62 protein-coding genes (2 of these 62 cut by a window edge) are annotated in these 54931 nt (G+C 70.1%); 45 read left to right on the forward strand and 17 right to left on the reverse strand.

Annotated features, from left to right (window positions below):
- A protein-coding gene (locus tag RI211_RS07800; protein ID WP_315636940.1) for a D-alanine--D-alanine ligase family protein crosses the window boundary here: on the forward strand, positions 1–235 show its end. 848 nt of this gene lie to the left of the window's left edge; only the last 235 of its 1083 coding nucleotides appear in the window; its start codon lies off the left edge, out of view; its stop codon occupies positions 233–235.
- 22 nt (positions 236–257) lie between these two features.
- On the opposite strand, the gene RI211_RS07805 is transcribed toward RI211_RS07800, so the two are convergent.
- Entirely contained in the window at positions 258–740 is a 483-nt protein-coding gene (locus RI211_RS07805; protein ID WP_187663961.1) for a DUF3515 family protein, read from the reverse strand.
- A 23-nt stretch (positions 741–763) separates the two neighbouring features.
- Here RI211_RS07805 and thiL point away from each other — a divergent pair, with 23 nt between their 5' ends.
- Positions 764–1759, forward strand: coding sequence for a thiamine-phosphate kinase (gene thiL, locus RI211_RS07810; protein ID WP_315636939.1), 996 nt, complete (start codon positions 764–766; stop codon positions 1757–1759).
- On the opposite strand, the gene rsmD is transcribed toward thiL, so the two are convergent.
- Positions 1729–2343, reverse strand: coding sequence for a 16S rRNA (guanine(966)-N(2))-methyltransferase RsmD (rsmD, locus tag RI211_RS07815; RefSeq protein WP_268776386.1), 615 nt, complete (start codon positions 2341–2343; stop codon positions 1729–1731). The two genes, thiL and rsmD, sit on opposite strands and share 31 nt — an antisense overlap.
- Positions 2344–2403: 60 nt before the next feature.
- Here rsmD and RI211_RS07820 point away from each other — a divergent pair, with 60 nt between their 5' ends.
- The 8 genes from RI211_RS07820 to RI211_RS07855 all read left to right on the forward strand — a co-directional run bounded on the left by RI211_RS07820 (position 2404) and on the right by RI211_RS07855 (position 8254).
- Positions 2404–4578, forward strand: a complete 2175-nt coding sequence (locus tag RI211_RS07820) for an ATP-dependent DNA helicase RecG (protein ID WP_187663964.1) — start codon at positions 2404–2406, stop codon at positions 4576–4578.
- A gap of 31 nt (positions 4579–4609) precedes the next feature.
- Complete coding sequence (gene coaD, locus RI211_RS07825; RefSeq protein ID WP_187663965.1) at positions 4610–5107, forward strand: pantetheine-phosphate adenylyltransferase; 498 nt, start codon at positions 4610–4612, stop codon at positions 5105–5107.
- A 129-nt stretch (positions 5108–5236) separates the two neighbouring features.
- Positions 5237–5731, forward strand: coding sequence for a YceD family protein (locus RI211_RS07830; protein ID WP_315636938.1), 495 nt, complete (start codon positions 5237–5239; stop codon positions 5729–5731).
- Between the two features lie 2 nt (positions 5732–5733).
- Positions 5734–5943: a 50S ribosomal protein L32 gene (gene rpmF / locus RI211_RS07835; RefSeq protein WP_013586329.1), complete on the forward strand. Its 210-nt coding sequence runs from the start codon at positions 5734–5736 to the stop codon at positions 5941–5943.
- A 10-nt stretch (positions 5944–5953) separates the two neighbouring features.
- Positions 5954–6646: a ribonuclease III gene (rnc, locus tag RI211_RS07840; RefSeq protein WP_060923098.1), complete on the forward strand. Its 693-nt coding sequence runs from the start codon at positions 5954–5956 to the stop codon at positions 6644–6646.
- Positions 6639–7502, forward strand: coding sequence for a bifunctional DNA-formamidopyrimidine glycosylase/DNA-(apurinic or apyrimidinic site) lyase (mutM, locus tag RI211_RS07845; protein WP_315636937.1), 864 nt, complete (start codon positions 6639–6641; stop codon positions 7500–7502). Before rnc ends, mutM begins: the two co-directional genes overlap by 8 nt.
- A gap of 63 nt (positions 7503–7565) precedes the next feature.
- Positions 7566–7943 carry a type II toxin-antitoxin system RelE/ParE family toxin gene (locus tag RI211_RS07850; RefSeq protein ID WP_315636936.1) on the forward strand — a complete coding sequence of 126 codons (378 nt, stop codon included), beginning with the start codon at positions 7566–7568 and terminating at the stop codon, positions 7941–7943.
- A gap of 2 nt (positions 7944–7945) precedes the next feature.
- Complete coding sequence (locus RI211_RS07855) at positions 7946–8254, forward strand: type II toxin-antitoxin system RelB family anti-toxin (protein ID WP_315636935.1); 309 nt, start codon at positions 7946–7948, stop codon at positions 8252–8254.
- 125 nt (positions 8255–8379) lie between these two features.
- Here the strand turns inward: RI211_RS07855 and RI211_RS07860 are convergent, their stop codons facing one another.
- The 4 genes from RI211_RS07860 to RI211_RS07875 all read right to left on the reverse strand — a co-directional run bounded on the left by RI211_RS07860 (position 8380) and on the right by RI211_RS07875 (position 11963).
- Entirely contained in the window at positions 8380–9699 is a 1320-nt protein-coding gene (locus RI211_RS07860) for an FtsX-like permease family protein (protein ID WP_187663967.1), read from the reverse strand.
- Entirely contained in the window at positions 9696–10391 is a 696-nt protein-coding gene (locus RI211_RS07865; RefSeq protein ID WP_315636934.1) for an ABC transporter ATP-binding protein, read from the reverse strand. Before RI211_RS07865 ends, RI211_RS07860 begins: the two co-directional genes overlap by 4 nt.
- 99 nt (positions 10392–10490) lie before the next feature.
- Positions 10491–11570 (reverse strand): GNAT family N-acetyltransferase, encoded by a 1080-nt coding sequence (locus RI211_RS07870; protein WP_187663969.1) that lies wholly within the window; start codon positions 11568–11570, stop codon positions 10491–10493.
- 108 nt (positions 11571–11678) lie between these two features.
- Complete coding sequence (locus tag RI211_RS07875) at positions 11679–11963, reverse strand: hypothetical protein (protein WP_187663970.1); 285 nt, start codon at positions 11961–11963, stop codon at positions 11679–11681.
- Positions 11964–12482: 519 nt separating this feature from the next.
- Here RI211_RS07875 and smc point away from each other — a divergent pair.
- The gene (gene smc / locus RI211_RS07880; RefSeq protein ID WP_315636933.1) at positions 12483–16028 is read left to right on the forward strand and encodes a chromosome segregation protein SMC; all 3546 of its coding nucleotides are present in this window, start codon (positions 12483–12485) and stop codon (positions 16026–16028) included.
- 124 nt (positions 16029–16152) lie between these two features.
- Here the strand turns inward: smc and RI211_RS07885 are convergent, their stop codons facing one another.
- A complete protein-coding gene (locus RI211_RS07885; RefSeq protein WP_315636932.1) occupies positions 16153–16830 on the reverse strand; it encodes an alpha/beta hydrolase in 678 nt (225 codons plus the stop codon).
- Between the two features lie 28 nt (positions 16831–16858).
- Between RI211_RS07885 and ftsY the strand changes: the two genes are divergently transcribed.
- Together ftsY and RI211_RS07895 are read left to right on the forward strand one after the other, a co-directional pair.
- Entirely contained in the window at positions 16859–17731 is an 873-nt protein-coding gene (gene ftsY / locus RI211_RS07890; protein WP_025103328.1) for a signal recognition particle-docking protein FtsY, read from the forward strand.
- A gap of 43 nt (positions 17732–17774) precedes the next feature.
- A complete protein-coding gene (locus tag RI211_RS07895) occupies positions 17775–18275 on the forward strand; it encodes a DUF2004 domain-containing protein (protein ID WP_060922216.1) in 501 nt (166 codons plus the stop codon).
- A gap of 10 nt (positions 18276–18285) precedes the next feature.
- On the opposite strand, the gene lipA is transcribed toward RI211_RS07895, so the two are convergent.
- Positions 18286–19275: a lipoyl synthase gene (gene lipA / locus RI211_RS07900; protein ID WP_315636931.1), complete on the reverse strand. Its 990-nt coding sequence runs from the start codon at positions 19273–19275 to the stop codon at positions 18286–18288.
- A complete protein-coding gene (lipB, locus tag RI211_RS07905; RefSeq protein ID WP_315636930.1) occupies positions 19272–19922 on the reverse strand; it encodes a lipoyl(octanoyl) transferase LipB in 651 nt (216 codons plus the stop codon). The genes lipA and lipB overlap by 4 nt, the downstream gene beginning before the upstream one ends.
- A gap of 87 nt (positions 19923–20009) precedes the next feature.
- On the opposite strand from lipB, the gene RI211_RS07910 reads away from it, so the two are divergent.
- From RI211_RS07910 to ffh, 4 genes are all read left to right on the forward strand, one after another.
- Entirely contained in the window at positions 20010–20597 is a 588-nt protein-coding gene (locus tag RI211_RS07910; RefSeq protein ID WP_315636929.1) for a TetR/AcrR family transcriptional regulator, read from the forward strand.
- Between the two features lie 66 nt (positions 20598–20663).
- Positions 20664–21266, forward strand: coding sequence for a hypothetical protein (locus RI211_RS07915; RefSeq protein ID WP_259951653.1), 603 nt, complete (start codon positions 20664–20666; stop codon positions 21264–21266).
- A complete protein-coding gene (locus tag RI211_RS07920) occupies positions 21263–21772 on the forward strand; it encodes an RNA polymerase sigma factor (RefSeq protein ID WP_292797633.1) in 510 nt (169 codons plus the stop codon). Before RI211_RS07915 ends, RI211_RS07920 begins: the two co-directional genes overlap by 4 nt.
- A gap of 13 nt (positions 21773–21785) precedes the next feature.
- A complete protein-coding gene (gene ffh / locus RI211_RS07925; RefSeq protein WP_187663977.1) occupies positions 21786–23348 on the forward strand; it encodes a signal recognition particle protein in 1563 nt (520 codons plus the stop codon).
- Between the two features lie 12 nt (positions 23349–23360).
- On the opposite strand, the gene RI211_RS07930 is transcribed toward ffh, so the two are convergent.
- Positions 23361–24269, reverse strand: a complete 909-nt coding sequence (locus RI211_RS07930) for an EamA family transporter (protein WP_315636928.1) — start codon at positions 24267–24269, stop codon at positions 23361–23363.
- 78 nt (positions 24270–24347) lie between these two features.
- Between RI211_RS07930 and RI211_RS07935 the strand changes: the two genes are divergently transcribed.
- Positions 24348–25223 carry a LysR family transcriptional regulator gene (locus RI211_RS07935; protein ID WP_315636927.1) on the forward strand — a complete coding sequence of 292 codons (876 nt, stop codon included), beginning with the start codon at positions 24348–24350 and terminating at the stop codon, positions 25221–25223.
- Between the two features lie 160 nt (positions 25224–25383).
- Here RI211_RS07935 and glpK read toward each other — a convergent pair whose 3' ends face one another.
- From glpK to RI211_RS07950, 3 genes are all read right to left on the reverse strand, one after another.
- The gene (glpK, locus tag RI211_RS07940) at positions 25384–26898 is read right to left on the reverse strand and encodes a glycerol kinase GlpK (RefSeq protein ID WP_187663980.1); all 1515 of its coding nucleotides are present in this window, start codon (positions 26896–26898) and stop codon (positions 25384–25386) included.
- 36 nt (positions 26899–26934) lie between these two features.
- Positions 26935–27708 (reverse strand): MIP/aquaporin family protein, encoded by a 774-nt coding sequence (locus RI211_RS07945; protein WP_187663981.1) that lies wholly within the window; start codon positions 27706–27708, stop codon positions 26935–26937.
- Between the two features lie 92 nt (positions 27709–27800).
- On the reverse strand, positions 27801–29510 hold the full coding sequence (locus tag RI211_RS07950) for a glycerol-3-phosphate dehydrogenase/oxidase (protein WP_315637166.1): 1710 nt from the start codon (positions 29508–29510) through the stop codon (positions 27801–27803).
- Between the two features lie 102 nt (positions 29511–29612).
- Here RI211_RS07950 and RI211_RS07955 point away from each other — a divergent pair, with 102 nt between their 5' ends.
- Positions 29613–30584: a sugar-binding transcriptional regulator gene (locus RI211_RS07955; protein ID WP_315636926.1), complete on the forward strand. Its 972-nt coding sequence runs from the start codon at positions 29613–29615 to the stop codon at positions 30582–30584.
- Between the two features lie 12 nt (positions 30585–30596).
- Here the strand turns inward: RI211_RS07955 and RI211_RS07960 are convergent, their stop codons facing one another.
- Positions 30597–31748 carry a glutamate--cysteine ligase gene (locus RI211_RS07960; RefSeq protein WP_187663984.1) on the reverse strand — a complete coding sequence of 384 codons (1152 nt, stop codon included), beginning with the start codon at positions 31746–31748 and terminating at the stop codon, positions 30597–30599.
- A 208-nt stretch (positions 31749–31956) separates the two neighbouring features.
- Here RI211_RS07960 and rpsP point away from each other — a divergent pair, with 208 nt between their 5' ends.
- Genes rpsP through RI211_RS07990 form a run of 6 tightly spaced genes read left to right on the forward strand, consistent with a single transcriptional unit; the run spans position 31957 to position 35216 of the window.
- Positions 31957–32394 (forward strand): 30S ribosomal protein S16, encoded by a 438-nt coding sequence (gene rpsP / locus RI211_RS07965; protein WP_280567961.1) that lies wholly within the window; start codon positions 31957–31959, stop codon positions 32392–32394.
- Between the two features lie 6 nt (positions 32395–32400).
- Positions 32401–32631 (forward strand): RNA-binding protein, encoded by a 231-nt coding sequence (locus tag RI211_RS07970; RefSeq protein ID WP_025103341.1) that lies wholly within the window; start codon positions 32401–32403, stop codon positions 32629–32631.
- Positions 32615–33232: a ribosome maturation factor RimM gene (gene rimM / locus RI211_RS07975; RefSeq protein WP_315636925.1), complete on the forward strand. Its 618-nt coding sequence runs from the start codon at positions 32615–32617 to the stop codon at positions 33230–33232. The genes RI211_RS07970 and rimM overlap by 17 nt, the downstream gene beginning before the upstream one ends.
- A 19-nt stretch (positions 33233–33251) precedes the next feature.
- Positions 33252–33956 carry a tRNA (guanosine(37)-N1)-methyltransferase TrmD gene (gene trmD, locus RI211_RS07980; RefSeq protein WP_280567952.1) on the forward strand — a complete coding sequence of 235 codons (705 nt, stop codon included), beginning with the start codon at positions 33252–33254 and terminating at the stop codon, positions 33954–33956.
- A 46-nt stretch (positions 33957–34002) separates the two neighbouring features.
- Positions 34003–34737, forward strand: coding sequence for a class I SAM-dependent methyltransferase (locus RI211_RS07985; protein ID WP_315636924.1), 735 nt, complete (start codon positions 34003–34005; stop codon positions 34735–34737).
- Positions 34734–35216, forward strand: a complete 483-nt coding sequence (locus RI211_RS07990; protein ID WP_315636923.1) for a pyrimidine dimer DNA glycosylase/endonuclease V — start codon at positions 34734–34736, stop codon at positions 35214–35216. The genes RI211_RS07985 and RI211_RS07990 overlap by 4 nt, the downstream gene beginning before the upstream one ends.
- Here the strand turns inward: RI211_RS07990 and map are convergent.
- Positions 35179–35961, reverse strand: coding sequence for a type I methionyl aminopeptidase (gene map, locus RI211_RS07995; RefSeq protein ID WP_315636922.1), 783 nt, complete (start codon positions 35959–35961; stop codon positions 35179–35181). The two genes, RI211_RS07990 and map, sit on opposite strands and share 38 nt — an antisense overlap.
- 109 nt (positions 35962–36070) lie before the next feature.
- Between map and RI211_RS08000 the strand changes: the two genes are divergently transcribed.
- The 9 genes from RI211_RS08000 to RI211_RS08040 all read left to right on the forward strand — a co-directional run bounded on the left by RI211_RS08000 (position 36071) and on the right by RI211_RS08040 (position 43109).
- Positions 36071–36559 (forward strand): MFS transporter permease, encoded by a 489-nt coding sequence (locus RI211_RS08000; protein WP_315636921.1) that lies wholly within the window; start codon positions 36071–36073, stop codon positions 36557–36559.
- A gap of 169 nt (positions 36560–36728) precedes the next feature.
- Complete coding sequence (gene rplS / locus RI211_RS08005; RefSeq protein WP_025103348.1) at positions 36729–37079, forward strand: 50S ribosomal protein L19; 351 nt, start codon at positions 36729–36731, stop codon at positions 37077–37079.
- Positions 37080–37198: 119 nt separating this feature from the next.
- The gene (gene lepB / locus RI211_RS08010) at positions 37199–37924 is read left to right on the forward strand and encodes a signal peptidase I (RefSeq protein WP_315636920.1); all 726 of its coding nucleotides are present in this window, start codon (positions 37199–37201) and stop codon (positions 37922–37924) included.
- The gene (locus RI211_RS08015; protein ID WP_187663993.1) at positions 37921–38580 is read left to right on the forward strand and encodes a ribonuclease HII; all 660 of its coding nucleotides are present in this window, start codon (positions 37921–37923) and stop codon (positions 38578–38580) included. The genes lepB and RI211_RS08015 overlap by 4 nt, the downstream gene beginning before the upstream one ends.
- A gap of 56 nt (positions 38581–38636) precedes the next feature.
- Positions 38637–38963, forward strand: a complete 327-nt coding sequence (locus tag RI211_RS08020; RefSeq protein WP_017204525.1) for a DUF2469 family protein — start codon at positions 38637–38639, stop codon at positions 38961–38963.
- 111 nt (positions 38964–39074) lie between these two features.
- On the forward strand, positions 39075–39437 hold the full coding sequence (locus tag RI211_RS08025) for a YraN family protein (protein ID WP_315636919.1): 363 nt from the start codon (positions 39075–39077) through the stop codon (positions 39435–39437).
- Entirely contained in the window at positions 39434–40963 is a 1530-nt protein-coding gene (locus RI211_RS08030; protein WP_315636918.1) for a YifB family Mg chelatase-like AAA ATPase, read from the forward strand. Before RI211_RS08025 ends, RI211_RS08030 begins: the two co-directional genes overlap by 4 nt.
- Positions 40960–42150, forward strand: coding sequence for a DNA-processing protein DprA (dprA, locus tag RI211_RS08035; protein ID WP_315636917.1), 1191 nt, complete (start codon positions 40960–40962; stop codon positions 42148–42150). The genes RI211_RS08030 and dprA overlap by 4 nt, the downstream gene beginning before the upstream one ends.
- A 56-nt stretch (positions 42151–42206) precedes the next feature.
- Positions 42207–43109: a tyrosine-type recombinase/integrase gene (locus tag RI211_RS08040; RefSeq protein ID WP_315636916.1), complete on the forward strand. Its 903-nt coding sequence runs from the start codon at positions 42207–42209 to the stop codon at positions 43107–43109.
- A 22-nt stretch (positions 43110–43131) separates the two neighbouring features.
- Here RI211_RS08040 and RI211_RS08045 read toward each other — a convergent pair whose 3' ends face one another.
- Positions 43132–43740, reverse strand: coding sequence for a murein hydrolase activator EnvC family protein (locus RI211_RS08045; RefSeq protein ID WP_315647691.1), 609 nt, complete (start codon positions 43738–43740; stop codon positions 43132–43134).
- A 304-nt stretch (positions 43741–44044) separates the two neighbouring features.
- Here RI211_RS08045 and rpsB point away from each other — a divergent pair, with 304 nt between their 5' ends.
- The 9 genes from rpsB to RI211_RS08090 all read left to right on the forward strand — a co-directional run bounded on the left by rpsB (position 44045) and on the right by RI211_RS08090 (position 50798).
- On the forward strand, positions 44045–44986 hold the full coding sequence (rpsB, locus tag RI211_RS08050; protein WP_259951634.1) for a 30S ribosomal protein S2: 942 nt from the start codon (positions 44045–44047) through the stop codon (positions 44984–44986).
- A 41-nt stretch (positions 44987–45027) separates the two neighbouring features.
- The gene (gene tsf / locus RI211_RS08055; RefSeq protein WP_187664000.1) at positions 45028–45855 is read left to right on the forward strand and encodes a translation elongation factor Ts; all 828 of its coding nucleotides are present in this window, start codon (positions 45028–45030) and stop codon (positions 45853–45855) included.
- Between the two features lie 90 nt (positions 45856–45945).
- On the forward strand, positions 45946–46662 hold the full coding sequence (gene pyrH, locus RI211_RS08060) for a UMP kinase (protein ID WP_025103358.1): 717 nt from the start codon (positions 45946–45948) through the stop codon (positions 46660–46662).
- Between the two features lie 68 nt (positions 46663–46730).
- Entirely contained in the window at positions 46731–47285 is a 555-nt protein-coding gene (frr, locus tag RI211_RS08065; RefSeq protein WP_060922801.1) for a ribosome recycling factor, read from the forward strand.
- A gap of 5 nt (positions 47286–47290) precedes the next feature.
- A complete protein-coding gene (locus RI211_RS08070) occupies positions 47291–48421 on the forward strand; it encodes a phosphatidate cytidylyltransferase (protein WP_315636915.1) in 1131 nt (376 codons plus the stop codon).
- 20 nt (positions 48422–48441) lie between these two features.
- Entirely contained in the window at positions 48442–49023 is a 582-nt protein-coding gene (locus tag RI211_RS08075; RefSeq protein ID WP_315637165.1) for a DivIVA domain-containing protein, read from the forward strand.
- 66 nt (positions 49024–49089) lie between these two features.
- Positions 49090–49782 carry an aggregation-promoting factor C-terminal-like domain-containing protein gene (locus RI211_RS08080; protein ID WP_315636914.1) on the forward strand — a complete coding sequence of 231 codons (693 nt, stop codon included), beginning with the start codon at positions 49090–49092 and terminating at the stop codon, positions 49780–49782.
- 9 nt (positions 49783–49791) lie between these two features.
- Positions 49792–50079, forward strand: a complete 288-nt coding sequence (locus RI211_RS08085) for an Rv1322 family protein (protein ID WP_315636913.1) — start codon at positions 49792–49794, stop codon at positions 50077–50079.
- 2 nt (positions 50080–50081) lie between these two features.
- The gene (locus RI211_RS08090) at positions 50082–50798 is read left to right on the forward strand and encodes an alpha/beta hydrolase (protein ID WP_315637164.1); all 717 of its coding nucleotides are present in this window, start codon (positions 50082–50084) and stop codon (positions 50796–50798) included.
- An 18-nt stretch (positions 50799–50816) separates the two neighbouring features.
- Here RI211_RS08090 and RI211_RS08095 read toward each other — a convergent pair whose 3' ends face one another.
- Positions 50817–51878, reverse strand: a complete 1062-nt coding sequence (locus RI211_RS08095; RefSeq protein ID WP_060922797.1) for an AI-2E family transporter — start codon at positions 51876–51878, stop codon at positions 50817–50819.
- A 178-nt stretch (positions 51879–52056) separates the two neighbouring features.
- Between RI211_RS08095 and RI211_RS08100 the strand changes: the two genes are divergently transcribed.
- Both RI211_RS08100 and RI211_RS08105 read left to right on the forward strand, forming a co-directional pair.
- Positions 52057–54000, forward strand: coding sequence for a DUF8094 domain-containing protein (locus RI211_RS08100; protein WP_315636912.1), 1944 nt, complete (start codon positions 52057–52059; stop codon positions 53998–54000).
- Positions 54001–54005: 5 nt separating this feature from the next.
- Positions 54006–54931: the 5' portion of a tetratricopeptide repeat protein gene (locus RI211_RS08105; RefSeq protein WP_396654931.1), read on the forward strand. It continues 1 nt past the right edge of the window; 926 of the gene's 927 nt are visible here — the first part of the coding sequence; it begins with the start codon at positions 54006–54008; its stop codon straddles the right edge of the window (only 2 of its three bases are visible, at positions 54930–54931).

Genomic DNA, 54931 nt, shown 5'->3' on the forward strand with positions numbered 1-54931 from the left:
GGCGGAGGTGGCGGCTGTCCAGGAAGCCGGCGTGCGTGCCTTCCAGGCGGTGGACGGTCGTGGCCTCGCCCGCGTCGACATGTTCCTCACCGCGGACGGCGAGCTCGTCGTCAACGAGCTCAACACCATGCCCGGATTCACGCCCATCTCGATGTTCCCGAAGTGCTGGGTCGCGTCAGGGCTGAGCTACGGCGATCTCATCACCGAACTGGTCGAGGCGGGTCTGCGCCGCTGACATCGGCATTCCCTGCGGGCGCTCAGCTCGCGGGGAACTCCACCCGGTCCGTGCACTGCGCGGTGGCCGGTGCGAGTCCGGACTGGATGTTCGACGAGAGGCTGTCGACGATCGACTGGAAGTCGACCTGCTCGCCGCGGCGGATGATGACCTCGATGGCCGGCTCCCGCCCGTAGGTGACGAGGCGCTGGCGCTCGTCTTCCTGCTCCAGGACCAACCAGTCGACGCCACCGAGGGTGGTGCAGACGAGATCGGACGGGGCGGGGGGCTCCACGCCGCAACGCAGGACGACCGTGGGATCGCCCCACGCGCCTGTCGCCTGCGCGTCGGTCCACACCCGCTCGTAGCCGCCGACGGTGTCCGGCAGGAGCACGGAGACGTTCGCGCAGGCCGGGTCGTTCGCGTCCTCCGCGGGCTCGAGGTGCACGGTGGTGGAGCATCCGGCGAGTCCGGCGGCGAGGGCGATCGACCCCGCGACGGCAGCGAGGCGGCGGGAACGAAGCATGCATCCAGGCTACCTTTGACGACATGCCCTCCCGACCCGACTCCGACGATCCGCGCCTGGGAGATCTCTCGGAGGGCCGCATCCTCCGCGCCATCCTCCAGCGCACCGCGCCCGGCGCGCACACGCTCCTCGGGCCGGGTGACGACGCCGCCGTCATCGCGGCTCCCTCCGCCTCCGTCGTCGCGACGACCGACACCCTCGTGCACGGGCCGGACTTCCGCCTCGCCTGGACGAGCGGCTACGACCTCGGGTGGAAGGCGGCGGCGGTCAACCTCGCCGACATCGCCGCCATGGGCGCGCGTCCCACCGCCCTTCTCGTGGCTCTCGCCGTGCCGCGTGAACTCCGGTTGTCCTTCGTGGAGCGCCTGGCTGACGGCTTCCGCGAGGCCTGCACGGCGCTGGCCCCCGGGTGCGCGGTCGTCGGCGGCGACCTCACGGTGTCCGAGGTGCTCACGGTCGCCGTGACGGCACTGGGCGACCTCGAAGGCCGCCCGCCGGTGACCAGGGCGGGGGCGCGACCGGGCGACGTCGTCGCCGTGGCGGGGGAGCTGGGCCATGCCGCGCACGGACTGGCGGTGCTGTTCGGACGCTTCCGGGACGGCGAGACGCCGGTGCCGGTCGATCCTGCGGCCCTCGCGGCAGGGGAGAGCGCCGCGGTCGCCGCGCAGCTGCGACCATCCCCGCCCATCGGCCTCGGCGTCGCCGCGGCGGCCGCCGGCGCGACCGCGATGATGGACGTCTCGGACGGCCTCGCCCTCGATGCGCGTCGCCTTGCGGAGGCCTCCGGCGTCACCCTCGCGCTGGACGGCGCGGCGCTCGGCGCGAACCCGGAGCGGGCGCTCGCGGGCGGTGAGGACCATGCACTGCTCGCGACGTTCCCGGACGGCGTGCTGCCGCCGGGGTTCCGCGCGATCGGTGTCGTGCGGTCGCGCGGCGACGAGGACCTGCTCTGCGACGACCGTCCTGTGGATGTCAGCGGCTGGGATCCCTACCGGGACTGGGACTCCGTCTCCGGCTGAACGGCTGCGGACGCCGGCTCGTCGCGGTCCGGCTCGGCCCACCAGAGGGTGGTGTCGCCGTAGGTCTTCTCCCGGAACACGCGGAGCCCGGCCGCCGTGAAGTCGGGGGTCGGGGAACGGCGGGCACGCTCGACGACCACGACGGCGTCGTCGCTGAGCAGTGGAGCGAGGGCGGCCAGGTCACCGTCCATCGCCTCGTCGTCGATGTCGTACGGCGGATCCGTGAACACGAGGTCGTACGACCCGGACGCTCGGCCGAGGAACGCCCGGACGGTCGCCTCCTGGACCTGCGCGGACGCGGCGCCGGACGCCTTCGTCACTGCCGCGACGTTGCGGCGTACGACGGCTGCCGCCTGCCGGTTGCGCTCCACGAGGTCGGCGCTTCGGGCGCCGCGGCTCAGGGCCTCGAGCCCGAGCGCGCCGGAGCCCGCGTAGAGGTCGAGCACCCTGGCACCCGCGATCGCGTCGAGCGACTCCAGGGCGCCGAACAGCGACTCGCGCACGCGATCGCTCGTCGGCCGTGTCCCGGCACCGGGGACGTCGAGCCGGGTGCCGCGTGCCGTTCCGGCGATGATCCTCGTCACCCGTTCACGATACGACAGGGCGCGGGCGGTCGTGTCCGTGCGGTTCCCTAGACTCGGAGCATGTCGCTCACGCTCGAATCCTCGCTGGAGGAGGCCCTCGGTGCGGCGTCGGCCAAGACGCTCGACCGCGCCTTCGGCATGAAGACCGTCGGCGACCTGCTCGCGCACTATCCGCGTCGGTACGCCGACCCCGGCGAGCTCACCCCCATCCGCGACCTCCCCATCGGGGAGACCGTCACCATCGTGGCGGAGGTCCTCTCGTCGAGCTTCCGTCGGATGCGCAACCGGCCGGGAGCCATGGTCGACGTCGTCATCGGCGACGGCGTCGGGCGCATGTCGCTGACCTTCTTCGCGAAGAACGTCGGCGCAGCGGAATGGCGCTCCAAGGATCTGGCGGTCGGACGCCGTGGCGTGTTCTCCGGCAAGGTCGGCGAGTTCAACGGGATGACCCAGTTCGCCCACCCGGAGTACGAACTGTTCGACGACGAGGATGCGGCGCGGCGGCGTGCCGATGCCAGGGCGGCCGTGCCGATCCCGATCTACCCGGCCACCTCCGCGATCCAGACGTGGCAGATCGCCCGGCTCGTCGGTCGTGTCCTGGACGACCTCCCGACAGTGCCGGACCCGCTGACGCCGGAGATCCGCACCCGCGAGGAGCTGCTGACGGCCCGGGAGGCGCTGGAGGCGATCCATCGCCCGCGCTCCCGCAACGACATCGATCCCGCGGTGCGCACATTGCGCATGCACGAGGCGCTGACCCTGCAGACGGCCCTGCTCCAGCAGCGCGACGCGGTGCGGGCTCTGGCCGCCACCTCGCGGCCGGCGACCCCAGGCGGCCTCCTGGAACGCTTCGACGCCGCCCTGCCCTATACGCTCACGCCCGACCAGGAGACGGTCGGTGCACAGATCGCAGACGACCTCGTCGGCTCCTGGCCGATGAACCGACTGGTGCAGGGCGAGGTCGGTTCGGGAAAGACGCTGGTGGCCCTGCGGGCGATGCTGCAGGTCGCCGAGAGCGGGGGACAGGCGGCCCTGATCGCGCCGACGGAGGTCCTCGCGGGGCAGCATCTGCGTTCGATCACGAAGATGCTCGGTCCGCAGCTCGCCCCCCTGCTGATGCCGACCCTGCTCACCGGGCAGATGCCGGCTGCCGACCGTCGCAAGGCCGCGCTGCGCGTCGCCTCCGGCCAGGCGCTGATCGTGGTCGGCACCCATGCGCTCCTCGGGGAGAAGACCACGTTCGCCGACCTCGGGCTGGTCGTGGTCGACGAGCAGCATCGGTTCGGGGTCGAGCAGCGGGAGGCGCTGCGTGCGAAGGGATCCAGCCCGCATGCGCTCGTCCTCACCGCGACACCCATCCCGCGGACGGTCGCGATGACGGTCTTCGGCGACCTCGACACCTCGGTCATCCGCACGATGCCGGCCGGCCGCGCCGGCATCGAGTCGTACGTCGCGCCGTTGGCCGAGCATCCCGGCTGGTTCAACCGGGTGTGGGAACGGGCAGCGGAGGAGATCGCGCAGGGCCGGCAGGTGTTCGCCGTCTGCGCGGCCATCGACACCGCGGCGAAGACGGCCGAGGCGGGGGAGCAGGCGCTCCTCGCCCCCGAGGGCGGCAAGGGCCCCCGCTGGGGCGTGGTCCAGCTCGACGAGGCCTTGGCCACCCATCCGACCCTCGGCGGGCTCCGGCGGGCGGTGCTCCACGGGAAGATGCCCTCCGAGGAGAAGGACGCCGTCATGCAGGCCTTCGCCCGCGGGGAGATCGACCTCCTCCTCGCGACGACCGTGATCGAGGTGGGCGTGGACGTCCCCAACGCCTCGACGATGATCGTGCTGGACGCGGACCGCTTCGGGGTCTCCCAGCTGCACCAGCTCCGCGGTCGGGTGGGCCGAGGAGGGGTTCCGGGACTCTGTCTTCTCGTCACCGAGGCTGAGGCGGGATCCGTGGCCCGCGAGCGGGTCGATGCGGTCGCCGCCACGCTCGACGGCTTCGCGCTTGCCGAGGTCGACCTCGAGCTGCGCGGCGAAGGCGACGTGCTGGGCGCGGCACAGGCCGGCGTGCGGTCGTCCCTCAAGCTGCTGCGCGTCGTCAAGGACGCCGCCCTCATCACCCGGGCTCGCGAGCTCGCGGAGGACATCCTCGCCATCGACCCCGAGCTGGCGGCGCATCCCGGGCTCCGGGAGGCGATCGGCCGGCGCGTCACCGACGAGGATCGCGCGGCGCTCGCGAAGAACTGATCGCCGTTCCGGGTGCCCTAGGCTGGATGCCATGAGCAGCCGGATCGCCGTCGTCCCGGGTTCCTTCGATCCGCCGACCCTGGGTCACCTCGACGTGATCCGGCGTGCGGCCGCCCTCTACGACGAGCTGCACGTGCTCGTCGTGCACAACCCGGGCAAAGAGGCGATGCTGCCGATCGCGCAGCGGCTGGCACTCCTGGAGCGCTCGATCGCCGAGGACGGCATGGCGGGCGACATCGTCATCGGGTCCTGGAGCATGGGTCTGCTCGTCGACTACGCGCGCGATGTGAACGCCGGCGTGCTCGTGAAGGGGATCCGCTCGCAGGTCGACGTGGCGTACGAGTCGCCGATGGCGATCGTCAACCGGCACCTCGCCGACATCGAGACCGTCTTCCTGCTCCCCGACCCCGCGCATGCGATGGTCTCGAGCTCCCTGGTGCGCCAGGTCGCGAGCCTCGGTGGAGACGTGTCGCCGTTCGTGCCGCCGGCGGTCGCCTCGTTCCTCGACACCGGCGCGCGCGGGATCTGATCCGCGTCCCGCTCCCGGCTGTCTCCCGGCCCTCCTCTCCGGTGACCCGGGTAGCATGGCGGGGTGCGTTCCCGACTCAACAGCCCTTTCGTCCTCCCCGTCCGTGACATCGTCCGGCGCCCGGGGGAGATGCGCGAGCACTCCTTCTCGGTGCCCCTGACGGAGCAGTGGGGGGAGGGCATCGTCTCCTTCGAAGCGGGCTCGGAGCTCGATCTCGACGTGCGCCTGGAGTCCGTCCACGAGGGCATCCTCGTCACCGGAGAGGCGGAGAGCGAGTACGTCGGCGTGTGCGGTCGATGCCTCACCGACATCGCCCGGCCCGTCGAAGTCGAGTTCCAGGAGCTTTTCGCGTATCCTGGTCAGGAAGAAACTGACTTCGAGGTTCAAGACGACCACGTGGATCTTGAAACTCTCGTCAGGGATGCGGCCGTTTTGGCCCTTCCTTTTCAGCCGGTGTGTCAGCCGGATTGCCTCGGGCTCGACCCGGTCACAGGCGAGAGGCTGACCGAGAGCACCGGAACGGAGCAGGCCGCTCCCATCGATCCTCGGTGGAGCGCGCTCCAGCAGATCACAGACCAGGACGGCACCGCAGAACGCGGTGCCGCCGAGAAAGAAGAGAGCTAGTCATGGCTGGTAACCCCCCGAAGCGCAAGGTCTCCCGTTCGAACACCCGCTCGCGCCGCGCGCAGTGGAAGGCGGAGGCCCCCGCGCTCGTCAAGACCATCGAGAACGGCAAGGTCGTCTACAGCCGTCCGCACCAGGCGAAGGTCGTCACCGACTCGCAGGGCACCGAGCTCTTCCTCGAGTACAAGGGCCGCAAGGTCGCCGACGTCTGAGTCGCGAACCGTGACGGAGGTCCCCGGGGGGACGAGGCCTCTCCCAGACAAGCTCCGCGTCGATATCGACGCGGAGCTTCTGGAGTTGGCCCTCACCCACCGCTCCTACGCGTACGAGCACGGCGGCATCCCGCACAACGAGCGTCTCGAGTTCCTCGGCGACTCGGTGCTGGGGCAGGCCGTCACGGTCATGCTGTTCACACGGCACCCCGAGCTCGACGAGGGGGAGCTGGCGAAGCGTCGGGCGAGCGTCGTGTCGACGGTCGCCCTGGCGGAGGTCGCTCGCGGCATCGATCTGGGCAGTCACCTGCTGCTCGGACGCGGTGAGGAGCAGACCGGTGGTCGCGACAAGGACTCGATCCTCGCGGACACCATGGAGGCCGTCATCGGCGCCACCTACCTGTCCGCCGGGCCCGAGGCCGCGACGGCGCTCGTCCTGCGTCTGACCGAGCCGTTGCTCGCCGACCCCGAGCGGTACGGCGCGGCGATGGACCCGAAGACCAGCCTGCAGGAGCTCGCGGCACGCCTCGGCGCCACGCCGCCGCAGTACTCGGTCGAGGCCAGCGGCCCCGACCACGACCGGCGCTTCACCGCGACCGTGGCCGTCGGCGACGTTCGCATGACGGGTGCCGGCAGCAGCAAGAAGACGGCGGAGATGGCGGCGGCACTCAGCGCCTGGCGCACCCTCAGCGAACGTGCCTGAGCTCCCCGAGGTCGAGGTCGTCCGCTCGGGCCTCGCACCGGCTGCCGTGGACGCGGTCATCACCGGCGTCAGCGTGTTCGACGAACGCGCTCTCACTCGGCATACCGCCGGAGCCGTGGACTTCGTCCAGCGTCTGGAGGGTCGCCGATTCACCGCGGCCGCGCGGCGGGGCAAGTTCCTCTGGTTGCCGCTCGATTCCGACGACTCCGCTCTGATCGCGCATCTGGGCATGAGCGGCCAGATGCTGCTCCGCGCGCCGGACGCTCCATCCGAGCGGCACGAGCGGATCCGTCTGAGCATCGAGCACCCGCGACACGGCGAGCTCGCGATCGTGTTCGCCGATCAGCGCACCTTCGGATCGCTGGCCGTCGATGCCCTCGTCCCCGACGGCCCCTCCCGCATCCCGACACAGGTCGCGCACATCGCACGCGACCCGCTCGACCCGTTCTTCGACGACGCGGTCTTCCGGGCCGCTCTCGCCCGGCGGCACAGCGCGATCAAGCGAGTGCTGCTCGACCAGGGTGTCGTGAGCGGCATCGGCAACATCTACGCCGACGAGTCGCTGTGGGCGGCCCGCATCCATCCGGCAACACCGGCCGATGCTCTGCCGACCCGGGCCGTGAATCGCCTGCTCGCGGAGGTGCGATCGGTCCTGCAGAAGGCTCTCGCCGAGGGCGGCACGAGCTTCGACGCCCAGTACGTCAACGTCAACGGGCAGGCCGGCTACTTCGCACACTCCCTGAACGCCTACGGTCGTGGCGGGAAGCCCTGCCCGCGCTGCGGCACGCCGATCACCCGTGCCGCCTTCATGAACCGCTCCTCGCACTTCTGCCCGCGCTGCCAGCGGAGGCGCTGACCCGGGCCGATGCGCGGTGACTTCCCGTTGCCGATAGACCATGCAGGGTCTAGACTGTGGAGCATGTGGACCGTCGATCTTGGGTTGATCGAGGATTGGGTGATGAACCTGGATGACGACACCTACGATCAGGTCATCGCTGCCATCGAGCTCCTCCAAGAACACGGTCCCCAGCTGGGACGCCCCCTCGTCGACACGGTGAAGGGGTCTTCGTACAAGAACATGAAGGAGCTTCGCCCAGGCTCGTCCGGCAATTCGGAACTTCGGGTGCTGTTCGCCTTCGATCCCCAGCGGCAGGCGATCATGTTGGTCGCCGGTGACAACGCCGGCAACTGGAAGAAGTGGTACCGGGAGAACATCCCGATCGCAGACGCTCGATTCGCCGAGCATCTGGCCCGGATGAAGACGAAGACAGAGAACGACAAGGTTAAGAGGAAGTGATCATGATGGCTCTCACCCCGGAGCGGCTGCTCGAGAGGCGTCCTGCGAACCGTACACGTGTCGACGCGCATAAGGAGCGGATGCTGGGCGAGGTGCGCGCGTACCGACTGCGTGAACTACGTGAGCGCCTCGGACTCAGCCAAGCTCAGCTCGCCGAGCGCATCGGCGTTGGTCAGCGTCAGGTCTCGAAGATCGAAAACGGCGATCTCGACAGTGCGCGCATCGGCACGGTCCGGAAGTACATGGAAGCTGTCGGAGGAGACCTCGTCGTCGAGTACGTCGCCGGCGATAGCCGGCTGCAGGTCGCTTGATCGGTCGAATGCATGCTCGGCAAAGGTGACACTCGTCACCCGCAGCCCCGCATCGTCGTTGACCGACCGAGTTCGTCGGGGTGTTGACGCCTCCTGGAGAGGCTCGCACCCGGCCCGCCACCGCCTCACGCCGGAGCGAAAGCACGATCCAGCAGCGGACGGGTCGCCCAGGTGCTCGCCCACACGACTCCGATGCCGACGGCGACGACGGTCGCGATCGTCATCAGCGAGAGGGGCGCGACGATCAGCGCGATCCCCACCAGCGGGAACACGAGCACCGCAGCGCACAGCGCGGATCCCACCGCCGTGACGAGCAGCGGCGACATGATCGCGCGACGGCGCGCGCGGTCCACGGTCTCGACGGGCATACCCAGGTGGTGCAGGCTCCGGTGCAGGTCGCTCTTGTCGAGCACATCCGAGGCCTGATTCACACCGACGGAAGCGGCCACCATGAGGAACGAGCCGACGAGGGTGATGATGAGCCCGGTCCGGATGTCCTCCGCGAGCGCGATGCTGGAGGGATCGTCACCGGCCCCGATCGTGTCGAGGAGGGCGACGCCGGTGCCGGCGAAGACGGCCATGAAGCTCGCCATCGCGATCCCGCCGACCTGACGCCAGGCTGCCTTCGGAGCGTCGAGCACGAGGCGTGCGGCCAGCAGCCGCTCGGGACGCTCCGCCCGCCGAAGCTGACGTCCCGCCGACACCTTCAGCACCCACGGGCCGAGCACGTTCAAGACCGTGAGGGCGAGCGCGAACGTCGCCGCGAGCACCGCGATCGTCGCCACGATACCGCCGATCATCGGGAAGACCTTGACGAGCACGAACGCGAAGGCGATGCCCACCACCGCGATGACGGCCCGGACCCAGTGCACGTTCGTCGGCGCCGTGCGCGTTCGCACTCCGAGTGGCGAGATGACGACGCGGCGCAGCCCCACGACGGCACTTCCGGCGGCGAGCACGAGCACGCCGGCCACGACAGCGGCGATCATCACCGGAGGGAGCACGACCGCAGGCAGGCCGAGCGGCTCGCCACGGAACGGGATCAGACCGATGAGCGGGCTCAGGGCCAGATGGCCGCCGACACCGATGATCGCGCCGGTGGCGGCGACGAGGACGGACTCGACGACGGTCGCCGTCGTCACCCCGCCCGGTGTCACCCCGAGCAGACGCAGAGTGGAGAGACGTTCGTCGCGGCGTCGGGCGGACAAGCGGGCGGCGGCGCCGCCGAGCGAGGCCAGCGGCACGACCAGGAGGACCAGGGCGATGGCGGCGAGCGCCTGGTACAGGACGGCCTCGTCGTCGGTCCAGGTCCAGAAGGCCTGGGCCCCGCCGACGACGGTGAGGACGAGGGTCGTGACCACCGCGAAGGCGACGATCGGGAGCGCGAGGACGCTCCGCTGTCCGGGAGCGGGACGCAGGAGCAGGCCGAGGACGGAGAGGTTCACGCGTTCACCGCCGAACCGAGGATGCGGCCGTCCCGGACAGCGACCGTGCGGGTGCAGCGGGCGGCGACGTCGACGTCGTGCGTGACGACGATGAGGGTGCGGCCCTGTCCGGTCGTGGACCACAGGAGCGCGTCCATGACCTCGGCGGAGGTGTGCGAGTCCAGGGCGCCGGTCGGCTCGTCGGCGAAGACGAGGTCCGCACCCGTGGCCTGGGCTCTGGCGATGGCCACGCGCTGAGCCTGTCCTCCCGACAGCTCGCCGATGCGCCGTTCCTCCATGCCGCCGAGACCCAGTGCCGCGAGCCACGACGCCGCGTGGGGGAGTGCGTCCTTCTTCGCGACACCGTTGATCATCGAGGCGAGGGCGACGTTCTCCACTGCCGTCAGCTCGGGGATCAGCAGTCCCTGCTGGAAGACGAACCCGAATCGCTCGCGACGCAGCCGGGAGCGCGCCGCCTCGCCGAGCGCGGTCACCTCGATGGGCGTTCCGGTGGACGGGTGGAAGACCACGCGCCCGCTGTCCGGGGCGGTGATGCCCGCCAGCACGTGCAGGAGCGTGGTCTTGCCCGACCCCGACGCTCCCATGATGGCGACGGACTCGCCGCGGTGCACGGTGAGGTCGACTCCGGCGAGGGCGTGTGTGACGCCGTAGGTCTTCACGAGGGCGTGGGCTTCGATCACGGGAGTGTTCATGTTCCCAGCCTCGCCGGAGACCTGTGCCGGTGTCGTCGGTCAGGCGGATGAAGCTGAGCGGTAGCCGTCATCCGAGAGGATGACGGCTACCGCTCGTCCTCAGATCTTCTTCTGCCACGCGCCCGCGTACGACACGGGGACGAAGCCGATCGCCTCGTTGATGTCGAGCATCGGCCGGTTCTCCTCCGCGTTGAACGTGGAGACCACGTCCGAATCCGGGACGAGCTCCCGCCACCGCAGGAGGTTGGCGCACTTCACGATCGTTCCGAGGCGATGGCCGCGGTGGTCCTTGGCGACCAGCGTCCCGAACTGGTGGGTGGTCCCGGTCTTCTCCGCACCGATCAGCAGCTCGTTGTACGCGACGAGGGTGCCGGACGGGACATGCTCCACGGCGACCACGGACACCGTCTGGCCGGCGCCCGTGAGACGAGCATCGCGGCGGACGACCCGATCGGCGTCGTAGACCTCGGCGACGAAGTCCATGTCGCCACTGGGGGCGTCGGTCGACAGTCGGGCGAGCACCGCGGCGTATCCGTCGCGGAACTCCGGCGGGGTGGGCAGCTCCCACTCGACCACGCGGTAGTCCGGACCCGCCGCCGTGAGCGCCGCGCCCAACGCGCGGCGCAGGGGCTCCGGGTCGGCACGCAGGTCGAGCTCGCTGTTGCGCTCCACCTGCTCCAGCGTGAAGCCGCGGGCTTCGACCACGTCGCTCAGCGCTGTCGCCGGGATGCGCCCCCATCCCGTGCGCGGTTGGAGCATGCGGTCGGCCTCCTCGGGGCGGTGGAGGGTCCAGATCTGCAGGACGCTCCGGCCGCGCTCCCTGGCCTCGGTCTCGGCGCGGTCGAGCAGCGCGTCCTCGACACCACGCCCGGTGTGGGCGGCCGGGACGAGGAGGTCGAGCTCGGCGGCGTGCGCGTCCTCCTCCTGTGCGAAGGACACCGTCACCATGCCGATGATGTCGTCCCCCTCGCGCGCCACGAATCCGAGGTCCAGCGCATCGGAGTCGTCCTGCCAGTTCGGCAGCATCTGCGCGGCGTCCGGGGCGAGGTCGGGGAGGCCGACCTGCTCGTCGCAGATCTGTCGATTGAGGGCGCCGTAGGCGCGGAAGTCCGCGGCGTTCGCATCGGCGAGGGTGGCCGGGACGATCAGCGGCGTGATCGTCAGTGCGGCGGTCGTCATGTCGGGTCCTTCGTGTCGGAGGGAGGAGGAGGTGCCGGGTGACCCGGCGTCCGTCCGCAGCTGTACGGACGGACGCCGGGTCGGCGTCGATGCGGTCGTCATCGTCTGTCAGCGCATTCCGCGCTGCATGTCGTGCATGAGGAGGGCGTGCGCCTCCGCAGCCGAGCGGTGACGCTGCTCTCCGACGAGGAACAGGTCGCCGGGATCGACGGTCCACGACCGGCGCGGACGCCGGGGCCGCTGCGCCCGCTGGAACAGCCAGAGGCCGATCCGGAGCGAGAGGCGGTCCGCGATGCCGAGCTGACGCAGCTCGTCGTCGCGGGGGATCTGGAGGACCTCGCGGTCCTCGGTATCGGGCGGATGGGTGGTGCTGCGTGACAGCGTGATGTTCACGATGGTTCCTTCGAAAGGGATGGATGGGGTGCGGAAGCACCACGTCAGGACCGAGTCGTCGGCCGCGACGGGTGCGGACGAGAGCAGCGCCTGTGGAGCCGCGGAATGCGGAGGCCGGAGGCGGGGATCCATGATCCGAGGGGATCAGAGGGTGGGACGCGACAGAACAGGCGGGAGAAGACCCGGATCGGGTCTGCGTTCCCAGGCTGCGGTTCTAGCCGAGCGAGCCGTGACGGACGCCGGCGGTCACCGATGCCGCGTGGCGCGGCGCAGAGTGCGCGGGCGCGGCGAGGCCAAAGACCTCTGCGGTGTGCTGAGTGATCATCATCGGTAACCTCCTTTCGTGTGGCGATCCGGAGGCCACCGTAGCGAAACTCACAGGAGATCGTCAAGCATTTCGTGCTAGCACCGGCGTGTCGCGATCGAGCCGGGGTCCGTGACGACCGCGCGGGATACCGGCCGTTCCGCGGGATTCCGGTAGCGTAGCGGCGTGAATCTCCCCGGACGAGCGGTCGCCCCATGCACCTGAAGAGCCTGACGCTCAAGGGGTTCAAGTCGTTCGCGCAGCCGACGACCTTCGTGTTCGAGCCCGGCGTCACGTGCATCGTCGGACCGAACGGCTCCGGCAAGTCCAACGTCGTCGACGCCCTCGCCTGGGTGATGGGGGAGCAGGGAGCGAAGACGCTCCGCGGCGGGAAGATGGAGGACGTCATCTTCGCCGGCACGTCGACCCGCGGCCCCCTCGGGCGTGCCGAGGTGCAGCTCACCATCGACAACGCGGATGGCGCGCTGCCCATCGAATACGCCGAGGTGACGATCAGCCGCACGCTGTTCCGCAACGGCTCCAGCGAATACGCGATCAATGGGGAGGGCTGCCGTCTCCTCGATGTGCAAGAGCTGCTCAGCGACTCCGGCCTCGGCCGCGAGATGCACGTCATCGTGGGTCAAGGACGGCTCGACACGGTGCTCCAGGCCTCGCCGGAGGATCGACGCGGCTTCATCGAGGAGGCGGCGGGCATCCTCAAGCACCGTCGGCGCAAGGAGAAGACGCTGCGCAAGCTCGACGCGATGGAGGCCAACCTCACGCGGCTGAGCGATCTCGCGGGGGAGATCCGCCGCCAGCTCAAGCCGCTCGGCCGCCAGGCCGAGATCGCGCGCGAGGCGCAGACCATCGCCGCCGTCGTCCGCGATGCCAAGGCCCGACTGTTCGCCGACGACGTCGTTGCGCTGCGCACAGCCCTCGCCGACCACACCCGGACCGAGCAGGAGCGGCACACCGAGCGCCTGGTGCTGTCCGACCAGGCCGAGACCGTGCGCGCCGGGATCGCTCGGCTGGAGAAGAACCAGAACTCGATCGCCGTCGACGAGGCGCGCAGCGTCGCCTTCGGGCTCGAGCAGGTGCAGGAGCGGGTGCGCGGGCTCTACACTCTCGCCAACCAGCGCCTCGCGCTCCTCGGGTCCGAGGAGGACGACGCGGCCGTGACCGCGGTGACCGTCACACAGGCGACGATCGACGAGGCGAAGGAGGACATCGAGACGATCTCGTCCGGCCTCGGCGATGCGCAGGACGCCGCGGCTGCGGCGAGTCGCGAGGTCGTGAACGCCCGCGCCGAGCTCGACACGCTCGACGTGGACATCGCGGAGCAGAGCGCGCTCGTCTCCGAGTACGACATGCGACTGTCCTCGCTCCGCGGGAACGCCGATGCGGCGGCATCGGCCCTGGCCGCCGTCCGCGGCGCCGTGCTCCGCCAGGAGAACGCCCTCGAAGCCGCGCACGCCCGGCGACGAGAGGCCGAAGAAGCCCTGGAGGCGATCGACGACGCCGAGGCCCCCGAGGGCACGGCCGTCGAGTACGCCGCGGCCTACGAGAGCGCTCAGCGTGCGGCGACGGCGGCGGAGGCGGAACGGGAGAGCCTGCGCGAACGGCTGCATGCCGCCGAGCGCGAGGTCGACGCCCTCACCGCGAAGGCCGCCGCCCTGAGCAGTGCCCTGTCGCTGTCGGGAGGCGCCGCCGAGATCGTCGCCGAGGGGGGTCCAGGGGTCCGCGGTCTCGTCGGTGATGCCGTGCAGGTGCGGGCGGGATACGAAGCCGCGATCGCGGCCGTCCTCGGTCCGCTGGCCGAGGGTGTGCTGGTCGGTTCCGCGGAGGATGCGTTCATCCTCGCGGCGGAGGCCGCAGAGCGCCGCCGGGGCGTGGTCGACTTCGTGGTCGCCGATGCCCCGAGGGAGCAGCCGACACCCCCGGCCGTCGACGGCGTGATTGCCGCGACGGAGACGGTGACCGCGCCGGACGGGATCCTCGGCATCCTGGCGCACGTTCTCATCGCCGACGACCTCGATGCCGCGCGTGCCGCGCGGCGCATTCTCGACGCGAGAGGCGACACCTCGACCACGATCGTGACCACCGGCGGCGACGTCATCACCGCTCAGACCCTGCGCACGGGTTCCGGAGGGGAGCGTTCGCGCCTCGAACTCGCGGCGGAGCGGGACGCCGCGACCGAGCGGCTCACCGAGATCCAGATCGTCGTCGACTCCCTCCGTGAGGCGCGTATCGACGCCGACGAGGCCGTGGAGGAGACGCGGCGTCAGGCGAAGGACGCGCTGCGCGCGTTGCGCGAGCACGACGCCGCCCTCGCGACGCACGCGGAGCAGCTCAACAAGGTGACCGTGCGTCACGAGGCCGCTGTCGCCGAATGCGATCGCCTGGAGACCGGACTCGCCCAGGCGCAGGCCGCCGTGGCCGACGCGGAGGCGAAGGCGGAGGCCGCGAAGGCGGAGCTCGACGCCGCGGTCGCCGCGCCGCGTCCGGTGCTCGACGCCTCGGCGCGCGACGGTCTGTTGGAGGCACTGGAGAGCGCCCGCGAGGGCGAGGTCCGTGCTCGTCTGGAGGTCGAGACCCTGCGGGAGCGGGTCCGGGCGGCGCAGTCCCGGGTGACCGCGTTGGAGCGGCAGCGCGAGCAGGAGCGGGACGCCGCGGCAGAGGCCGCCCGACGCGCCGTCATCCGCCGGGCGCAGCGCGAGGCGGCATCCGGAGTCGTGGACGAGCTGCCGCGCATCCTCGACTCCCTCGACCGCTCCGTGACCGAAGCCCGCGTCGCTCTCGCGGAGGCGGAAGCCGCCCGGTCGGCGCAGAACGAGGAGCTCGTCGCGCTGCGCGCCCAGGAGTCGTCGCTGCGGGAGCGTCTGGCCGGGCTCACGGAGAGCGTTCACGGCCTGGAACTGCAGATCCACGAGAAGAAGCTCCACCTGAACAGCCTGTTGGAGCGCGTGTCCTCGGAACTCGCGCTCGACGAGGACGTGCTCGTCGCCGAGTATGGGCCGGACCAGCTCGTGCCGCGGGATCCCGGGGCGGAGCCGGCCGATGGCGAGCTGCTCGACGACACCGCGATCCCGTTCGACCGCCGCATCCAGCAGCGGCGTCTCGCGGACGCGGAGCGGAAGCTCGCGCAGCTCGGGCGGGTCAACCCGCTGGCACTGGAGGAGTTCGCCGCCCTGGAGCAGCGTCACGCGTTCCTCACCACGCAGCTCACGGACCTGACGCAGACCCGGCAGGATCTGCTGACCATCATCGCCGACCTCGACGAGCGCATGCAGACGATCTTCGCCAGCGCGTTCGAGGACACCAAGGAGGCGTTCGGCCAGGTCTTCCCGCTGCTGTTCCCCGGCGGCACCGGCAGCATCTCGCTGACCGATCCGGACAACATGCTGACGACGGGGATCGAGGTCTCGGTCCGCCCCGTCGGGAAGAAGATCGAGCGGCTGTCGCTGCTGTCCGGCGGGGAGCGGTCGCTGGCCGCGGTGGCGCTCCTGGTGGCGATCTTCAAGGCGCGTCCCAGCCCGTTCTACATCCTCGACGAGGTCGAGGCCGCCCTCGATGACGCGAACCTCGGTCGGCTCCTCACCGTCTTCGAGCAGCTGCGGGAGAGCTCCCAGCTCCTCGTCATCACGCACCAGAAGCGGACGATGGAGATCGCCGACGCGCTCTACGGCGTGTCGATGCGTCAGGATGGCGTCTCGGCCGTGGTGGGTCAGCGCGTCGGCGACCGCGCCGCCGCCGCCGTCTGAGTCCTGCCGCCCTCCCTCGGCGGGCACAGCTTCGGAGATCGTGGCCCTCATCCGGCGTGTCGATGGTCGGATCCGGCGTGTCGCCCGCGGTCTCCGAAGCTGTGACCGGACGGACGGGGCCGGGTCAGATCGCGAGGGAGCGTTCGAAGCCCGTGATCACAGTCGGGAAGTCGGGATGGTCCTGCGGGCGGTGAGCGTAGCCGGGGAGCATCATGTGGTCGGCTCCGACGTGGACGAGCCTGCTGGCGATGATCTCGTACTCCTCGTTCCATCCGCCGGTGACCACGAGGGTCGGCACGCCGGCGAGACAACGCTCCCGGATGCCGTGACCCCAGGGGAGGTTCGTGGTCGCCCACCGCTGCGCGACCGCGCGCTCGTCCTCCCAGCGCTCCCGGGTGGACGGGCCTCCGAACATGAGCGGGCGCAGGATGGACCAGAAGTCGAAGAGGTCGCCCTGCGTCACCCTCGCCCGTGCCTCCGTCACCACCGCGATATGCCGCTCGATCGGAGCTTCACCGCGGGCGATGTCGTACAGGGCGGGCTCGACGAGGACGAGGCCGGACACCCGCAGGCCGTCGGCGACGGCGCGGACGGCGGTCACTGCGCCGATCGAGTGCGCGAACACGAGCGGCGTCCGGTCACGCTCTCCCTGGACGAGGGCGTCGGCCTGACCCTCGATGGTCGAGTCCTGAGGCAAGCTGAGGAATGTCCCGGACTCCGGCGTGTACGAGGGCCAGGCGGTGGTGCCGCGTCTCCCGGCACCGTGCAGGAACACCCGGTGCGGGAGCGGCGCGCGGTGCATCCCTGGATGCTACCCGTAGGCTGGACGCATGGCAGAGAAGTCCTGGTCTCTCGGTCGCGCGCTGCGCGGCATGTTCGTGAAGCCCACCATCGACGAGACGACGTGGGAAGACCTGGAGACGGCGCTCATCACGGCGGACTTCGGCCCCGACATCAGCGAGCGCATCGTCGAAGAACTGCGCGACAAGGTCGCGAAGTACCGCACCACCGACCCCAAGGACCTCCAGCGCATGCTGCGGGAGACCCTGGAGGAGCACTTCGCGAAGTTCGACACCACTCTGAAGCTCACCGAGCGGCCCGCCGTGGTCCTCGTCGTGGGTGTGAACGGCGTGGGCAAGACGACGACGATCGGGAAGTTCACGAAGTTCCTTCGCGGCTACCAGCGGAGCGTGGTGGTGGGGGCTGCCGACACCTTCCGTGCGGCCGCCGTCGACCAGCTCGCCACCTGGGCCCAGCGCGGGGGAGCGGCGATCGTCCGTCCGCAGCAGGAGGGGCAGGACCCGGCCTCCGTCGCCTTCCAGACCGTCGAGTACGCCAAGCGCGAGGGCATGGAGATCGCGATCATCGACACGGCGGGGCGGCTGCACACCAAGGGCGGTCTCATGGACGAGCTGGGCAAGATCCGCCGCGTCGTCGAGAAGCAGGCTCCGATCAGTGAGGTGCTCCTCGTCCTCGACGCCACGACGGGACAGAACGGTGTGATGCAGGCGGAGACCTTCCTGCAGCACGCCGGCGTCACGGGGCTCGTGCTCACCAAGCTCGACGGCTCGGCCAAGGGCGGCTTCGTGCTCGCGGTGCAGGAGCGCACGGGCATCCCGGTCAAACTCCTCGGACAGGGCGAGGGCATCGACGATCTGACCGGTTTCACGCCGCACGTGTTCGTGCAGGCGCTGGTCGGCTGACACAGGGCTTCCGCCCCGAGCACCAGGCTGGTTTCATAGCGTTATGGCGATCGAACACGACTACTTCGGACTGCTGTCGTCGGGCCCCGACGGCTCGATCTTCTGGTCGGAGACGGTCGAACTCGGCGACCAGAGCGTGACCGTGGACCTGACGGCTCCGGACCAGGACGACGTCTCCGCCGACGCCCTCGACATCGCCGCCGGACTCATCGCCGGTCTGGAGAACGTGGACGCGACCGCGCGCCGCGGAATGCTCGCCGAGGTGGACGACCGCACGAGTGAGGTGACCGAGTACATCCTGCAGCAGCAGGAGGTGTTCGGCGACGACCTCCCCGACGTCCTCATCGACGTGTCCGGGGACGCGGCCGTGGACATCATCCGGTCGCTGCGCCTGATGAGCATGACGATCCTCGCGGACGAGCACGGCGGCTCCGAGCCGTTCGCCGTCCTGGAGTACGCGCTCGATGACAGCGCCACCGACGACGTGCTGCTCGTGAACCTCGGTTCCGACGGCAGCGTGCAGTCGGTGATGAGCGCCGACTGACCGCCGCCCGCTAGACGGCCTGCGCGAACCCGAGGTCGGCGCTGTCCGCGATGTGCGCGAGATGAGCGGGGATCTCCCGTCCCTTCGAGGTCATCGACTGCGCCCAGAGCCGCCCGGCGCGATACGAGGAGCGCACGAGAGGACCGGCGAGCACCCCGAGGAAGCCGATCCGCTCCGCCTCCTCCTTGAACTCGACGAACTCGGCGGGCTTCACCCACCGGGAGACCGGAAGGTGCCGCGGCGTCGGGCGGAGGTACTGGGTGATGGTGATGATGTCGCAGCCGGCGTCGTGGAGGTCCCGCAGCGCCTGGACGACCTCCTCCGGCTCCTCGCCCATGCCGAGGATGAGGTTCGACTTCGTGATGAGTCCGGCATCGCGAGCCTGCGTGAGCACGTTCAGCGAGCGCTCGTAGCGGAACGCGGGGCGGATGCGCTTGAAGATGCGGGGCACAGTCTCCACGTTGTGCGCGAACACCTCGGGGCGTGCATCGAAGATCTGGCCGAGGAAGGCGGGGTCGGCGTTGTGCTCGTTCGCCAGCAGCTCCACTCCGGTGTTCGGGTTGAGCTCGTGGATCTTCCGCACCGTCTCGGCATTGAGCCAGGCTCCGGTGTCGGGGAGATCGTCGCGGGCCACGCTCGTCACGGTCGCGTAGCGGAGGTTCATCCGCTGCACGCTCTCGGCGACGCGTCGTGGCTCGTCGGTGTCGTAGTCCGCGGGCTTGCCGGTGTCGATCTGGCAGAAGTCGCAGCGGCGCGTGCACTGCGACCCGCCGATGAGGAAGGTCGCCTCGCGGTCTTCCCAGCACTCGTAGATGTTCGGGCAGCCGGCCTCCTGGCACACGGTGTGCAGGTCCTCGCTCTTCACGAGGGAATGCAGCGCCGAGTACTCCGGCCCCATCTTGGCCTTGGTCTTGATCCACTCGGGCTTGCGCTCGATCGGGGTCTCGGCGTTGCGGATCTCGAGGCGGAGGAGCTTGCGCCCCTCGGGGGCGGCGGTCATGCCGGGACTCCTGTCAGGTCGGGTGCGTGGGCGGTGCGGAAGGCGTCCTGCACGGCGTCGACGAGGTCGAGCGGGCCGACCACGCGGCCAGACACCTCGCTCACCGTGGTCACGCCGGCGTCGGTGATGCCGCAGGGGATGATGTCGCGGAAGGGCGCGAGGCTGTTGTCGCAGTTGATGGCGAAGCCGTGCATGGTCACGCCCTGCTGCACGCGCACGCCGATCGCGGCCACCTTGTCCTCCGACAGCGGTCGACGCACCCACACCCCGCTCCGCCCCTCGACCTGGTGACCGTCGACCCCGAACGGGCGCAGCACCTCGATGAGGATCCGCTCCAGCCGCCGGACGTGCGCGACCACGTCCATCGGCTCCGGCAGCCGGAGGATCGGGTAGCCGACGAGTTGCCCCGGCCCGTGCCAGGTGATCTTCCCGCCCCGGTCGACGTCGATGACCGGGGTCCCGTCCTGGGGGCGCTCGTGGTCCTCCGTGCGCTTCCCCGCGGTGTACACGGCCGCGTGCTCGAGCAGGATGAGGGTGTCCGGGCGGGCGCCGGAGACCACGTCCGCGTGCACGCGGCGCTGCAGGGCCCAGCCCTCTTCATAGGGGACGGGGGTCGGCATGAAGCCGGGAGTGAGGATGTCGAGCATGCGTCGTCGCTTCCCTCGAATACATGGATTGCGTCCAACAATACATCCTCGTCCGGGCCGCGGCGTCCCGCGCGGTACCGTGAAGTCATGAACCGGACTGGTCGCGCCGGCCGCCCGAAGGCTTCCTCGCGCGAGACCCTCGCCGAGGCCGCCTGCGAGCTCTTCCTGGAGCGCGGGTACGAGGCCACCTCCATCGCCGACATCACCCAGCGGGCGGGGGTCAGCCGGTCGAGCTTCTTCAACTACTTCACGTCGAAGAGCGACGTGCTGTGGTCCGGCATCGACGAGCGCATCGGCGTCGCGATCGCCGCGCTGGACGACCTCGGCCGGGCTGCCACGGGGGAGCGGGTGCGCGGGATCCTGCAGGGGATCGTGGACGATTTCGCCCCGGATCCGTTGGCGTTGGCGCTGCGGAATGCGGAGGCCATGGCGCTCGAGGTGGAGCTGGTGCGGGAGACGGGTGTCCGTCTGGCCCGCCTCGCCGCCGCGGTCTCCCGTGCGGCGTGCGCGGCGGGTATCGATGTGATGCGTGCGGACGTGCTGGGAGCGGCGCAGGCGGCCGCCGTCCTGTCCGCCCTGCGCGTCTGGGCCGAGGAGGGGGCAGGCCGCGGCACTCCGGAGTCCGTGCTCCGCGAGGCGCTCGCCCGCGTGCACGATCTGCCCTGGGGGGAGTGACGCGCGGACGGATCGGTGTCGGCCGGACACGTCAGTGATGAAGGCATCCCTGACGAGGAGGACACCATGACCACGGATCCGCTGGACGACCTGCTGGACGGCTCGGCGCCGCCCACCCCCGCCCTCGCTGGACACGAGCTGCGGGCGATGATCGACGCGTCCCGTGGGCGCGCTCGGCCCCGCCTCCGGTCGCGCGGTGTGATCGCCGCGGTCACGGCGGTGGTCCTGGTGGGCGGCGCCGGGGTGGCCACCGCCTCCTCCGACTGGCTCTGGGGCGACGGCCTCGAGGATCCCGCGCGGAGCTACCGGTTCACCGCGCCGACCTGGGGAGAGTGCGAGATCCGCTTCAGCCGCCTGGACACGCACAACCCGCTGATCCAGGCCGATGTCGATCGTGTGATCGATCAATGGTTCGCCTCGGCGGATGTGGAGGCGGAGGCCGCGCCCTACGTGCACGGCCAACTGCGGATGCTCGAGCAGGGCGACGAGGCCGCGGGTGTTCCGACGACGGATCAGAATGCGGCGGACACCCGCGCCTGGATGGCTCATGAGGGCGCGTTGAACGAGGCGCTCCACGCCGAACTCGAGGAGCACGGGTTCGGTCCGATCCCCGGAGCCGACTCCCACTCCCAGGTGCATTGCGACGACGAAGCCTGGAGCGGCGAGTGAGCAGCCGTGCCGACGACGCGGCGCTGATCGGCGCGTTCGAGGCGTGCGCCCCGGATCTCCTGGCCTACCTCGCGCGTCGGGTCGGGGCGGATGACGCCGGCGACCTGCTCGGCGAGACGATGGTCGTCGCCTGGCGGCGCGTCCGGCATCTGCCCGACGACCCCGAACGGGCGCGGATGTGGCTGTTCGGAGTCGCTCGCAAGAGCCTGCTCAACCACGCCCGCGGTGAGAGGCGTCGGCGCGCCCTGCACGAACGGGTGCGGGGAGAGGGAGAGGGATCCCGGCTGCAGGCACCGCCGGCGGACGGGGGCGCGGAGGTGCGCGACGCCATCGCCCGCCTGGATCCCGACCTCGCGGAGGTCATCCGCCTGGTGCACTGGGACGGATTCAGCCTGACCGATGCGGCCGCACTGCTCGGGGTCCCCGCGTCCACGGTCCGGGGGCGTCACCAGCGGGCCAAGACACTGCTCCGTGCCGCGCTGAGCGTGGAGGCTCCGCTCGCGTAGAATCGTAGGCACCATGGCTACCTTTGGCACGCTCTCCGATCGGCTTACCGACACCTTCCGCAACCTGCGCACGAAGGGAAAGCTCACCGCCGCCGACGTCGACGGCACGGTGCGCGAGATCCGTCGTGCTCTGCTCGACGCCGACGTCGCGCTCGCGGTCGTCAAGGACTTCACCGCCAAGGTGCGCGAGCGCGCTCTCGGCGACGAGGTCAACAAGGCGCTGAACCCCGCGCAGCAGGTGGTGCAGATCGTCAACGAGGAGCTGGTCCAGATCCTCGGCGGAGAGCAGCGGCGCCTGCAGTTCGCCAAGACCGCGCCGACCGTGATCATGCTCGCCGGTCTTCAGGGCTCGGGAAAGACGACGTTCGCCGGCAAGCTGGCCAAGCAGCTCGAGGGCGAAGGGCACACGCCCCTCCTCGTCGCCGCCGACCTCCAGCGCCCGAACGCGGTGAACCAGCTCCAGGTGGTCGCCGAGCAGGCCGGAGCCACGGTGTACGCGCCCGAGCCGGGCAACGGCGTCGGCGATCCCGTCAAGGTGTCGCGCGACGGCGTCGAGCACGCCCGCCGCCAGCAGCACGACGTGGTCATCATCGACACCGCCGGCCGCCTCGGTGTCGACGCCGAGCTCATGAAGCAGGCCGCCGACATCCGCAAGGCCGTTGACCCGGACGAGGTGCTCTTCGTCATCGACGCGATGATCGGTCAGGACGCGGTCAACACCGCTAAGGCCTTCCAGGAGGGAGTGGACTTCACCGGCGTCGTCCTCTCGAAGCTCGACGGCGACGCCCGAGGCGGAGCGGCGCTCTCGGTCGCCTCGGTCACGGGGCGTCCGATCATCTTCGCCTCGACGGGCGAGCGGCTGGAGGACCTCGAGCCGTTCCACCCCGATCGTATGGCCAGCCGCATCCTCGACCTCGGTGACATCCTCACCCTCATCGAGCAGGCGCAGCAGGCGTTCGACGAGGACGAGGCGCGCAAGGTCGCCGAGAAGCTCGCGAACGAGGCCTTCACCCTGGAGGACTTCCTCGAGCAGCTTCAGCAGATGAAGAAGATGGGCTCGATGAAGAAGATGCTCGGGATGCTCCCGGGCATGGGGCAGATGAAGCAGCAGCTCGAGGACTTCGACGAGCGCGAGATCGACCGCACCGAGGCCATCATCCGCTCCATGACGCCGGTCGAGCGTCGCAACCCCAAGATCCTCAACGGTTCCCGTCGTCTGCGCATCGCGCGCGGCTCCGGCATGACCGTCACCGACGTCAACCAGCTCGTGCAGCGCTTCGAGCAGGCCGCGAAGATGATGAAGACCGTCGCTCGTGGCGGCACGCCGAACATCCCGGGCATGGGTCCGGTGCCCGGAATGGGCAAGCCCGGGGCCTCGTCGAAGCGCGGTAAGAAGGGCAAGGGCGGCGGCGGCAACCGCTCCCGCTCCGGCAACCCGGCGAAGCGCGCGGCGGAGAACGCCGGCCTCGCGGCTTCCACGGCACCCACCGGCTCGGGCTTCGGCCTCGGCGGGGGAGCGGAGGCACCGTCGGAGGCCGACCTCGCCGAGATCCAGAAGCTGTTCGGCAAGGGCTGAGCGGCCGGGACCTCAGCGCACGGCGACGGGCGCGGCCGATTGCTCGACCGCGGTCGCCGGCGTTCCTCGCGGCCGCGCCGCGAACTGCCCGCCGACGAGGGCGGCGAGCGTGATCAGGATGCCCGCCGCCTGGACCATGGTGAAGCTCTCGCCGGCGACGAGCACTCCGAGCAGCGTCGCGACGATCGGCGAGAGCAATGCGAGGAGGCCCGGCACGATCACGGGCAGGCGCTGGATACCGCGGAACCAGAGCGTGTAGGCGATGATCCCTCCCGCTGTCGCGAGCCAGAGGTAGCCGAGGAGCGCACCCGCGTCGAGGGCAGGAGGCGGGCCCTCGACCACGAAGGTGAGGGGGAGGAGCAACAGGCCTCCCGCCGTGAGCTGCCACCCCGTGTAGGCCACGGGACCGACGCCGGAGGGGCGGCCCCAGCGCTTGGTGAGGATCATCCCGAGGCCGGTGGCGGTCACGCCGCCGAGAGCCGCGACGAGGCCCCAGAAGTCCAGCGCGGCAGCGGGGCCGAGGACGACGAGGGCGACCCCCGCTGCCCCGGCGACGGCGGAAGCGGCCGTCACGGGGCGGATGCGTTCTCCGAGGACGAGCGCCCCGAGCCCTAGCACGATCAGCGGCTGCGCTCCGGCGACGGCGGCCGCGACTCCCCCGGGGAGACGTTCGGCGGCGAGGAACAGCAGCGGGAAGAACGCGCCGATGTTGAGGGCCCCGAGCACGAGCACCTTGCCCCACCAGGCTCCATGCGGCAGACGGCGGGCGAGAAGCACCGCGAGGAGGCCTGCGGGGAGCGAGCGGAGGAGGCCGGCGAGGAGCGGGTGCCCGGCGGGGAGCAGCTCCGTCGTGACCAGGTAGGTCGTACCCCACGCCGCGGGGGCGAGAGCCGTGACGAGGGTGAGGGTGAGGCGGTTCATGTCACCAGGGTGCGCGCATCCGGGGTATGAGTCCAACGCATTCTTGTCACACCATCTATGAAGCGAGATCATGGGTGGATGGAGCTCCAGCAGCTGCGGTATGTCGTCGCCGTGGCGGACACCGGTTCGTTCACCCGCGCGGCGGAGCGCTGTCATGTCACGCAGTCGGCGCTCAGCCACCAGGTCGCCGCTCTCGAACGCGAGTTGGGCGTGCGACTGTTCGCGCGCACCAGTCGCAGCGTCCGCGCGACCGAGTCCGGAGAGGCGTTCCTCCGCCCCGCGCGTGTGGCGGTCCGCGCCGCAGACCAGGCCCGGGAGGATGCGGCGGCGGCGAGCGGGAAGGTGGTGGGCACGCTGCGGCTGGGCGTCATCCCCACGGTGACCGCTGTCGACGTCCCCGGGGTTCTCGTGGCCTATCGCGCCGCGCATCCAGCCGCCCGCGTGGAGCTCCGTGAGGGGAACAGCGATGCGCTCGTGGCGGCGATTCGTCAGGGCGATCTCGACGCCGCATTCCTCGGGCTCCGGGAGGGCGTGGAGCCCGAGGGGGTCGCCTCCCGCGCGCTGTCCCGGGAACCGCTGGTGGCCGTGGTGCCCCGCGGGCATGAGCTGGGCCGGGCAAGGGAGGTGCAGCTGAGCGACCTCGCGGACTCCGCGTTCGCCGACTTCCCCGCCGGCACATCGGGGCGAGCGCAGACCGACGCGGCATTCCTGGCCGCGCGGGTGCGGCGGGACGTGGCGTTCGAGTCCGACACGGCCGCCAGCCTGATCGGTCTGGTCGCTGCGGGCCTCGCCGTCACCCTGCTGGCGCCCGGGGTGGTGCGGGGGTACCGGGAGGTCGTCGACACGGTGGCGGTCCAGGATGGCCCGGTCCGTGTCGAGCACCTGGCCTGGGACGCCGCGGCACCGCGCAGCGCCGCGCGCGCGTTCCTCGACATCGTCGCGGCAGCCTCCTGAGACCCTGTTCCGGCTGCACGACCCCGGAACGGGTGCACGACGGAACCGCCGGAACGGGCGGGCAACCGTATTCGGATCGTGCAGGTGAACGGGCGGATGGCGGCCCGGAGACGACGAAGCGGGCCCGGGAAGAACCCGGACCCGCCTCGTCGTACGGTGATCAGCGCACGTCGTCGTCGACCCAGTCCATCGACTTGGTGACGGCCTTGCGCCACAAGCGCAGTTGACGGTCGCGCTCGTCCGCGTCGAGCGAGGGCTCCCAGCGGCGGTCCTCCTGCCAGTTCGCGGACAGGTCGTCGAGACCGCTCCAGAAGCCGACCGCGAGACCGGCCGCGTAGGCCGCACCGAGCGCCGTGGTCTCCGCCACGACCGGACGCACGACCGGGACACCGAGGATGTCGGCCTGGAACTGCATGAGCGCGTCGTTGGCGACCATGCCGCCGTCGACCTTGAGCTCGCTGAGATCCACTCCGGCGTCCGCGTTGACCGCGTCGAGCACGTCACGGGTCTGGAAGGCCACGGCCTCCAGGGCGGCGCGCGCGATGTGGTTCTTGTTCGCGTAGCGGGTGAGGCCGACGATCGCGCCACGGGCGTCCGGACGCCAATACGGGGCGAAGAGACCCGAGAACGCGGGGACGATGTACACGCCGCCGTTGTCCTCGACCTTCTCGGCCAGCTCCTCGACCTCAGGGGCGGAGGAGATGATGCCGAGCTGGTCGCGCAGCCACTGGATGAGCGAGCCGGTGACCGCGATCGACCCCTCCAGCGCGTAGTGCGTGGGCTGGTCGCCGAGCTTGTAGCCGACGGTGGTGAGCAGTCCGTTCTTCGAGCGGACGATCTCCTCGCCCGTGTTGAAGATGAGGAAGCAGCCCGTGCCGTAGGTGTTCTTGCTCTCGCCCTTCTGGAACGCGGCCTGGCCGAACGTCGCCGCCTGCTGGTCGCCGAGGATGCCGGCGATCGGCGTCTCGCGCAACAGCGACGAGCTCTCGGCGGCGCCGTAGACCTCGGAGGAGGAGCGGATCTCCGGCATCATCGAGCGCGGCACGCCGAACGCCTCGAGGATGTCGTCGCGCCATTCCAGCGTCTCGAGGTCCATGAACATCGTGCGCGAGGCGTTGGTGACGTCGGTCGCGTGCACGCCGCCGTCGATGCCGCCCGTGAGGTTCCACAGGACCCAAGAGTCGGTCGTGCCGAAGAGCAGGTCTCCGGCCTCGGCCTTCTCGCGGGCGCCTTCGACGTTCTCCAGGATCCAGGTGATCTTGGTGCCGGAGAAGTACGTCGCCAGGGGGAGCCCGACGATCGACTTGAACCGGTCGACGCCCTCGTCGCCCGCGAGGCGGTTGACGATCTCCTGCGTGCGGGTGTCCTGCCAGACGATGGCGTTGTAGACCGGCTTGCCCGTGGTCTTGTCCCACACGACCGCGGTCTCGCGCTGATTCGTGATGCCCACGGCGGCGATGTCGTGGCGGGTGAGATCGGCGCGACCGAGGGCCAGACCGATCACCTCCTGGACATTGCGCCAGATCTCAGCGGCGTCGTGCTCGACCCAGCCGGCCTTGGGAAGGATCTGCTCGTGCTCCTTCTGACCGGTGGCGACGATGCTGCCCTTCTTGTCGAAGATGATCGCGCGGCTCGACGTGGTGCCCTGGTCGATCGCGATGATGTAGTCAGCCATGTGTTCTCCTTTGAATTCCCGAGCGGTTGAGGGGGATCAGCCGGCGAGGCTGAGAAGGCCGGGGGCGGCGAGGGCGGCGATGACACCACCGATGAGCGGACCGACGACGGGCACCCACGAGTAGGACCAGTCGCTGGAACCCTTGCCCTGGATCGGGAGGATCGCGTGGGCGATGCGGGGACCGAGGTCACGCGCCGGGTTGATGGCGTATCCGGTCGGACCACCGAGCGATGCACCGATCGCGACCACCAGCAGGGCGACCGGAAGAGCGGTGAGCGGGCCGAGGCCACCGGGCGTGCCGACCTCGATGTCGCCGTAGTCCGCGAACGCGAAGATGACGAAGACGAGGACGAAGGTGCCGATGATCTCCGTGACGAGGTTCCAGCCGTACGAGCGGATGGCGGGACCGGTGGAGAAGACGCCGAGCTTGTTGGCGGCCTCCGGCTCCTGGTCGAAGTGCTGCTTGTAGGCGAGCCAGACGACGATGGCACCGATGATCGCGCCGAGGAGTTCCGCCCCGGTCGCGGTGAGGAACATCGTGAAGTCGATGCCCTTGGCGGGATCCAGCAGGTTCTGCACCCAGAGGCCGATACCGACGGCCGGGTTCAGGATGGCACCGGAGTACGCCGAGACGAGCACACCCGCGAACACCGCGAGACCCCATCCCCAGTTGACCATCAGGAAGCCGCCGCCGAAGCCCTTGTTCTTCGCCAGGGCGACGTTCGCCACCACACCGCAGCCGAGCAGGACCAGCATCGCTGTGCCGACGAGCTCCGAGAGGAAGTAGAGACCGAGATTGACGTCAGTCATGTCTTCGTTGACCTTTCTTGCGGGTCGGGGCCCCTCTGCCCCGACCCCTTATGGGGTAGCACCGCGAGGAGGGCGCGGTGGTCGGGGCCCCGTCAGCCGCGGGTGCGGGACGGGATGTCGAGTCCGTGTCGCTCGTTCAGCAGCAGGCGCGTCTGCTCCACCTCGGCGTCGTGACGCTCTCGGTCCCATCCGAGGAGCGGTGCCAGGGCGTCGGCGATCTCGTCGAGGACTTCTGCCTGCGCTCCACCGGTGAAGGCGATGCTGGTGCGGCGGAGGATGACGTCCTCGAGACGGGCGACCATCTCCTCGTTGACCATCCACTCCAGCTCACGGGTCGACAGGTCGCCGCCGGCGAGGGGGGTGTCGTCCCCCTGCTCGACGAACGCCCAGACGGCCGCCGCTCCGGTGCCGTAACGGGCGAGGAGCTGATCGGCCCGAGCGCCGGCGCCGGCGAGGTTCTCCTGGATCCAGATCCGCTTCGCCTTCTCGGTGCGCGGGAACTCGCGTCCGCCGCCGATCGCGCGTCCGGCCGTGGAGACGGTGCGCGTGCGGCCGAGGAGGCCGAGCACGGTGTCGGAGAGCGACTCTCCCAGGGCGCGGAACGTGGTCCACTTGCCGCCCACGAGGCTCACCAGCGGGACGGCGCCCTTGCGGTCGACCTCGACGCGGTAGTCGCGCGAGACGAATCCGGGAGCGGTGTCCTCGTGGCGGGGGAGCGGCCGGATGCCGGAGAAGTTGTAGACGATCTGCTCGCGGGTCACCGAGATCGACGGGAACACGTGGTGGATGAGGTCGAAGAAGTAGTCGATCTCCTCCTCCGTGCACACCGGCACCTCGCGCGGGTCGGCGTCGATGTCGGTGGTGCCCACGAGGACGCGCCCCTTGAGCGGGTAGATCAGCACGATACGGCCGTCGGAGTGCTCGAAGAAGATCTCGCGACCTCGCGTCGCCTCGAGCAGCTCCGGGTGGTCGAGCACGATGTGCGAGCCCTTGGTGCCGCCCATGAAATGGGTGTCGGTGCCGAGCGCGTCGTTCGTGAGGTCGGTCCACGGGCCGGAGGCGTTCACGACGACATCCGCGGTCACGGTGAACTCGGTGCCGCTCTCGCGGTCACGGAGGGTGATCTGCTCGCCGTCGCGGCCGATCGCCTCGACGTAGTTGAGAGCCACCGCACCCGGGTGGCTCGCGCGGCCGTCCTGCAGCACGTCGAGCGCCAGGCGCTCCGGATCGTGCATCGAGGCGTCGTAGTACGTGGCCGTGTACTTGATCTTCGGGTCCATCGACGGCAGCTCGGCAAGGGACTTCTTGCGTCCGAGGAAGCGGTGGCGGGGCACGGTGCCGCCGTCGCGGGAGAACGTGTCGTAGATGGTGAGGCCGACCTTGATGAGGAAGGCGCCGCGCTCCTTCGGCTTCCCGCTCTTGTGCGTGAGGAACCGGAGGGGAGCGGAGAGGATCCCCGAGAACGTGGAGTAGATCGGGATCGTCGTCTGCAGCGGCTTGACGTAGTGCGGGGCGATCTTGAGCAGGCCGTTGCGCTCTTCCACCGACTCCCGGACGAGGCGGAACTCGCCGTTCTCGAGGTAGCGGATGCCGCCGTGGATCATGTGGCTCGAGGCCGCGGAGGCACCGGAGGCGAAGTCGCCGCGTTCGACCAGGACGACGTCCACACCCTGCAGGGCCAGATCACGGAACGTCGAGATGCCGTTGATGCCGCCGCCGATGACGAGGACGCTGGTGCGCCCGGATTCCCGGAGCGCGCGGACCGCGTCCCGCTCCGGGGACGTGTGGGTGGAATCGATCATCATCGACCCTCTCTTCCTTGCTTGCCACCAGCATCGACCTCCGTGACGCCGCGCGCAAGCTGGCTGCACATATGTGCAAGGATCGAGGGAGAGGAGGTCATCATGGCGGGATCCGGAGCACCGTCGCGCGACGGGAAGCTGATCGCCGCGCTCACGGCCGCGCAGCTGTACTACATGCAGGACAAGACCATGGAGGTCATCGCGCAGGAGCTCGGCACCTCCCGGTCGTCCGTGTCACGGTTGCTCAGCTACGCGCGGGAGAGCGGCCTCGTCGACATCCGGATCAACTCCCCCCTGGAGCGTCTGGGAATGCTCGAGCAGCGCATCAGGGATCGGCACCGCGTGGTGGCGCACGTCGTGCCGATGGCGGAGATCGTGAGCGAGGTCGAGCGACTGGAGCGCGTGGCGCTGACCGCAGGACGCCTCCTGTCCCAGTTCGTCGACTCCAACATGATCGTCGGCGTGGCGTGGGGATCGACGATCAGCGCGGTCAGTCGCGGTCTCACCCAGAAGGAGACGCACAACACGACGTTCGTGCAGCTCAACGGCGCCGGGAACACCCAGACCAGCGGTGTGGAGTACTCCAGCGACATCCTGCAGCGCTTCGGGAGCGCGTTCGGTGCGCAGGTGCAGCAGTTCCCCGTGCCCGCCTTCTTCGACGACCCCGCCACCCGGGAGGCTATGTGGCGCGAGCGCAGCACCCGCCGCGTGCTCGATCTGCAGGCGAAGATGGACATCGCCGTGTTCAGCCTCGGGTCTCCGGCGGCGGAGGTGCCCAGCCGCGTCTACGTCGGCGGTTACCTCGGGCGGGAGGACTACCGCAGTCTGCGGGAGGACCATGCGATCGGCGACGTGGCGACGGTCTTCTTCCGTGCCGACGGCTCCTGGCGCGACATCCGGCTCAACGCGCGGGCGACGGGCCCCGGACTCGACCGGCTCCGGCGGGTGCCGCGTCGCGTGTGCGTCGTCTCGGGTGTGCCCAAGCTCGCGAGTCTGCGGGCGGCGATAGCCGCCGAGCTGATCACGGATGTGGTGCTCGACGAGGGTCTCGCACGTCGACTCGTCGAGGACTGAGTCGCGTCCGCGTCACTCGCCTTCGATCGACGACTGCGGTCCGGTCCGGAACTCCCGGATGAGGTGCTGGACCACGGCGCGGAGATCGCCGTCCGTGGCGTCGGCGACCGCGAGCTGACGCGCATAGCTCGCCCCGCCGTCGAGGATCGACGCGATGCTGCCGAACTCCCGGACGCACCCGAGCTCGACGGCGACCGGGGCCAGTTCCTCGATCTTCTCGGTCAGGTGCTCGCGAACGGGGCGCTGCGTGCCGATCGTGTCGACGATGACGCGCGCGTCCAGGCCGTATCGGGCCGCGCGCCACTTGTTCTCGCGGTGGAACCAGGCCGGAAGATCGGGCAGCGCCGCGCCTTCGTCGAGAAGTCGGGAGAAGTGCTCGACGAGGACCTGTACGAGCGCGGCCACCGCGGCCATCTCGGAGAGCGTCGAGAGGCCGTCGCACGCGCGGACCTCGATCGTGCCCCAGCGCGGAGCGGGGCGGATGTCCCAGCGCACCTCGGTGGCATCGGCCATCACGCCGGTGCGGACCATGTCGTCCAGATACCGCTCGAACTCCGACCAGTCCCGGAGCGGCCAGGGTAAGCCCGCCGTCGGCAGCTGCTGGAAGACGAGCGCGCGGTTGGAGGCGTACCCCGTGCGCTCCCCGGCCCAGAACGGACTGGACGCCGACAGGGCCTGGAGATGGGGAAGATACGCCGACAGTGCGTTGATGATGGGGAAGACCTTGCGCTGCTCGTCGACGCCCACGTGCACGTGGATACCCCAGATCATCATGTTGCGCCCCCACCACTGGGTGCGCTCGATGAGGCTGTGATAGCGGGTCTTGTCTGTCACCGACTGGTCGTACCACTGGGCGAAGGGGTGGCTTCCGGCGGAGAGCAGCTCGATGCCGGCCGGATCGGTGGCCGACCGCACCGCCGCGATCGCGTTCGCGATGTCATCGACGGCGTGCGCGACGGAATCGCCGATCCCGCTGGTCACCTCGATGGTGTTCGTGAGCAGCTCGCCGGTGACGGTGTGGCGCTCGTCCTCGCTCTCCGCCTCCAGCGCGGCGAGGAGCTCCGGTGCGCGACCGACGAGATCACCGGTCTCGGGATCGGCGAGCATGATCTCCCACTCGAGACCGACGGTGGAGCGGGCCGAAGCGGCGAAGTCGAGCTGCACGGGGACAGTCTGACACGGGCCGGGGCCGACTCCGCAACGCCGTGTCGCCGGGTTTCGCGCCCGGCGCGCGCATCTGGCAGAATAGAGGGTCGGACGACGTGCTCGACCCTCTATCCAGCACTCGTCCTCCTCATTTGAGCTTCCGCCGGGTGTGCACCCCACGCTCCAGGCGACCGGTTCGTTTCCTTCCACACCATTCAGGAGAATCGTGGCTGTCAAGATTCGTCTCAAGCGCATGGGCAAGATCCGCGCGCCGTACTACCGCATCGTCGTCGCCGACTCGCGCACCAAGCGCGACGGTCGCGTGATCGAGGAGATCGGCAAGTACCACCCCACCGAGGAGCCCTCGTTCATCGAGGTCGACTCCGAGCGTGCGCAGTACTGGCTCTCCGTCGGCGCGCAGCCGACCGAGCAGGTCACCGCCATCCTCAAGATCACGGGCGACTGGGGCACCTTCAAGGGCGACAAGGACGCCAAGTCCACCCTCAAGGTCGCCGAGCCGAAGGCCGCCTTCGAGGTCGACGCCTCCAAGAAGTCCGTCGTGAAGCCCAAGGCGGAGAAGAAGGAGGAGGCCCCCGCTGCGGAGGCCCCCGCCGCTGACGCCGACGCGGAGGCCGCTGAGGCTTCCGCCGCCGACGCCGAGTAATCCATCGTGCTCGCCGCCGCGCTCGAACACATCGTCAAGGGGATCGTCGATCACCCCGAAGATGTGCGCATCCACGAATCCTCGTCGCCCCGTGGCGACCTGCTCGAGGTGCGTGTGCACCCCGACGACCGTGGACGCGTGATCGGGCGCGGCGGCCGCACGGCCAAGGCCCTGCGCACCCTCGTGAGTGCACTCGCCGACGGGCGTCGTGTCCGCGTCGATGTCGCGGACGACTGACGTGGTGTCGCAGGACCGCACCCAAGGCCGTAACCAGCTGCGCGTCGGGCGCCTGGTCAAGGCTCACGGGCTCAAGGGCGCGCTGAAGCTCGAGCTCTACACCGACAATCCGGAGCGGCGCTTCGTGCCCGGGGCCGCGTTCACGTTGCAGGTGCCAGAGGCATCTCCGTGGCACGGCAAGGAGATCGTCGTCCGCGAATACCGCGTGATGAACGGCAACCCCGTCGTCTTCTTCGAGGACGTGGACGATCGCACCGCCGCCGAGAGCCTCGTCCGCGCCATCCTCTGGATGGACCAGGACGAGAACGAGACCGAGGACAACGCCTGGTTCGACCACCAGCTCGTCGGCCTGGACGTCGTGCGGGACGAGGTCGTCGTCGGCCGCGTGGTCCGCGTCGAGCACCTGCCGGCGCATGACCTCCTGATCGTGAAGCCGTCGTCGGGCGGGAGCACGGACGAGGTGATGGTCCCGTTCGTCGAGGCCATCGTCCCCACCGTCGACGTCGCGGCCGGACGGGTCATCGTCACCCCTCCCGCCGGGCTCTTCGAGGAGCTTCCCGAGTCGGAGGACGAGACCACCGCCTCCGACGCTGCCGAGTGACCGCTGATACGGTTCCCCCGTGCGCATCGACGTCGTCTCCATCTTCCCCTCGTACTTCGACGGACTGACGCTCTCTCTGCTCGGCAAGGCCCGCGGCTCGGGTCTGCTCGACCTCCAGGTGCATGATCTTCGCGACTGGACGCACGACCGCCATCGCACCGTCGACGACACTCCGTACGGCGGAGGAGCGGGCATGGTCATGAAGCCGGAGCCGTGGGGGCTCGCCCTCGACGAGCTCACCGCGGATACCGCCGCGCCGCCGACCATCATCTTCCCGTCGCCGGCGGGCGAGGTCTTCACCCAGGCGACCGCGCGGGAGCTCGCGGGGCGCGACCACCTCGTGTTCGGCTGCGGGCGCTACGAGGGCATCGACGAGCGCGTGTTCGAGTACGCCGCCGAGCGTGGCGAGGTCCGGCTGCTGAGCCTCGGCGACTACGTGCTCAACGGCGGCGAGGTCGCGACGATGGCGATGATCGAGGCCATCGGCCGTCTCATCCCCGGGGTCGTCGGCAATCCGGAGAGCCTGGTCGAGGAGTCGCACGAGGACGGCCTCCTCGAGTACCCGTCGTACACGAAGCCCTCCGTCTGGCGTGACCGTGCGGTACCGGACGTGCTCCTCAGCGGCAACCACGGGGCGATCGCGGCATGGCGGCGCGAGCAGCAGCTCGTCCGCACGCGGCTGCGCCGCCCCGATCTGCTTCCGGACGCGCCGACCGACGACTGACCGCACCGTGACCGTCTGCGGCAACGACTGCTGTTAGCGTCGAGACATGGTGGATGTGACACGCGCGCGATCGTTCGAAGGCATCGGCGAGGAGTACGACCGCTACCGACCGGGCTTCCCGGAGCGTGCGGCCGACATCATCGTTCCGGCGCCGGTGGACACGGCGCTCGACCTCGGCGCCGGCACCGGGAAGTTCACCAGCCTGCTCGTGGAGCGTGCGGCGCGGGTGATCGCCGTCGAGCCTTCCGCGCCGATGCTCGCCGTCCTCGCCCGGACGCTGCTGACGGTCGAGGCGCGGCCGGGGACCGCGGAGAGCATCCCCGTGCCGGACGGTTCCGTCGATGTCGTCAGCGTCGCGCAGGCGTTCCACTGGTTCGACCGGGATACGGCGGCGGCCGAGATCGCCCGCGTACTCGTCGCCGACGGGACGCTCGGGCTGCTCTGGAATCGCGCCGACCCCGCCTGTGCGTGGGATCTCGCCTGCCATCGGGTGGCGCATCCCGCGGTCGGCGCGGACGACGACACCTCCGCATCGGCGACCGACATCCCCGGCTTCGTCCTGGAAGCCCACGAGGAGGTGCGCTGGACGGAGCGGATCAGCCGCGAGGTCTACCTCCGACGCTGGGGCACGGTGAGCAGTTTCCTCGTGGCGGACGACGCGGAGCGTGCAGGGATGGTGGCGGCCCTGGAGGCGGTGCTGGACGGCGCGGACGAGACGCGCGGGAAGGCGGAGTTCGACCTCCCCCATCTCACCGATGTGTTCCGCTACCGCCGCGTATGAGGATCTGGTCGCTGCACCCTGAGTACCTCGACCGTCAGGGTCTCGTCGCCTGCTGGCGGGAGACGCTGCTCGCGCAGGCGGTGCTCGCCGACGCCACGAAGGGGTATCAGCGACACCCGCAGCTCGAGCGTTTCCGGGAGGCAGCGGATCCGCTGGCCGCGGTGGGCGCGTACCTCGTCGCTGTCGCCGACGAGGCGGACGCGCGCGGCTACCGTTTCGACCGCACGCGCATCCGTCGCCGGGAGCCTGCCGTTCCGACGATGCCGGTCACCGTGGGGCAGCTCGCGCGGGAATGGGAGCACCTGCGTGCGAAGCTCGCCGAGCGCAGTCCTGAGGTGCTTCAGCGGCACGGGGATGTGGCGCTCCCGAAGGCGCACCCGCTGTTCACCGTCGTGCCGGGGCCGGTCGCATCCTGGGAACGCGCCGACCCGGCGGCCGAGGTCAGTCCACCCCGAGGAACGTGCGATCCGTCAGGATGATCGGCCCGTCGTCGGTGATCGCGATGGTGTGCTCGGAGTGCGCCCCTCGGGACCCGTCCGCGCTGCGCAGCGTCCACCCGTCGGGGTCGGTGACCAGCTCGTCCGTGGTCGCGAGGAACCAGGGCTCCAGCGCGAGCACAAGGCCGGCGCGGAGCGGGAACCCGCGGCCCGCGCGGCCGTCGTTCGCGACGTGGGGGTCGCCGTGCATCGTGCGGCCCACGCCATGCCCGCCGAAGTCGGTGTTGATGGAGTACCCCTCGCCGTGCGCGATCTCTGCGATGGCAGCGGAGATGTCACCGATGCGGTGCCCGACCACCGAGGTCTCGATCGCGGCGGTCAGCGCGCGCTCGGTGGTGTCGATGAGACGCAGGTCCTCATCCCGCGGCGTGCCCACGACGAAGGAGACCGCGGAATCCGCGACCCAGCCGTCGACCGAGACGGCGAAGTCGAGGGTGACGAGGTCGCCGTCCTTGAGTGCGTAGTCATGGGGGAGACCGTGCAGCACCGCGTCGTTCACCGAGGTGCAGATGACCTTGCCGAACGGGCTCGCGCCGAACGACGGGTGGTAGTCGATGTAGCAGGACTCGGCGCCCGCCTTGCGGATCATGTCGTGGGCCCGGCGGTCGATCGCCAGGAGGTTGGTGCCGACCTTCGTCTCGTCGCGCAGGGTCGCCAGCGTCTCGGCGACGAACCGGCCTGCCGCGCGCATCTCATCGATCTCGGCAGGGGTGCGCAGTTCGATCATCAGTGTCCTCTCGTCCCGTCCATTCTCCCTGATCGGACGGGGTGCCCGGCGCCTGCCGCTCTCAGCGAACACCCGTGACGGGGGCCCGACCTCGCCGTAGCATCGGAGCATGTGGATCCGACAGGCCTTCTTCCGCTGGCTGCTGCCGTCGGCGTTCCTCCTGCCGCTGTGGCTCCTGATCGGCTGGGCCGTCTTCCAGGGTGGCTGGTCCATCCTCTGGGTGCTGCTCATCGCGATGCCCTCGGTCTTCGTGGGACAGCTCCTGCTCACGCTGCTGACGCGTTCCCGGCCGTCTGTCCGCGCCGAGCGCGCCCTGTCGTGGTGGGACGTCGCCGGGTTCGGTCTCTGGCACGCGCTGACGATCGCGGTCGGCTTCTTCATCGATGGCGCTTTCGGTTGGCTCCTCGCCGCCGCCATCGTGGTGGGCATCGGACTGGTGTGGCTGCAGCTGTGGCAGCTCTGGAACGAAGCGCGGGGGAGTGGAGCGCGGATTCGTGAGACCATCTCCTGGTCGACGATGACCCCGCCCCGTGCGGAGACGACGCAGACCAGCGTGCACGAGGTGATCGTGGTGCGGGAGACCGGCGACCGGCCCTGACCGCTCGTTTTGGTGGGACATGCCATCCGTGGCAGAATGGTTCTTTGTGCCGTGACCGGCTCTGCCCCAGGGGAGCCCGCGGACGCGTCAGCGCCGTTCGGCACACTCCCATTCTTGTTCCTTCCTAATCCGTGCATCCGACCTGAGGCGAGTGCAGAGAGAGACGATCATGCAGATCCTCGACGCCGTCGACGCGGCTTCGCTCCGTTCCGACATCCCCGAGTTCTTCCCCGGTGACACCGTCAAGGTGCACGTCAACATCACCGAGGGCAACCGTTCTCGTATCCAGGTCTTCCAGGGCGTCGTCATCGGCCGCCAGGGTGACAGCGTCCGCGAGACCTTCACCGTCCGGAAGATCAGCTTCCAGGTGGGTGTCGAGCGTACGTTCCCCGTGCACTCCCCGGTGATCGACCACATCGAGGTCGTCACCCGCGGTGACGTGCGTCGCGCCAAGCTCTACTACCTGCGCGAGCTCCGCGGCAAGAAGGCGAAGATCAAGGAGAAGCGCGTCAACAACTGACGCGAAGCTTCTTCACAGCACCCCGGGACACGATGTCCCGGGGTGCTTTCGTTCTGTCCCCGGTGTGCGAACCTTGTTACTGCCGTGCGCTCACGGTGCACTCTTCGAGAAGGAACCAGATGACTGACTCTCCGTCCGCACGCCCGACACGACGGCGGCGCGGGTTCCTGGTCTTCCTCCGTGACGTGCTGGTCATCGTCGTCATCGCCGCGCTGGTGTCGTTCGTCATCAAGACGTTCGTGGTCCGATCGTTCTACATCCCGTCGGCCTCCATGGAGCGCACGCTGCTGATCGACGACCGCATCCTCGTCGACGAGCTCACCCCGCGCTGGACCGGCTATGAGCGCGGTGACATCGTCGTCTTCAAGGATCCGGGCGGCTGGCTCGACCCGATGCCGCAGACACCTGCACAGCCGCCGCTGGTCCGGGCCATCGACTGGGTGCTCACATTTGTCGGCATCTCGGCAACCGACACCCAGGACCATCTGGTCAAGCGGGTGATCGGCGTCGAAGGTGACCATGTGGTGTGCTGCAACGCGCTGGGGCAGATCACGATCAACGGTGCCCCGATCGATGAGCTGAGCTACCTGAACCTCCCCGAGGGCGACACCGCGGCCTCCAACGAACCTTTCGACGTCGTCGTGCCCGAGGACTCCGTGTGGCTCCTCGGCGACAACCGGGACCGCTCCCGCGACGCCCGTGCACACCAGGAGCTGCCCAGCGGCGGTTTCGTCCCGGTGTCCAACATCGTGGGCAAGGCGTTCCTGACGACCTGGCCGCTCGACCGCTTCGGACCGATCGACGGCCACCACGAGATCTTCAACGGAGTGCCGGACCCCGAATGACTGTCATCACGCCTCGACTGACCCTGGAGCGGAAGCTCCTGGGGGAGTGCGACCTGATCATCGCCCTCGACGAGGTCGGTCGCGGGGCGCTGGCCGGGCCGGTGGCCGTCGGGGCGGCGGTGATGGACGCCAAGGGGGCTCGTCGCCGCGTGCCGGAGGGGCTGCGCGACTCGAAGCTCGTCCCCGAGCGCCGGCGCCCCGACGTCGCCGCCCGCGCGGCTGCGTGGGTGCAGGCCTCGGGCGTCGGCTGGGCGACCGCCGCGGAGGTCGACGAGGTCGGGATCATGCGGGCGCTGGGCCTTGCCGCCTCCCGCGCCGTGCTGGCGGTGGTGGCGCAGGGTGCCACGGTCGAGAACGCTCTGGTCCTCCTCGACGGCAACCACGACTACGTCTCGCGCGTGCACCCTGGGCCCTTGAACGTCCGGCCGGTCGTCAAGGCCGATCGCGACTGCGCCTCCGTCTCCGCGGCCTCGGTGATCGCGAAGGTCGCCAGGGACGGGTACATGGCCGAGCTCCACGAGGATCATCGCGATTACCAGTGGGACCGCAACAAGGGGTACGCGAGTCCGGAGCACCGGGAGGCCATCCGGTCGTTCGGCCTCTCACCGTTCCACCGTTCGTCGTGGGCGATCGCCGACGCACCGACGCTCTTCTGAGCGGTCGCGGCCGGGATGCCGCGACCGGCGCCCGCCGACCATAGGATGGACTCATCATGGATGAGGAAGCCTTCGACGACTACGACCGTGAGCTCGAGCTCGCGCTGTTCCGCGAGTACCGCGACGTCGTCTCTCAGTTCCAGTACGTCGTGGAGACCGAGCGTCGCTTCTACCTGGCCAACGAGGTCAACGTCGTGCGCCGGGACACCGAGCACGACTTCTACTTCGAGATCTCCATGAGCGATGTGTGGGTGTGGGACATCTACCGTGCGGACCGGTTCGTGAAGGCCGTCCGGGTGCTCACGTTCAAGGACGTGAACGTTGAGGAGCTGCAACGCCGCGAGTTCGAACTACCGCAGGAGCTCTCGCTCGACGGGGAGTGACTCCAGCCGCCGTTCCTGCACAACGGTGACGTTCTCCATTGTTTCCACAGCGGCCGGGCTGTCTGCTCCGGACCGCGAAGGTCACGGGGTGGCCCCGGGAATCCTGTGGGGATGGCAGCGAAAGACGACCTCGGGCGAGCCGGGGAACAGCAGGCAGCGGACTACCTGACGAAGCGCGGGTATCGCATCGTCGATCGAAACTGGCGGTGTCCACAGGGGGAGCTGGACATCGTCGCCGTCATCGGTCGGCACCTCTCCGTGGTCGAGGTGAAGACGCGGCGGTCTGCGGCCTTCGGGCACCCGTTCGACGCCATCGACGACCGGAAGCGCCGGCGGCTGTGGCAGCTCGCCTATGCGTGGCGGGCTGCGCATCCGGATCTGGCACGGGGACGGGTGCTGCGGGTGGAGGCGGTCGGCATCGTGGGGGCGGTTCCGGAGACCGCGTCCATCGAGCACCTCGAGGACATCGCGTGAGCACCGCTCGGACGTGGTCGGTGGCCCTCACCGGGGCGGAGGGGCATGTCGTCGAGGTCGAGGCCGACCTCTCGCCGCAGACGCCGGAGTTCCGCATCATCGGCCTCCCCGACAAGTCTCTGGGCGAGGCGGTGCAGCGCGTGCACAACGCCTGCGTGAACTCCGGGCTCTCGCTGCCCCGGCGGCGTCTGACGGTGAACCTCTCGCCAGCGAGTCTGCCCAAGCACGGGTCCGCCTTCGACCTCGCGATCGCGGTCGCCTCCCTCGCCGCGAGCGACATGCTCGCTCGTCGTGCCGTGCGGCAGACGGTGCACCTGGGGGAGGTCGGGCTGGATGGCCGTCTGCGGCCCGTCCCCGGTGTGCTTCCCGCGGTCTTCGCCGCTGCACGCGCCGGCTTCGAGCGCGTGATCGTGCCGCACGGCAACGCGACGGAAGCCGGTCTCGTCGCCGGCGTCGAGGTGCGTGCCGCCGCGTCGCTCGCCGAGGTGGCAGTCTGGCACGGGGCCGAGGTGGAGGTGCCGGATGTCGAGCCGGTCCCGGGACCGCAACCGCCGGAGGAAGGGCCGGACGACCGCGACTTGAGCGATGTCCTCGGGCAGGAGGAAGCCGTCGAGGCCCTCATCGTCGCAGCCGCGGGCGGCCACAACATGCTCCTGAGCGGTCCGCCGGGAGCAGGCAAGACGATGCTCGCCGCGCGACTTCCCGGGATCATGCCGCCGCTGACCGAGCAGGAGGCCATCGAGGTCGCTTCCGTGCGCTCCCTCTGCGGCGAGGCCGTGACCGGGCTCGACCACCAGCCTCCGCTGGTCGCTCCGCACCACAGCGCCTCGGTGGCGGCGATGGTCGGAGGCGGGTCGCGGACGGCGCGCCCCGGCGCGGTCGCACGGGCTCATCGGGGCGTGCTCTTCCTCGACGAAGCGGCCGAGTTCCCCCGGGTGGCCTTGGACGCGCTCCGTCAGCCACTCGAGACCGGCTTCGTCGACGTGCATCGATCCGGCTTCGTCGTGCGGTTCCCGGCGCGGTTCCAGCTGCTCCTGGCGATGAACCCGTGTCCGTGCGGGAACCGGGGGGTGCGTGACGGCGACTGCATCTGCCCACCGCAGGCGCTGCGACGCTACGCGACCCGCCTCTCCGGGCCACTACGCGATCGTCTCGACATCGATCTGCCGGTCTCGCGCGTCGCCGCCTCACGCTCGCTCGCGGGGGAGCGCTCCGGGGTGACCACCGTCGAGGCCCGGCGCCGCGTCGGCGAGGCGCGCGCTCGAGCGGAGCGGCGATGGCGTGGCACGCCCTGGCGACGCAATGCGGAGGTTCCCGGGACCCTGCTCCGGCACGGCGGATTCCGCCTCCCGCCAGACGCGCGGGCCGGTCTCGATCGGGCACTGGAACGAGGGGCGTTGACGCTCCGCGGATACGACCGCGTCCTCCGGGTGGCCTGGACCATGGCCGACCTCGCCGGACTCGACCTCCCCGGAACGGACGAGATCGGCCGCGCGCTCCTTCTGCGGACGGGGGTGGCGCGGTGATCGACGAACTCGTCTCTCAGCAGGATGCGATCGACGCCGCTCGGAGACTGCGCGGCACCGACGACGTGGCGGAGGCGCTCGCACGTGTCGCCTGGTCCGTCTTCGCCGATCCCGGGGACGCCGTCGCCGCGACCCTCGTGCGCGAGTTCGGACCGGCCGACGGCATGCGTTTCGCTCTCGACGCGCGGGGACGGTCATGGCCGATGGTCCGCGCCGCGGGCGCACGACGGGCGCTCGACGAGGCGCGGGTGCGGTGGCGACAGCGTGCCGATCCGGCGGCTGTGATCGATGCCCTCCGGCGGGCGCAGACGACGGGCGCCCATCTGCTCCTTCCGGGAGATCCCGACTGGCCGCTCGCCGTCGACGATCTGGATACGGAGGGTCCGGTGGTGCTGTGGGCGCGCGGGCGCCCGGAGCTCCTGACCAGCGCGGCACGCGTCGCCATCGTGGGCGCCAGGGCGGCCACCGCCTACGGGGAGCGCGTCGCCGCCGACCTCTCCGGCGATCTGGCCGCCGCGGGGACGGCTGTCGTGTCGGGCGGCGCGTACGGCATCGACGGGGCAGCCCACCGCGCCGCGTTGACTGTCGGTGGGGGGACGATCGCGGTTCTCGCCGGAGGCGTGGACCGCCCGTACCCCGCCGGGCACCGCAACCTTCTCACGCGGATCGCGGTCGACGGGGTCGTGGTCAGCGAGGTGCCCTGCGGGACGGCGCCGACCCGGTGGCGCTTCCTCGCCCGCAACCGACTGATCGCGGCACTGGGGCAGGCGACGGTGGTCGTCGAGGCCGGGTGGCGCAGTGGCTCCCTCAACACGGCGGGGCACGCGGCAACGCTCGGCAGGCCACTCGGCGCGGTGCCCGGTCCCGTCACCTCCGCCTCGTCGGCCGGCTGTCATCGGTTGCTCCGCGAGTACGACGCGGTGTGCGTCACCTCCGCGGCGGAGGTGGCAGAGATGCTCCCGACCGACGCGCGGTCGCCGCACGCACACGATGCCACGGAGGAGGGGCGGGTCCTGCTCCTCCGTGCCCTGAGCACCCGGACCGCTCGGACGGAGGCGGAGCTCGCGCAGCGCGCGGATCTCACCGTCGAGCGGACCAGGGCACTGCTCGGCCTCCTCGATCTCGACGGCCTTGCGCGGCGGGACGGGGACGGCTGGCGCGGGATCGGCGCGGCACGGACGTCATAGGACGGCTCGCGGCGGGGCGCCCGGCTCGGGGGGCGGGGGAGGGCCAGGGTGGAGGTATGGACTTCGCGGTCGCTGTCGAGGCGTTCGCCGACCACCTGGAGAAGGTGCGCCGGCTGTCGCCCGCGACCGTGAAGGCGTATCGCTCCGACCTGCGGGACCTCGGGGCGAGCGTGGCGGGCGGTCCGGTGGACCGGATCGACCTGGAGATGCTGCGCGAATGGCTGTGGCAGGCGACCCAGCGCGGCGACGCGCGAGCGACGCTGGCCCGACGTGCGGCCACCGCGCGAGCGTTCTTCGGCTGGGCGCGCGAGCAGGACATCATCCCCATCGACCCGAGTCTTCGGCTCGTGGCGCCGAAACGGGCCAAGACGCTGCCGACCGTGGCTTCGAAGGACGCGATGTCCGAGCTGTTGGAACGCCATCGGCAGGCCGCATCCTCGGGCGAGCCCGTCGCCCTCCGTGACCACGCCGTCCTGGAGCTTCTCTACGGCGCCGCGGTCCGCGTCTCTGAGCTCTGCGGTCTCGACATCGACGACCTCGATCTCGACCGCGGGACGGCTCTTGTGCGGGGCAAGGGCGACAAGGAGCGCGTCGTGCCATTCGGTGCCCCGGCCAGGGATGCGCTCGGTGCGTACCTGCGCCGCGCTCGCCCGGCTCTCCTCAGCAGGGCTGCGGGTGCATCGCCTGCCGTCTTCCTCGGGAGCCGCGGCGCCCGGCTGGGACCGCGGACGGTCTACGAGGTGGTCGCCCGTGCGCTCGCACCCGTCGTCGGCGCGGAGACCGTCGGGCCGCACGCCCTCCGCCACACGGCGGCGACGCATCTGCTCGACGGCGGCGCCGACCTGCGCGCCGTGCAGGAGATCCTGGGGCACGCGAGCCTCGGCACGACGCAGATCTATACGCATGTCTCGGCGGAGCGGCTGACGACGACGTACCGGCTGGCGCATCCTCGCGCCTGAGCGGCTGCCGCTCGGTTGGAGATCAGGTCCCGCAGCAGGGCAGGAGACGGGCCCGCAGGACGGCGCCGAACAGCAGCATCGGGTTGATGTACTCCCCATCGCGCCGCACACCGACATGCAGCGCGCCAGGAGCCGTGTGCCCACCTGTGGAAACCCGACCGATCTCCTGACCCCGGCTGACCGTGTCGCCCGCCCGGAGCGACGACTCCAGCGGCTCGAACGAGCTCACCAGGCCGTCTGCGTGTCGGATGGTCAGCACGGGACGATCGACGACCACGCCCTGGAACGCGACCACTCCGTCCGCCGGAGCGCCGACAGCGGTACCGACGGCGGCGGTGACGTCCATGCCCCGGTGTCCGGGACCGTAGGCGTGCGCCGGTGCGCGATACGCGGCGCTCACATGGCGGCCACCGTCGACGGGCCATCGCCATGCACCCTCCGAGGCGGAACTGTCGGCCGGGGACGGGCCGGAGCGGGATGCCGTCGCCGTGTGTACGGACGCAGGGGCGGCGAGTGGGGCGCCGCCGCCGCCCAGAAGCACGAGACAGGCGAGCGCCGCCGTGATCGCGACGCGAGCGGCACGAGACGAGTGTGAACGGACAAGGTGAGGGGAACCGGAGGGAGAAGTCATGCGGTGAGTGTGCGCCGGGGGCGATCGCGCGGACCGGACGCCCGGGGGAAGAACCCTGTAGCGGGGGAGAAGGGCGAGGATTGCGCTCCTGTGCAGGACGAGCCGGCGGCGCATGATCCTGTATGCTGGACGAGCACCTCGATCTCGGGGTGACTACGCGTGCCCAGAGCGACTCCGTCGTGGCATCCACTCCCGCAGGTCCCGTTCTCCGAACGGGTGGGCGTGAGCCGGGCACCAGGATGTCCGACCGTCCGGTCGGCATGACAACCTCAACGGCGCTCCGCGCCAGAATCAGGAGACGACCATGGCTGTGGTCACCATCCGCCAGCTGCTCGACAGCGGCGTGCACTTCGGACACCAGACCCGTCGGTGGAACCCGAAGGTGAAGCGCTTCATCCTCACCGAGCGCAGCGGCATCCACATCATCGACCTCCAGCAGTCGCTCGGCTACATCGACAAGGCGTACGACTTCGTCAAGGAGACCGTGGCGCACGGCGGCACGATCCTCTTCGTCGGCACCAAGAAGCAGGCGCAGGAGATCCTCGCGGAGCAGGCCACGCGCGTCGGCCAGCCCTACGTGAACCAGCGCTGGCTCGGCGGCCTCCTCACCAACTTCTCCACCATCGCGAAGCGTCTCGCCCGCATGAAGGAGCTCGAGGAGCTCGACTACGAGAACCCCTCCGCCTCCGGCTTCACGAAGAAGGAGCTGCTGCTCAAGAAGCGCGAGCTGGACAAGCTCCACAAGTCGCTCGGCGGTATCCGTAACCTCACCAAGACGCCGTCCGCCCTCTGGGTGGTCGACGCCAAGCGTGAGCACCTCGCCATCGACGAGGCCAAGAAGCTCGGCATCCCGGTGATCGGCATCCTCGACACCAACGCCGACCCGGACGACTTCCAGTACCCGATCCCCGGCAACGACGACGCCATCCGTTCGGTGTCGCTGCTGACGCGCATCATCGCCGACGCCGCCGCCGAGGGCCTGCAGCAGAAGCACAACCCGGAGTCGGGTGACGCCGAGCCGCTGGCCGAGTGGGAGAAGGAGCTCCTCGAGGCTCCCGTCCAGGAGTCCGCTGACGCCGCCGAGGTCGTTACCGCCGACGACGAGGCCGCTGTCGTCGAGACCCCTGCCGCCGACGCCACCGCCGCCGACGAGGCCGGTGCCGAGGCGCACGACGAGGCGATCGCCGCCGCTTCCGGTGAGGAGACCGCCGAGGTCGCCGCCGCCGAGGCCGCAGACGCCAAGTAATCCCTCGTACACCCACACAACGAAGCAAGGAGCCACCACACATGGCCAACTTCACCATCGCCGACCTCAAGGCGCTGCGTGAGCAGCTCGGCACGGGAATGGTCGACACCAAGAAGGCACTCGAGGAGGCCGACGGCGACGTCGAGAAGGCCACCGAGATCCTGCGCCTGAAGGGTGCGAAGGGCAACGCCAAGCGCGCCGACCGTTCGACCAGCGAGGGCCTCGTCGTCGCTCGCGAGCAGGACGGCGCCGTGACGCTCGTCGAGCTCGCCTGCGAGACCGACTTCGTCGCGAAGAACGAGCGCTTCATCGCGCTGGCCGACAAGGTCGCCGACGCCGTCGCCGCCGTGAAGGCCGACTCGGTCGAGGCCGCTCTGGCCGCTCCAGCGGGCGACAAGACCGTCGAGCAGCTCATCTCGGAAGAGGCCGCCATCATCGGCGAGAAGGTCGAGCTCCGTCGCGTGCGCACCGTCACCGGTGACAGCGTCGAGGTCTACCTGCACCGCACGAGCAAGGACCTGCCGCCGCAGATCGGTGTCGTCGTCGCCTACACGGGTGACGACGCCGAGACTGCGCGCAGCATCGCCCAGCACATCTCGTTCGCCAACCCGTCGTACCTGTCCCGCGAGGACGTGCCGGCGGATGCGGTCGAGAAGGAGCGCGAGATCGTCACCGAGATCTCCCGCAACGAGGGCAAGCCCGAGGCCGCTCTGCCGAAGATCGTCGAGGGCCGTGTCTCCGCGTTCATCAAGCAGGTCGCCCTGCTCGAGCAGGACTACGCGAAGGACAACAAGCTCTCCGTCGCCCAGGTGGCGAAGGACGCCGGTATCACCGTGACGGACTTCGCGCGCTTCAAGGTCGGCGCGTAGCACTGTCGAAGGGGTTCGGATCGCTCGATCCGAACCCCTTCTTCATGCCCACCAGGCACTATCTTGAATCGGGACGAGAGGACATCCCCCATGACTGAACGCACCGGACGCCGTCGCGTCCTCCTCAAGCTCTCCGGAGAGGCGTTCGGCGCCGGTCAGCTCGGCGTCAACCCCGACGTGGTCAGCCAGATGGCACGCGAGATCGCCGCTGCGGTCGACCGGGTCGAGGTGGCGGTCGTTGTCGGCGGCGGCAACTTCTTCCGCGGGGCCGAACTCAGCCAGCGGGGCATGGACCGGGGGCGGGCCGACTACATGGGCATGCTCGGCACCGTGATGAACGCCCTCGCGCTGCAGGACTTCCTGGAGCAGGCCGGTGCCGCGACGCGTGTGCAGTCGGCGATCTCGATGACCCAGGTCGCCGAGCCCTACATCCCGCGTCGCGCGGAGCGGCACATGGAGAAGGGCCGCGTGGTCATCTTCGGTGCCGGTGCGGGCCTGCCGTACTTCTCCACCGACACGGTCGCCGCGCAGCGCGCGCTGGAGATCGGCGCGCAGGAGGTCCTCGTCGCCAAGAACGGCGTCGACGCGATCTACACCGCCGACCCGAACAAGCACGCCGACGCCGAGCGCATCGAGCGCGTGACCTACCGCGATGCGCTCCAGCAGGGCCTCAAGGTCGTCGACTCGACGGCGTTCAGCCTGTGCATGGACAACAACATGGACATGCGCGTCTTCGGCATGGAGCCGGCGGGCAACGTCACCCGCGCTCTCCTGGGTGAGCCCATCGGCACGCTCGTCACCGCCTGAGCGCCTGCACGGGACGGGAGCCCGCTCCCGATAGAATTTCCAGAACACCCCGACGATAGGAGCCACCCGTGATCGCGGACGTCCTCGCTGAAACCACCACCCGCATGTCCCGGGCTGTCGAGGCTGCCAAGGAGGACTTCTCCACGGTGCGCACGGGCCGTGCGAACCCGCAGCTCTTCCAGAAGGTCCTGGTCGACTACTACGGCACGCCCACGCCCCTCGCGCAGCTCGCGTCGCTCGCGAACCAGGAGGCGCGCACGCTCATCATCACGCCGTACGACAAGTCGGCGCTGAAGGCGATCGAGCAGGCCATCCGCGACATGCCGAACCTCGGCGCCAACCCGACGAACGACGGCAACCTCGTGCGCGTCACGATGCCGGAGCTCACGGCGGAGCGCCGCAAGGAGTATGTCAAGCTCGTCAAGTCGAAGGCGGAGGACGCCAAGGTCCACGTCCGCGGCATCCGCCGGAAGGCGAAGGACGAGCTCGACGGCCTGAAGAGCGAGCTCGGCGAGGATGAGATCGCCCGCGGTGAGAAGGAACTGGACGCGCTGACCCGGCAGCACGTCGACCTCATCGACGACGCGCTGAAGCGCAAAGAGGCCGAACTCCTCGAGGTGTAGTCCGCATGTCCGACGAATCGCGAGGCACCGACGAGGGCGCTCCGGTGGAGCGACCGGAGGCCGGTACGGACGGCGTGCCGCTCGGCGACGCGGCCTTCCCTGCCTTCGACGCCGACCGCGTGCCCCCGCGACCGCCGCTTCCGGCGACGCCGGGTGCAGCTCCGGTGACCGCAGACCGCCTGGACACCGCGGATCACAATGCGATCCGTGAGCAGTGGCGCCAGGCGCGGGATGAGTTCGGCACGCACGTGTCGCATGCGCGGGATCAACTCGATCAGGCGAACGAACGCATCAAACAGCGCACCGGTCGTGACCTCGTCCTCGCGATCCTGATCGGCCTCGCCTTCGGTGCGGCGCTCCTCGGCTCGCTGCTCTTCGTCAAGGCGCTGTTCGTCCCGTTCGCGCTGGCCGCGGCCCTCCTTGGCGTCTACGAGCTCTCGCGCGCGCTGCGCGCCGCCGGGCGTCGCGTCGACGTGATCCCGCAGTTGATAGCGGCGACCTTCCTCGTGCTCTCCGCGTACTTCGCGGAGCCCTGGCTGAGCTGGGTCATGCTGTTCGTCTCCGTGGCGTTCGTCATCGTCTGGCGGCTGCTCGCCCAGATGGTCGCGAAGGATGGGCGCACGTACGGCGATGTGCTCACCGACGCCGTGATCGGCGGGTTCGTGCAGGTGTACGTGCCGTTCCTCGCGGGCGTGGCCCTCATCCTGCTCGAGCAGGAGGGCGGGCAGTGGTGGGTGCTCAGCTTCATCGCGATCGCCGTGGCGGCCGACACCGGCGCTTACGCCGCGGGGCTCGCGTTCGGGCGACACCCGATGGCGCCGCGGATCAGCCCCAAGAAGACCTGGGAGGGCTTCGGCGGTGCGGTGGTGGCGTCGCTCGCGGCGGGCGTCCTCCTGGCGATGTTCCTGCTCGACCTGCCCTGGTGGGGCGGTGTGATCTTCGGGGCCGCGATCCTGCTGTCTGCCACGCTCGGAGACCTCGGCGAGTCGATGCTGAAGCGGGATCTCGGGATCAAGGACATGAGCTCCTGGCTCCCCGGGCACGGTGGGCTCCTCGATCGGCTGGACAGCATCCTGCCGTCGACCGTCCCGGCCCTCTGCCTGTACTTCCTCCTCTCTCCCTGGTTGGTGCTGTGATGAACGACAGTGGTGCTGTGATGAACGACGACCGCCGCGAGGTCGCCACGCAACGCGCGGCCACGCCGGCCTTCGCGCTCACGACCGGACGCTCGAAGGGGTACCACCGTGCCGCGGTGGACGGATTCCTCGCCTCGGCGCGGCGGGCGTTCGAGAGCGGCGCGGACGATCTCACGGCCGATGACGTCCGCACCGTCTCCTTCCCCCTCGTCAAGGAGGGGTACGTGGTGGCTGACGTCGACGCGGCCCTCGGACGGGTCGAGGACGCGTTCGCCGCCCGAGAGCGGGAACGCGCCGTGCGGTCTCTCGGAGCGGGCGCCTGGGTGGAGCAGGCCAGAGCCGACGCGCAGGTCATCCTGGACCACCTGGCGCGTCCGCGTCGCCACCGGTTCGCCCGTACCGGCTTCCTCACGTTCGGGTACCGCGTCGACGAGGTCGACCACGTCACCTCCCGGATCGTCCGCTACCTGCGGGACGGCGACGCGCTGTCCGCTGAGCAGCTGCGGTCCGCAGCGTTCCGCATGCAGCGTGGCGGCTACCGCGAGGAGCAGGTCGACGCGCTCCTGGACGCCACCATCGACGTGATCCTGGCGGTCCGCTGAGCCGTCTGATGGCCTCTTCAGGCAGGTATGCGTAAACTGTCCTCCATCGTGAACTCCCGAAACGACATGATTCCCGAACGAAGCGACGCCGTGCTGGTACCCGCAGCCACGGCTGCATCAGCCTCCCGCGGCACGCGCCGCTGGTCGCGCCGCCGCGGTGTCGTGGGCGTCTTCAGCTCGCTCGCGGTCGTCGCATTCGCGGCCGCGATGGTCGCGCCCACCGGCGTCGCGCTCGCTCAGCCCATCGCCACGGAGGCCCCGGACTCCGTGTATGCGGTGGCCCTGGCGGACACCCAGAACCTCACGGTCACGGTGGAGGGCGCGGCGATCACTCCCGTCGAGCGCGGCTCCTTCGACGTCTACGTCAAACCCAAGCCGAAGCCCAAGCCGAAGCCGGCCCCGGTGACCACCTCCTCGTCGTCGTCCGAGGGCTCGCAGGGCGGGTCGTCCGGGGGCGGCGGACTCCCGCCGTACAGCGGCGGAGGCGCACCTGCGGAGTGGATGGCGGCCGCCGGGATCGCGCAGGGCGACTGGCAGTACGTCGACTACATCGTCTCGCGGGAGAGCGGCTGGAACCCCAACGCGACGAACTCCTCCTCCGGTGCCTGCGGCCTCGTCCAGGCCCTGCCCTGCAGCAAGGTGCCAGGGAACGGCTACAACCCGGTCGACAACCTCCGCTGGGCGACCGGATACGCCACGGGTCGCTACGGCAGCTGGGCCGGCGCGTACAACTTCTGGGTCACCAACCACTGGTGGTGAGCCGGCACCATGCCCCGCTCACGCCGACGTCCTTCCGCGCGCCCTGAGGGCGAGGACTCGTTCGACCGTCTCCTCGCCGGCTGGAAGCGCACCGAGGTCCGCCGAGGCGTGGAGTGGACGGTGCAGCCCGTCTCCGCGCTCCAGGCGCAGAAGGCGTACATCTGCCCGGGCTGCGGACAATCCGTCGAACCGGGTACCGCCCATCTCGTGGCCTGGCGCGCCGACGGCGTGCTCGGCGATGCCGCAGCCCTTGCTGACCGCAGACACTGGCACAACCACTGTTGGAGGATCGCATGACCATGGAGATCCGGGGACCGCTGGAGCTCCCGGCGCGCCGCGAGGACATCGAACTGCACACCGCGGACGGCCTGACACTTGTCGGCGAGCTCGCGACGCCGGAAGCCGCAGTCCCGGTGGCGACGCTGGTCACGCTGCACCCGTTGCCGACCGCCGGTGGCTTCATGGATTCGCACATCATCCGCAAGGCGTCCGCGCGTCTTCCCGCCCTGGCCGATCTCGCGGTGCTGCGGTTCAACACCCGTGGCACCACCTCGCCGCGCGGCACCAGTGAGGGGACGTTCGACGGCGGCGCTGCAGAGCAGTTCGACGTCGCGGCCGCCATGGACGTCGTCCGCGACCGCGCGCTGCCGCGCCCCTGGCTCGTCGGGTGGTCGTTCGGGACGGAACTCGCCCTCAAGTACGGTGCCGACCACGACATCGAGGGCATCATCCTCCTCTCGCCGCCGCTGCACCGCGCGACGGCGGAGGAGGTCGCCGCCTGGGGGGAGACCGGCCACCGCGTGGTCATTCTCGTGCCCGAGTTCGACGACTACCTGCGCCCGGCGGAAGCGCGGGAGCGCTTCGCGACGATCCCGCAGGCGCAGCTGATCGCCGTCGAAGGGGGCAAGCACCTGTGGGTGGGGGAGACGCAGACGCGCCGGGTGCTCACCGAGATCGTCGCCGCCGTCAATCCGTCGGCGCTGCCGCTGCCGACCCACTGGCCGGCAGCGGACTGACGGCGAGGCCCGCCCCGGTCACCGCTCGTTCATGCGCGGGATGAGCACCTGCCGGTAGAGGATCAGGATGCTGGCCGCCACGGGGATCGCGATGAGCGCCCCGAGCAGGCCCAGCAGGCTTCCTCCCGCGAGGGCTGCCACCACGACGACGGCGCCGGGCACGGAGACGGCGCGGCTCATGATGCGCGGCGAGATGACGTACGCCTCGATCTGCATGTAGATCAGGTAGTAGATCGCCGCCGCGAGAGCCGTGCCGGGGGAGCCGAGGCCCGGGATGAGGCAGACGAGGACGATGATCGTCGAGCCGGTCAGGGTGCCCACCAGCGGGATGAGCGAGAAGAAGAACGCGACGACCGCGAGAACGGCGGGGAACGGCGCGTCGATGATCGTCAGGTAGATCGCGCTGAGGACGCCGTTGATGACGCCCTGGCTGACCTGGCCCATGACGTAGTAGCCGACCGAGTCGGTGATCTGCTCGGAGAGATCGATGAAGCGATCCCGCTTGGACGCCGGGACGAGCTGGTACACCGCGCGCTTGAGCGACGGTGTCGAGGCCGTGAGATAGATGGTCAGGATGAGGACGATGAAGGCGCCGAACACGCCGCTGAGCACGGCGCCGCTGGCGATCAGCACGCCCTGACCGATAGACCCGCCGATCTCCGCGAGATTGGTCGTCAGCCAGTCCTCCACATACGCGAAGACGTCGTCGACGAGGAGGTTCGGGAATGTCTCCTGGATCCAGCTCCTCAGATCCTCGATCGCGGTTCCGCGCTGCACGATCGCCGTGATCTGGGCGATGAGCTGCGAGATCTGGTCGACCAGCACGGGCAGCACGATGAGGATGATCCCGACGAAGACGGCCAGCACGGCGACGATCGTCACGAGGACCGCGAGCCAGCGGGGCAGGCGTCGACGCTCGAGGAACGTGACGAGAGGGTCGAGGCCGAGGCTGAGGAAGAGGGCGGTGCCGATGTAGAGCAGCACGGTCGACAGCGTCTGGACGCTGCTGATCAGGACGATCCCGAGCCCCACGCCGAGTGTCGCCACGAGGGCGGTGCGGAACGGGTTGTGGATCTTCATGCAGACTCCTCGGTACGGCTGCAGCAAGGCTACCCATGCCGCGGCTCGACGCGCCGCCGACGTGCCGGGCGACGGACGAGGGAGGGCCCTCGTGGTCAACACACAGGTGTGTTCGCTAGTCTGAAATGTCGAGTGTGGCGTCGTGGGCGGGAAGCCGCGATGCGTGAGGAGACTATTCGTGCGTTTCGTATGGGCCGTGGTGGCCTTCGTGCTGGCTGCCGTGCTGATCGGTGCGGGGATCGCCCAACGCACCATCTTCGTCGGCCCTTCGTCCGAGGAGGCCCGTGTCGACATCGAGGAGCCCGCGCCCTTCGTTCTCCTGGACGGCGACGTCCTGCGGATCAACGCCGGCGCGCAGAAGCTGCTCATCCGCGGCGAAGGGGAGATCTTCACCAGCTACGGGCGCACGGCCGACATGGAGGCCTGGCTCTCCGACTCCGAGTACAACCACGTGACCGTCGGGGACGAGGACGAGCTCGTCGTCGAGCATGTCGCCGCAGCGGACGACGAGGGGTCCGCCGAGACGCCGGCGCCCGAGACGACCGCGACCCCGGCGCCGGAGGAGGACGCCGAGGCGCCCGCGGGCCGGAACCCTGCCGGCTCCGATCTGTGGCTCGACTCCTTCAGCGAGGAGAACTTCCTCGCCACTGACAAGATGCAGCTCCCGGAAGGGACCAGCGTGCTGATCGCCTACGACGGCACCAAGGAAGCGCCGAACGACATCGTGGTCTCCTGGCCGCTGGACACGCGGACGCCGCTGGCGGGCCCGCTCATGGCGGCAGGCGGGTTGGTGCTCCTCGTGGGCCTGGTCCTGTACGTGCTCGCGATCCGTCACCAGCGCCGTGGCCGCGGCCCGCGCCGGAAGGGGCCCGGGCCGCTTCCCACGACGCAGCCGATCGACGTGGCGGCCCTTCCGCCGTCCGAGCGCGAGGCCCTGGAGGCCGCGGACGGCGAGCAGGCGCCGACACCGGCGAGGAAGGACGACGTGGAGGACGCGGAGATCGTCGACGAGAAGGAGCAGGACGGGAAAAGCACGATGCGCGCTGAGCGCCCGAGGCGTCGTCGGCGCCTGCTCGCCCTCCCCGCCCTCGGCCTGACCGCCCTGCTGGCCTCCGGCTGCACGGCGGAGTCCTGGCCGGAGTTCGGGGCACCCTCCGCATCGCCGTCTCCGACCCCGACCGTGATCGCCCCCGAGAACCAGAAGCCGCCGGCGGTCACCGAGACGCAGGCCGAGCGGATCCTCCGGGAGGTCTCCGAGACTCTGGTGCAGGCCGATGAGGCGAAGGATCTGGACCTCGCGGCCACCCGTCTCGATGGCGCACCTCTCACGACGAGGACCACCGACTACGCCCTGCGCGCGAAGCTGCCGGATCGGGCCGCGCCCGCCGCGATCCCGACGGACGACGTCGAGGTGGTCCTCCCCGAGGCGACGGACCGCTGGCCACGCACCGTCCTCATGCTCTCGAAGAGCACCGGCGACGACACCGTGCCGCCGGTGGTGCTGACCATGACGCAGGCGGACCCCTGGTCCAACTACAAGGTCACGAACATGGCGGAGATGTCGGCGGACGCGGCGTTCCCCGAGGTGGCGGCCAGCTGGCTGGGGACCTCGCTGGTCCCGGCGGATTCGGCCTTCCTGTCGGTGCCGCCGAACGAGGTCGCCGCGGCTTTCGCCGACGTCGTCGACAACGGTGAGAAGAGCGCCTCCTACGGGCAGTTCGACGATCTGGCGCTGAACCTGGCCACATCGATCAGGGACAGCCGACAGAGCCTGGTGAAGGGACTCGCCGACGCCGGGGCTGCGAAGACCTCCAAGGCCGCGTTCGACATGAAGCCGACGACGGCGGAGCCCGTCTCGATGACGACGCTGGACAGCGGCGCCATCGTCGCCGTCTCCGTCCTCGATGTCGAGACCATCACGCCCACGTCCTCCGATGTCGTCATCCGCTTCGGAGACAACAAGGAGGCCAAGGCGCTCACCGGGGCCAACGAGTCCGCGAAGGGCGCCCAGACGACCTATGAGTTCCAGCTGTTCTTCGCCGTCCCGTCCCAGGGGTCGAGCGAACCGATCCGTCTCCTGGCGTCCCGTCAGGATCTCGTGTCCGTGAAGGTGATCAAGTGAGTGAGATGTCTCCCGCGGCCCTGCGTGGCGCCGTCGATCTGTCCAGCCTGCGCAACCGTCCGTCTCCGCCGGCGGGTGGTGCAGCGGCCCCCGCGACCGCACCGGTGGCTGACGTCGTCGTCGACGCGACCGACGAGAACTTCGGTCAGGTCCTGGAGCTGTCGCGCACCGTGCCGGTGGTCGTCGACCTGTGGGCCGAGTGGTGCGGGCCGTGCAAGCAGCTGAGCCCGATCATAGAGAAGGTCACTCGGGAGCTCGGCGGCCGCGTACTCCTGGCGAAGGTCGACGTCGATGCGAACCCGCAGCTCGCGCAGAGCTTCCGCGCGCAGTCCATCCCGATGGTCGTCGCCCTCATCGCCGGCCAGCCGGTGCCGATGTTCACGGGCGCCGTACCGGAGCAGCAGGTGCGTGAGGTCTTCGCGCAGCTGCTCCAGGTGGCGGCGCAGAACGGCGTCTCGGGAACGCTCCCCGTCGGCGACGCCGAGACCGGGGAAGCCGAAGCCGCTGCTGAGCCCGAGCTGCCGCCGCTGCACGCGGAGGCGTTCGCCGCCATCGAGCGCGGCGACTACCGTGCGGCCATCACCGCCTATGAGAAGGCACTCGCGGAGAACCCGCGCGACGAGGACGCCATCGCCGGGCTGGGCCAGGTCCGCCTGCTCGACCGTGTGCAGGGACTCGACCTCCAGACCGCCCGAGCCGCGGCCGCAGCGGCTCCGCTGGACGTGCAGGCCCAGTTCGACGTCGCGGACCTCGACCTCGCCGGTGGACATGTCGACGACGCCTTCGGCCGGCTCCTCGACCTGTTCGCTCAGCTGCCGTCCGACCAGCGCACTCCCGTCCGGGAGCGTCTCGTCGAGCTCTTCGGCCTCATCGGCGCCAGCGACCCGCGCGTGATCGCGGCTCGGAACCGACTCTCCTCGCTGCTCTTCTG

Origin of the sequence: Microbacterium meiriae, assembly GCF_032364335.1 — a bacterium.
Lineage (GTDB): Bacteria > Actinomycetota > Actinomycetes > Actinomycetales > Microbacteriaceae > Microbacterium > Microbacterium meiriae.

Coding starts and splice junctions, on each gene's coding strand:
- RI211_RS07805 (WP_187663961.1), bottom strand. CDS start 740: ATGCTTCGTTCCCGCCGCCTCGCTGCCGTCGCGGGGTCGATCGCCCTC.
- thiL (WP_315636939.1), top strand. CDS start 764: ATGCCCTCCCGACCCGACTCCGACGATCCGCGCCTGGGAGATCTCTCG.
- RI211_RS07820 (WP_187663964.1), top strand. CDS start 2,404: ATGTCGCTCACGCTCGAATCCTCGCTGGAGGAGGCCCTCGGTGCGGCG.
- coaD (WP_187663965.1), top strand. CDS start 4,610: ATGAGCAGCCGGATCGCCGTCGTCCCGGGTTCCTTCGATCCGCCGACC.
- RI211_RS07830 (WP_315636938.1), top strand. CDS start 5,237: ATGCGCGAGCACTCCTTCTCGGTGCCCCTGACGGAGCAGTGGGGGGAG.
- rpmF (WP_013586329.1), top strand. CDS start 5,734: ATGGCTGGTAACCCCCCGAAGCGCAAGGTCTCCCGTTCGAACACCCGC.
- RI211_RS07850 (WP_315636936.1), top strand. CDS start 7,566: ATGTGGACCGTCGATCTTGGGTTGATCGAGGATTGGGTGATGAACCTG.
- RI211_RS07855 (WP_315636935.1), top strand. CDS start 7,946: ATGATGGCTCTCACCCCGGAGCGGCTGCTCGAGAGGCGTCCTGCGAAC.
- RI211_RS07865 (WP_315636934.1), bottom strand. CDS start 10,391: ATGAACACTCCCGTGATCGAAGCCCACGCCCTCGTGAAGACCTACGGC.
- RI211_RS07870 (WP_187663969.1), bottom strand. CDS start 11,570: ATGACGACCGCCGCACTGACGATCACGCCGCTGATCGTCCCGGCCACC.
- smc (WP_315636933.1), top strand. CDS start 12,483: ATGCACCTGAAGAGCCTGACGCTCAAGGGGTTCAAGTCGTTCGCGCAG.
- RI211_RS07885 (WP_315636932.1), bottom strand. CDS start 16,830: ATGCACCGCGCGCCGCTCCCGCACCGGGTGTTCCTGCACGGTGCCGGG.
- ftsY (WP_025103328.1), top strand. CDS start 16,859: ATGGCAGAGAAGTCCTGGTCTCTCGGTCGCGCGCTGCGCGGCATGTTC.
- RI211_RS07895 (WP_060922216.1), top strand. CDS start 17,775: ATGGCGATCGAACACGACTACTTCGGACTGCTGTCGTCGGGCCCCGAC.
- lipA (WP_315636931.1), bottom strand. CDS start 19,275: ATGACCGCCGCCCCCGAGGGGCGCAAGCTCCTCCGCCTCGAGATCCGC.
- lipB (WP_315636930.1), bottom strand. CDS start 19,922: ATGCTCGACATCCTCACTCCCGGCTTCATGCCGACCCCCGTCCCCTAT.
- RI211_RS07910 (WP_315636929.1), top strand. CDS start 20,010: ATGAACCGGACTGGTCGCGCCGGCCGCCCGAAGGCTTCCTCGCGCGAG.
- RI211_RS07915 (WP_259951653.1), top strand. CDS start 20,664: ATGACCACGGATCCGCTGGACGACCTGCTGGACGGCTCGGCGCCGCCC.
- ffh (WP_187663977.1), top strand. CDS start 21,786: ATGGCTACCTTTGGCACGCTCTCCGATCGGCTTACCGACACCTTCCGC.
- RI211_RS07930 (WP_315636928.1), bottom strand. CDS start 24,269: ATGAACCGCCTCACCCTCACCCTCGTCACGGCTCTCGCCCCCGCGGCG.
- RI211_RS07935 (WP_315636927.1), top strand. CDS start 24,348: ATGGAGCTCCAGCAGCTGCGGTATGTCGTCGCCGTGGCGGACACCGGT.
- glpK (WP_187663980.1), bottom strand. CDS start 26,898: ATGGCTGACTACATCATCGCGATCGACCAGGGCACCACGTCGAGCCGC.
- RI211_RS07945 (WP_187663981.1), bottom strand. CDS start 27,708: ATGACTGACGTCAATCTCGGTCTCTACTTCCTCTCGGAGCTCGTCGGC.
- RI211_RS07950 (WP_315637166.1), bottom strand. CDS start 29,510: ATGATCGATTCCACCCACACGTCCCCGGAGCGGGACGCGGTCCGCGCG.
- RI211_RS07955 (WP_315636926.1), top strand. CDS start 29,613: ATGGCGGGATCCGGAGCACCGTCGCGCGACGGGAAGCTGATCGCCGCG.
- rimM (WP_315636925.1), top strand. CDS start 32,615: ATGTCGCGGACGACTGACGTGGTGTCGCAGGACCGCACCCAAGGCCGT.
- RI211_RS07985 (WP_315636924.1), top strand. CDS start 34,003: ATGGTGGATGTGACACGCGCGCGATCGTTCGAAGGCATCGGCGAGGAG.
- RI211_RS07990 (WP_315636923.1), top strand. CDS start 34,734: ATGAGGATCTGGTCGCTGCACCCTGAGTACCTCGACCGTCAGGGTCTC.
- map (WP_315636922.1), bottom strand. CDS start 35,961: ATGATCGAACTGCGCACCCCTGCCGAGATCGATGAGATGCGCGCGGCA.
- RI211_RS08000 (WP_315636921.1), top strand. CDS start 36,071: ATGTGGATCCGACAGGCCTTCTTCCGCTGGCTGCTGCCGTCGGCGTTC.
- rplS (WP_025103348.1), top strand. CDS start 36,729: ATGCAGATCCTCGACGCCGTCGACGCGGCTTCGCTCCGTTCCGACATC.
- lepB (WP_315636920.1), top strand. CDS start 37,199: ATGACTGACTCTCCGTCCGCACGCCCGACACGACGGCGGCGCGGGTTC.
- RI211_RS08015 (WP_187663993.1), top strand. CDS start 37,921: ATGACTGTCATCACGCCTCGACTGACCCTGGAGCGGAAGCTCCTGGGG.
- RI211_RS08020 (WP_017204525.1), top strand. CDS start 38,637: ATGGATGAGGAAGCCTTCGACGACTACGACCGTGAGCTCGAGCTCGCG.
- RI211_RS08025 (WP_315636919.1), top strand. CDS start 39,075: ATGGCAGCGAAAGACGACCTCGGGCGAGCCGGGGAACAGCAGGCAGCG.
- RI211_RS08040 (WP_315636916.1), top strand. CDS start 42,207: ATGGACTTCGCGGTCGCTGTCGAGGCGTTCGCCGACCACCTGGAGAAG.
- RI211_RS08045 (WP_315647691.1), bottom strand. CDS start 43,740: ATGACTTCTCCCTCCGGTTCCCCTCACCTTGTCCGTTCACACTCGTCT.
- rpsB (WP_259951634.1), top strand. CDS start 44,045: ATGGCTGTGGTCACCATCCGCCAGCTGCTCGACAGCGGCGTGCACTTC.
- tsf (WP_187664000.1), top strand. CDS start 45,028: ATGGCCAACTTCACCATCGCCGACCTCAAGGCGCTGCGTGAGCAGCTC.
- pyrH (WP_025103358.1), top strand. CDS start 45,946: ATGACTGAACGCACCGGACGCCGTCGCGTCCTCCTCAAGCTCTCCGGA.
- RI211_RS08070 (WP_315636915.1), top strand. CDS start 47,291: ATGTCCGACGAATCGCGAGGCACCGACGAGGGCGCTCCGGTGGAGCGA.
- RI211_RS08075 (WP_315637165.1), top strand. CDS start 48,442: ATGAACGACGACCGCCGCGAGGTCGCCACGCAACGCGCGGCCACGCCG.
- RI211_RS08080 (WP_315636914.1), top strand. CDS start 49,090: ATGATTCCCGAACGAAGCGACGCCGTGCTGGTACCCGCAGCCACGGCT.
- RI211_RS08085 (WP_315636913.1), top strand. CDS start 49,792: ATGCCCCGCTCACGCCGACGTCCTTCCGCGCGCCCTGAGGGCGAGGAC.
- RI211_RS08090 (WP_315637164.1), top strand. CDS start 50,082: ATGGAGATCCGGGGACCGCTGGAGCTCCCGGCGCGCCGCGAGGACATC.
- RI211_RS08095 (WP_060922797.1), bottom strand. CDS start 51,878: ATGAAGATCCACAACCCGTTCCGCACCGCCCTCGTGGCGACACTCGGC.